The 57,671-nt window shown below is 35.3% G+C and carries 51 protein-coding genes, 1 other RNA gene and 1 pseudogene (2 of these 53 cut by a window edge); 24 read left to right on the top strand and 29 right to left on the bottom strand.

Annotated elements, in window-relative coordinates; all coding sequences use genetic code 11:
* Positions 1 to 226 carry the 5' portion of a hypothetical protein gene (locus tag QWY91_RS06680; RefSeq protein WP_290232883.1) on the bottom strand. It extends 185 nt beyond the left edge of the window, so only the first 226 of its 411 coding nucleotides appear in the window; the start codon lies at positions 224 to 226; its stop codon lies beyond the left edge, outside the window.
* Positions 227 to 536: 310 nt separating this feature from the next.
* Between QWY91_RS06680 and pyrR the strand changes: the two genes are divergently transcribed.
* The 8 genes from pyrR (at position 537) to QWY91_RS06640 (ending at position 7,676) form a co-directional block, all read left to right on the top strand.
* Positions 537 to 1,076: a bifunctional pyr operon transcriptional regulator/uracil phosphoribosyltransferase PyrR gene (gene pyrR / locus QWY91_RS06675; protein WP_290232880.1), complete on the top strand. Its 540-nt coding sequence runs from the start codon at positions 537 to 539 to the stop codon at positions 1,074 to 1,076.
* Between the two features lie 8 nt (positions 1,077 to 1,084).
* Entirely contained in the window at positions 1,085 to 2,014 is a 930-nt protein-coding gene (locus tag QWY91_RS06670; protein ID WP_290232879.1) for an aspartate carbamoyltransferase catalytic subunit, read from the top strand.
* Between the two features lie 44 nt (positions 2,015 to 2,058).
* Positions 2,059 to 2,391, top strand: coding sequence for a ribonuclease Z (locus QWY91_RS06665; protein ID WP_290232877.1), 333 nt, complete (start codon positions 2,059 to 2,061; stop codon positions 2,389 to 2,391).
* A 32-nt stretch (positions 2,392 to 2,423) separates the two neighbouring features.
* Positions 2,424 to 3,329 carry a ribonuclease Z gene (locus tag QWY91_RS06660; protein WP_290232873.1) on the top strand — a complete coding sequence of 302 codons (906 nt, stop codon included), beginning with the start codon at positions 2,424 to 2,426 and terminating at the stop codon, positions 3,327 to 3,329.
* Positions 3,330 to 3,536: 207 nt separating this feature from the next.
* Positions 3,537 to 4,181: a pyridoxamine 5'-phosphate oxidase gene (gene pdxH / locus QWY91_RS06655; RefSeq protein WP_290232871.1), complete on the top strand. Its 645-nt coding sequence runs from the start codon at positions 3,537 to 3,539 to the stop codon at positions 4,179 to 4,181.
* A 2-nt stretch (positions 4,182 to 4,183) separates the two neighbouring features.
* Positions 4,184 to 4,684 carry a SixA phosphatase family protein gene (locus tag QWY91_RS06650; protein WP_290232868.1) on the top strand — a complete coding sequence of 167 codons (501 nt, stop codon included), beginning with the start codon at positions 4,184 to 4,186 and terminating at the stop codon, positions 4,682 to 4,684.
* Between the two features lie 2 nt (positions 4,685 to 4,686).
* Complete coding sequence (ppk1, locus tag QWY91_RS06645) at positions 4,687 to 6,792, top strand: polyphosphate kinase 1 (protein WP_290232866.1); 2,106 nt, start codon at positions 4,687 to 4,689, stop codon at positions 6,790 to 6,792.
* The gene (locus tag QWY91_RS06640; RefSeq protein ID WP_290232863.1) at positions 6,789 to 7,676 is read left to right on the top strand and encodes a Ppx/GppA phosphatase family protein; all 888 of its coding nucleotides are present in this window, start codon (positions 6,789 to 6,791) and stop codon (positions 7,674 to 7,676) included. The genes ppk1 and QWY91_RS06640 overlap by 4 nt, the downstream gene beginning before the upstream one ends.
* A gap of 71 nt (positions 7,677 to 7,747) precedes the next feature.
* Here the strand turns inward: QWY91_RS06640 and QWY91_RS06635 are convergent, their stop codons facing one another.
* Positions 7,748 to 8,329 (bottom strand): MiaE family protein, encoded by a 582-nt coding sequence (locus QWY91_RS06635; protein ID WP_290232860.1) that lies wholly within the window; start codon positions 8,327 to 8,329, stop codon positions 7,748 to 7,750.
* Positions 8,330 to 8,331: 2 nt separating this feature from the next.
* Positions 8,332 to 10,185 (bottom strand): DNA polymerase III subunit gamma/tau, encoded by a 1,854-nt coding sequence (locus tag QWY91_RS06630; RefSeq protein WP_290232858.1) that lies wholly within the window; start codon positions 10,183 to 10,185, stop codon positions 8,332 to 8,334.
* A 546-nt stretch (positions 10,186 to 10,731) separates the two neighbouring features.
* Between QWY91_RS06630 and rnpB the strand changes: the two genes are divergently transcribed.
* Positions 10,732 to 11,053: RNase P RNA component class A (gene rnpB, locus QWY91_RS06625), an RNA gene on the top strand.
* Between the two features lie 59 nt (positions 11,054 to 11,112).
* Here the strand turns inward: rnpB and QWY91_RS06620 are convergent.
* The 4 genes and pseudogenes from QWY91_RS06620 to QWY91_RS06605 form a co-directional block, all read right to left on the bottom strand.
* A pseudogene (locus QWY91_RS06620) lies at positions 11,113 to 11,817 on the bottom strand (glycoside hydrolase family 16 protein); the annotation flags it as partial.
* Between the two features lie 49 nt (positions 11,818 to 11,866).
* Positions 11,867 to 12,424 (bottom strand): RsmD family RNA methyltransferase, encoded by a 558-nt coding sequence (locus tag QWY91_RS06615; RefSeq protein WP_290232855.1) that lies wholly within the window; start codon positions 12,422 to 12,424, stop codon positions 11,867 to 11,869.
* Positions 12,425 to 13,237, bottom strand: a complete 813-nt coding sequence (locus QWY91_RS06610; protein WP_290232853.1) for a DUF3822 family protein — start codon at positions 13,235 to 13,237, stop codon at positions 12,425 to 12,427. It abuts the gene before it with no gap.
* Positions 13,224 to 13,874, bottom strand: a complete 651-nt coding sequence (locus QWY91_RS06605) for a hypothetical protein (protein ID WP_290232850.1) — start codon at positions 13,872 to 13,874, stop codon at positions 13,224 to 13,226. Before QWY91_RS06605 ends, QWY91_RS06610 begins: the two co-directional genes overlap by 14 nt.
* Positions 13,875 to 13,994: 120 nt before the next feature.
* Here QWY91_RS06605 and QWY91_RS06600 point away from each other — a divergent pair, with 120 nt between their 5' ends.
* Together QWY91_RS06600 and kdsB are read left to right on the top strand one after the other, a co-directional pair.
* Positions 13,995 to 15,434 (top strand): ATP-dependent DNA helicase, encoded by a 1,440-nt coding sequence (locus QWY91_RS06600; protein ID WP_290232847.1) that lies wholly within the window; start codon positions 13,995 to 13,997, stop codon positions 15,432 to 15,434.
* 64 nt (positions 15,435 to 15,498) lie between these two features.
* On the top strand, positions 15,499 to 16,251 hold the full coding sequence (gene kdsB / locus QWY91_RS06595; RefSeq protein WP_290232845.1) for a 3-deoxy-manno-octulosonate cytidylyltransferase: 753 nt from the start codon (positions 15,499 to 15,501) through the stop codon (positions 16,249 to 16,251).
* 121 nt (positions 16,252 to 16,372) lie between these two features.
* Here kdsB and QWY91_RS06590 read toward each other — a convergent pair whose 3' ends face one another.
* From QWY91_RS06590 to QWY91_RS06580, 3 genes are read right to left on the bottom strand one after another with little or no spacing between them, the layout of a single operon-like run.
* Positions 16,373 to 17,686 carry a cryptochrome/photolyase family protein gene (locus QWY91_RS06590; RefSeq protein ID WP_290232843.1) on the bottom strand — a complete coding sequence of 438 codons (1,314 nt, stop codon included), beginning with the start codon at positions 17,684 to 17,686 and terminating at the stop codon, positions 16,373 to 16,375.
* Entirely contained in the window at positions 17,686 to 18,384 is a 699-nt protein-coding gene (locus tag QWY91_RS06585) for an SDR family NAD(P)-dependent oxidoreductase (RefSeq protein WP_290232841.1), read from the bottom strand. The genes QWY91_RS06590 and QWY91_RS06585 overlap by 1 nt, the downstream gene beginning before the upstream one ends.
* A gap of 2 nt (positions 18,385 to 18,386) precedes the next feature.
* Entirely contained in the window at positions 18,387 to 18,893 is a 507-nt protein-coding gene (locus tag QWY91_RS06580; protein WP_290232839.1) for an SRPBCC family protein, read from the bottom strand.
* A 167-nt stretch (positions 18,894 to 19,060) separates the two neighbouring features.
* On the opposite strand from QWY91_RS06580, the gene QWY91_RS06575 reads away from it, so the two are divergent.
* On the top strand, positions 19,061 to 19,900 hold the full coding sequence (locus tag QWY91_RS06575; protein ID WP_290232836.1) for a DUF2911 domain-containing protein: 840 nt from the start codon (positions 19,061 to 19,063) through the stop codon (positions 19,898 to 19,900).
* A 72-nt stretch (positions 19,901 to 19,972) separates the two neighbouring features.
* Here QWY91_RS06575 and QWY91_RS06570 read toward each other — a convergent pair whose 3' ends face one another.
* The 9 genes from QWY91_RS06570 to QWY91_RS06530 all read right to left on the bottom strand — a co-directional run bounded on the left by QWY91_RS06570 (position 19,973) and on the right by QWY91_RS06530 (position 29,596).
* Complete coding sequence (locus tag QWY91_RS06570; RefSeq protein WP_290232833.1) at positions 19,973 to 20,944, bottom strand: Gfo/Idh/MocA family protein; 972 nt, start codon at positions 20,942 to 20,944, stop codon at positions 19,973 to 19,975.
* A 2-nt stretch (positions 20,945 to 20,946) separates the two neighbouring features.
* Entirely contained in the window at positions 20,947 to 22,641 is a 1,695-nt protein-coding gene (locus QWY91_RS06565; protein WP_290232831.1) for a sodium:solute symporter family protein, read from the bottom strand.
* 111 nt (positions 22,642 to 22,752) lie between these two features.
* Complete coding sequence (locus QWY91_RS06560; RefSeq protein ID WP_290232829.1) at positions 22,753 to 25,245, bottom strand: PIG-L family deacetylase; 2,493 nt, start codon at positions 25,243 to 25,245, stop codon at positions 22,753 to 22,755.
* Positions 25,246 to 25,345: 100 nt separating this feature from the next.
* Positions 25,346 to 25,885 carry a mechanosensitive ion channel domain-containing protein gene (locus QWY91_RS06555; RefSeq protein ID WP_290232826.1) on the bottom strand — a complete coding sequence of 180 codons (540 nt, stop codon included), beginning with the start codon at positions 25,883 to 25,885 and terminating at the stop codon, positions 25,346 to 25,348.
* A gap of 1 nt (position 25,886) precedes the next feature.
* Positions 25,887 to 26,786, bottom strand: coding sequence for a septum formation inhibitor Maf (locus QWY91_RS06550; protein ID WP_290232824.1), 900 nt, complete (start codon positions 26,784 to 26,786; stop codon positions 25,887 to 25,889).
* A gap of 26 nt (positions 26,787 to 26,812) precedes the next feature.
* A complete protein-coding gene (locus tag QWY91_RS06545; RefSeq protein WP_290232823.1) occupies positions 26,813 to 27,400 on the bottom strand; it encodes a Maf-like protein in 588 nt (195 codons plus the stop codon).
* Positions 27,401 to 27,404: 4 nt separating this feature from the next.
* On the bottom strand, positions 27,405 to 28,316 hold the full coding sequence (locus tag QWY91_RS06540) for a geranylgeranylglycerol-phosphate geranylgeranyltransferase (protein WP_290232821.1): 912 nt from the start codon (positions 28,314 to 28,316) through the stop codon (positions 27,405 to 27,407).
* 22 nt (positions 28,317 to 28,338) lie between these two features.
* Positions 28,339 to 28,851 (bottom strand): KdsC family phosphatase, encoded by a 513-nt coding sequence (locus QWY91_RS06535; protein ID WP_290232818.1) that lies wholly within the window; start codon positions 28,849 to 28,851, stop codon positions 28,339 to 28,341.
* On the bottom strand, positions 28,835 to 29,596 hold the full coding sequence (locus QWY91_RS06530; protein WP_290232816.1) for a Rossmann-like and DUF2520 domain-containing protein: 762 nt from the start codon (positions 29,594 to 29,596) through the stop codon (positions 28,835 to 28,837). Before QWY91_RS06530 ends, QWY91_RS06535 begins: the two co-directional genes overlap by 17 nt.
* Positions 29,597 to 29,723: 127 nt before the next feature.
* Between QWY91_RS06530 and QWY91_RS06525 the strand changes: the two genes are divergently transcribed.
* Positions 29,724 to 32,918 (top strand): cytochrome c biogenesis protein, encoded by a 3,195-nt coding sequence (locus QWY91_RS06525; RefSeq protein WP_290232813.1) that lies wholly within the window; start codon positions 29,724 to 29,726, stop codon positions 32,916 to 32,918.
* Positions 32,919 to 33,070: 152 nt separating this feature from the next.
* Here the strand turns inward: QWY91_RS06525 and fumC are convergent, their stop codons facing one another.
* Positions 33,071 to 34,468 carry a class II fumarate hydratase gene (fumC, locus tag QWY91_RS06520; protein ID WP_290232811.1) on the bottom strand — a complete coding sequence of 466 codons (1,398 nt, stop codon included), beginning with the start codon at positions 34,466 to 34,468 and terminating at the stop codon, positions 33,071 to 33,073.
* Positions 34,469 to 34,655: 187 nt separating this feature from the next.
* Here fumC and QWY91_RS06515 point away from each other — a divergent pair, with 187 nt between their 5' ends.
* Entirely contained in the window at positions 34,656 to 34,835 is a 180-nt protein-coding gene (locus QWY91_RS06515; RefSeq protein ID WP_290237066.1) for a hypothetical protein, read from the top strand.
* A 61-nt stretch (positions 34,836 to 34,896) separates the two neighbouring features.
* Here the strand turns inward: QWY91_RS06515 and QWY91_RS06510 are convergent, their stop codons facing one another.
* The 7 genes from QWY91_RS06510 to QWY91_RS06480 all read right to left on the bottom strand — a co-directional run bounded on the left by QWY91_RS06510 (position 34,897) and on the right by QWY91_RS06480 (position 42,850).
* Positions 34,897 to 37,422, bottom strand: coding sequence for a TonB-dependent receptor (locus tag QWY91_RS06510; protein ID WP_290232809.1), 2,526 nt, complete (start codon positions 37,420 to 37,422; stop codon positions 34,897 to 34,899).
* Between the two features lie 121 nt (positions 37,423 to 37,543).
* Positions 37,544 to 37,918, bottom strand: coding sequence for a hypothetical protein (locus QWY91_RS06505; protein WP_290232807.1), 375 nt, complete (start codon positions 37,916 to 37,918; stop codon positions 37,544 to 37,546).
* A gap of 23 nt (positions 37,919 to 37,941) precedes the next feature.
* Positions 37,942 to 38,283 carry an arsenate reductase (glutaredoxin) gene (arsC, locus tag QWY91_RS06500; protein ID WP_290232806.1) on the bottom strand — a complete coding sequence of 114 codons (342 nt, stop codon included), beginning with the start codon at positions 38,281 to 38,283 and terminating at the stop codon, positions 37,942 to 37,944.
* A 76-nt stretch (positions 38,284 to 38,359) separates the two neighbouring features.
* Positions 38,360 to 39,457, bottom strand: a complete 1,098-nt coding sequence (prfB, locus tag QWY91_RS06495; protein ID WP_290232804.1) for a peptide chain release factor 2 — start codon at positions 39,455 to 39,457, stop codon at positions 38,360 to 38,362.
* Positions 39,458 to 39,520: 63 nt separating this feature from the next.
* On the bottom strand, positions 39,521 to 40,384 hold the full coding sequence (locus tag QWY91_RS06490) for a transglutaminase-like domain-containing protein (RefSeq protein ID WP_290232803.1): 864 nt from the start codon (positions 40,382 to 40,384) through the stop codon (positions 39,521 to 39,523).
* 44 nt (positions 40,385 to 40,428) lie between these two features.
* Complete coding sequence (locus QWY91_RS06485; protein WP_290232801.1) at positions 40,429 to 41,373, bottom strand: alpha-E domain-containing protein; 945 nt, start codon at positions 41,371 to 41,373, stop codon at positions 40,429 to 40,431.
* 10 nt (positions 41,374 to 41,383) lie between these two features.
* A complete protein-coding gene (locus QWY91_RS06480) occupies positions 41,384 to 42,850 on the bottom strand; it encodes a circularly permuted type 2 ATP-grasp protein (RefSeq protein WP_290232799.1) in 1,467 nt (488 codons plus the stop codon).
* Between the two features lie 198 nt (positions 42,851 to 43,048).
* On the opposite strand from QWY91_RS06480, the gene QWY91_RS06475 reads away from it, so the two are divergent.
* The 3 genes from QWY91_RS06475 to QWY91_RS06465 all read left to right on the top strand — a co-directional run bounded on the left by QWY91_RS06475 (position 43,049) and on the right by QWY91_RS06465 (position 47,104).
* Positions 43,049 to 45,448: a zinc-dependent metalloprotease gene (locus tag QWY91_RS06475; RefSeq protein ID WP_290232798.1), complete on the top strand. Its 2,400-nt coding sequence runs from the start codon at positions 43,049 to 43,051 to the stop codon at positions 45,446 to 45,448.
* An 18-nt stretch (positions 45,449 to 45,466) separates the two neighbouring features.
* Entirely contained in the window at positions 45,467 to 46,495 is a 1,029-nt protein-coding gene (locus QWY91_RS06470; RefSeq protein ID WP_290232795.1) for a threonine aldolase family protein, read from the top strand.
* Positions 46,496 to 46,588: 93 nt separating this feature from the next.
* A complete protein-coding gene (locus QWY91_RS06465; RefSeq protein WP_290232794.1) occupies positions 46,589 to 47,104 on the top strand; it encodes a redoxin domain-containing protein in 516 nt (171 codons plus the stop codon).
* A 121-nt stretch (positions 47,105 to 47,225) separates the two neighbouring features.
* Here the strand turns inward: QWY91_RS06465 and QWY91_RS06460 are convergent, their stop codons facing one another.
* Positions 47,226 to 47,552, bottom strand: a complete 327-nt coding sequence (locus tag QWY91_RS06460; RefSeq protein WP_290232792.1) for a YbaB/EbfC family nucleoid-associated protein — start codon at positions 47,550 to 47,552, stop codon at positions 47,226 to 47,228.
* 133 nt (positions 47,553 to 47,685) lie between these two features.
* Between QWY91_RS06460 and QWY91_RS06455 the strand changes: the two genes are divergently transcribed.
* The 3 genes from QWY91_RS06455 to capB all read left to right on the top strand — a co-directional run bounded on the left by QWY91_RS06455 (position 47,686) and on the right by capB (position 52,283).
* Positions 47,686 to 49,746, top strand: coding sequence for a S9 family peptidase (locus QWY91_RS06455; protein ID WP_290232789.1), 2,061 nt, complete (start codon positions 47,686 to 47,688; stop codon positions 49,744 to 49,746).
* 89 nt (positions 49,747 to 49,835) lie between these two features.
* Entirely contained in the window at positions 49,836 to 50,876 is a 1,041-nt protein-coding gene (gene capA / locus QWY91_RS06450; protein ID WP_290232787.1) for a cysteate synthase, read from the top strand.
* Positions 50,877 to 51,017: 141 nt separating this feature from the next.
* Complete coding sequence (gene capB / locus QWY91_RS06445) at positions 51,018 to 52,283, top strand: cysteate-C-fatty acyltransferase (protein WP_290232783.1); 1,266 nt, start codon at positions 51,018 to 51,020, stop codon at positions 52,281 to 52,283.
* Positions 52,284 to 52,361: 78 nt separating this feature from the next.
* On the opposite strand, the gene QWY91_RS06440 is transcribed toward capB, so the two are convergent.
* Positions 52,362 to 53,282: a transporter gene (locus QWY91_RS06440; RefSeq protein ID WP_290232782.1), complete on the bottom strand. Its 921-nt coding sequence runs from the start codon at positions 53,280 to 53,282 to the stop codon at positions 52,362 to 52,364.
* Between the two features lie 108 nt (positions 53,283 to 53,390).
* Between QWY91_RS06440 and QWY91_RS06435 the strand changes: the two genes are divergently transcribed.
* The 4 genes in view from QWY91_RS06435 to QWY91_RS06420 are tightly spaced (at most 58 nt apart) and all read left to right on the top strand, a layout consistent with a single transcriptional unit that may run on beyond the window.
* A complete protein-coding gene (locus QWY91_RS06435) occupies positions 53,391 to 53,687 on the top strand; it encodes a DUF4834 family protein (RefSeq protein ID WP_290232779.1) in 297 nt (98 codons plus the stop codon).
* A gap of 58 nt (positions 53,688 to 53,745) precedes the next feature.
* Positions 53,746 to 56,160 carry a YfhO family protein gene (locus QWY91_RS06430; protein WP_290232777.1) on the top strand — a complete coding sequence of 805 codons (2,415 nt, stop codon included), beginning with the start codon at positions 53,746 to 53,748 and terminating at the stop codon, positions 56,158 to 56,160.
* Between the two features lie 3 nt (positions 56,161 to 56,163).
* The gene (locus tag QWY91_RS06425; protein WP_290232774.1) at positions 56,164 to 57,444 is read left to right on the top strand and encodes a glycosyltransferase family 4 protein; all 1,281 of its coding nucleotides are present in this window, start codon (positions 56,164 to 56,166) and stop codon (positions 57,442 to 57,444) included.
* Between the two features lie 3 nt (positions 57,445 to 57,447).
* A protein-coding gene (locus QWY91_RS06420) for a lipopolysaccharide biosynthesis protein (RefSeq protein WP_290232771.1) crosses the window boundary here: on the top strand, positions 57,448 to 57,671 show its 5' portion. It continues 1,237 nt past the right edge of the window; 224 of the gene's 1,461 nt are visible here — the first part of the coding sequence; its start codon is at positions 57,448 to 57,450; its stop codon lies off the right edge, out of view.

Below are 57,671 nucleotides of genomic sequence, written 5' to 3'. Positions count from 1 at the left end.
TAATTTTTAGATATGTCCTCCCAATGGGATTCCAAAAACCTTTAATTGCTACTTTCTCATCTAAAGATTTAAGCTCCATCAAAAAGCTTAAACACCTTTCTTCATCATAATTCTCTCGAAGGTATTTTTCTATTTCTAAAAAATAAAAGCTACTTAATAATATTTCATTGGCACGATTAACAACTCTGGAAAGCTTTCTATTTCCACCATTGTAAATTAATTTCATTTCGGTTTTTTGTTAGAGTTATGGTCTTATTATTTTTTAATAGTTTAAAATGAAAAAAAATCGTTCAATTATTTATTTAATTTGTTTTTACAAATCTCCTTAAAGTTAATGTTTATTGAATTGAAAATCAATAAAATGAAGTTGTTTGGTGATATTTATATTTTTAGCAGAATTTTAAAAAGAAATACTAATTAAAATATGAAATAGGCACTTAAAAATGCAATCTTTTAAAAAATGTGGTATTCTATTTTATAATAGAAATGAAAAATAACTTATTTTTGTTTTCCGAACCTTCATTTCAACCCAGTATATGAGTCAAAAAGTGCTACTTACCGCTAAAGAAGTACAAATCATTTTGCAACGACTGGCTTGCCAGCTTGTAGAAAATCATTCTGACTTTTCTAATACTGTTCTTATTGGAATTCAGCCACGTGGTATTTTCTTACTGAAAAGACTTGAGGAAATACTCGAGAGCGAATATGATATCAAAAGTCTGAAAACCGGCCAGCTGGATATCACCTTTTATCGCGACGATTTTAGAAGAAGCGACAAACCTTTAGAGGCTAATAAGACCAAAATTGATTTCGTGGTAGAAGATAAGCGAGTTGTTTTTATTGATGATGTTCTGTATACCGGTAGAAGTATACGTGCAGCATTAACAGCAATTCAGTCTTTTGGAAGACCTAAGGAAATTGAATTATTAAGCTTTATCGATCGTCGTTTTAGCAGGCATTTGCCTATTCAGCCAGATTATAATGGGAGACAGGTAGATGCTATCAACGAAGAGAAAGTGATAGTAAACTGGAAAGAAAATGAAGGTGAAGATATTGTTTACCTTATTTCAAAATAAAAATCGTAATGAGCGAACTAAGTGTTAACCACTTACTGGGTATTAAGTACTTGCAAAAATCGGATATTGATTTAATTTTTAAAACTGCCGATCATTTTAAAGAAATTATAAACCGACCAATTAAAAAAGTTCCTTCATTACGTGATATTACCATAGCTAACTTATTTTTTGAAAATAGTACAAGAACACGACTTTCTTTTGAGCTTGCCGAGAAACGATTAAGTGCAGACACGATAAACTTTTCAGCTGCATCTTCTTCTGTAAAGAAAGGAGAAACGCTTATCGACACCGTAAACAACATTCTGTCGATGAAGGTGGATATGGTTGTTATGCGACATCCTAATCCTGGAGCGGGAATTTTTCTCTCTAAACATGTTAAGGCAAGTATTGTTAATGCTGGGGATGGAGCGCACGAGCATCCTACACAAGCACTTTTAGATTCTTATTCTATACGAGAACGTTTAGGTGATGTTGAAGGTAAAAATGTAGTAATTGTAGGTGATATTCTTCACAGCAGGGTAGCGCTTTCTAATATTTTTGCGCTAAAACTTCAGGGTGCAAATGTCAAAGTTTGTGGTCCTAAAACTTTAATTCCTAAGTATATTGATTCTTTAGGAGTAGAAGTAGAAACTAACCTGATCAAGGCACTAGAGTGGTGCGATGTTGCTAACATGTTGCGAGTGCAAAATGAGCGAATGGATATTAGCTATTTTCCTTCAACAAGAGAATATACGCAACAATTCGGTTTGAATAAGAAAATCCTCGACAGCTTAAATAAAGAAATTGTAGTTATGCATCCCGGGCCAATTAATCGCGGAGTAGAGATTACGAGTGATGTGGCTGATAGTGATCAGGCAATTATTTTAGATCAGGTTCAAAACGGGGTTGCAGTGAGAATGGCAGTTATTTATTTATTGGCTTCAAAGATCAAACAATAGATTATATTTTTTTAAATTAGTAGATCTTACTTAAAAAGAAGCTGATGAAAATTGAAAAGAAATCAAACTATCTATTAATTACCGATGCACAAGATTCAATAACAGATTTTGCATCGCGTTTAACCGCAAATCATCATGAATTTGAGGGGGAAAACGTCATAATAGATATTTTAAATCATAAGCAGTTAGAATTAGAACAATTACTTGGATTCTTAGAACTTTCAACTGTACATCGCGCCAACAAAAAATCCTTCGTGATTGCTAATAATTCTGTTGATATTGATAAAATTCCAGAAGAATTATTTGTGGCACCAACCTTAAAAGAAGCAGAAGATATTATCCAAATGGAAGAGCTTGAACGAGAGCTGGGATTTTAAATTAATCTTATTTCCGTTTAAACTTACTCTTCATGAAGATCGATATTCTGGGCTGTTATGCAGCCACCCCACGTTCGCTTACCAATCCCACATCGCAGGTCTTAACGATGCAAAATCAATTATTCTTGATTGATTGCGGAGAAGGAACTCAGGTTCAGCTTCGTAAAAATAAGATCAAATTTGGCAAAATAGAGCATATTTTTATTTCTCATCTCCATGGTGATCATTTTTATGGTTTAATAGGCCTTATCTCTACATTTATGCTGCTGAATAGAGAAAAGGAGTTGCATATTTATGGTCCTAAAGGAATTAAAGAAGTGATTCTACTTCAATTGAAGCTATCGAAAGCCTGGACGCCTTATCCACTTTATTTTCACGAATTATCTTCAACAAAGTCAGAGAAAATTTACGAAAATGAAAAACTTTCCGTAGAAACTATTCCGCTAGTGCATAGAGTATATACCAATGGATTTCTGTTTAAAGAAAAAGAGGGAGATCGTAAACTTTTAATTGATGAGGCGCGAAAGTATAAGATCGATGTAACGCTTTTTAAAAGTTTGAAAAAAGGTAAAGATGTAATTTCTGAAGATGGTACACTTATCAAAAATGAGCTGGTAACCGAAGCTGGAGACGCTCCTAAAAGTTATGCGTTTTGTAGTGACACGGCTTTTTCTGAAGAAATTATTCCGCAGATATCGAATATCGATGTGTTGTATCACGAATCTACCTTTTTGCAGGAGCAACTAAAATACGCAGATCCTACTAAGCATAGTACAGCAATGCAGGCGGCTACGATAGCGAAGCGTGCAAACGTGAAAAAGCTTATTTTGGGTCATTATTCTACTCGTTATTCTAATATTGAGCTTTTTAAATCTGAAGCTGAGCAAGTTTTTTCTGATGTTTTATTAGCAGAGGATGGCAAGAGTTTTGAGTTCTAATTCGGAATAAAATAAGCTTCTTTAAATTTTTTGTAAAATATTGATAAAGCTCGACTAAATTTTTCTCGCTTATTTCTAAAACTTGTAAATTGCATTATGCATCGCAGGCGCTATGTCTGCATGTTTTTTAAATCATTAAATAATTTTTAGTTTCAGGTTTTTCCTGTAGCAGCAAAATTTTAAATCGAGTAAAGCTGAAAATAAGCGATGAGTAGAAATCTTCAGGATTATAGACAATCTTACGAGAAAAGTGAATTATTAGAGAGCAGTATTTCAAATAATCCTTTTATATTATTTGAGCAATGGTTTAATGAAACCGAAGTCGAAGGCGGTTCAGGAGAAGTTAATGCAATGACGATTTCTACAATTGGTTTGGATGGTTTTCCAAAAGCTCGGGTAGTACTTCTAAAATCATACAGCAAAGATGGTTTTGTTTTCTACACTAATTTTAATTCTGAAAAAGGAAAATCTATAGCTAATAATCCACATGTTTGTTTATCGTTTTTTTGGCCATCGACAGAGCGGCAGGTAATTGTAAAAGGTTTAGTGGAAAAAGTGGATGAAGAAACTGCCACTAAATATTACCATTCTCGTCCCAGAGGAAGTCAATTAGGCGCCTGGGCTTCCCCGCAAAGTTCAGAAATTGCCTCTAGAGAGGTTTTAGAAGAAAATCTGGCTGAGGTTGAAAATAAATATGAAGGAAAAGAAATTCCAAAACCGGAGCATTGGGGCGGATATATTGTAAAACCTCTAAGTATTGAATTTTGGCAGGGTAGACAAAACAGGTTACATGATCGTATTACTTTTAATTTAGAGGATGCTGAATGGAATTCTAAACGTTTAGCTCCGTAATTATGAAACGTCTAGTTATAATAAGGCACGGTAAATCTTCCTGGAAGCATGATGTTGAAGATGACGAGCGACCTCTTAAAAAAAGGGCTTATAAAGATGCTGAAGTTGTGTTGAACGTCTTTAAAGCATTTTATGATCAAAATATAAATAAAGATAAAGCTGCTTTTTGGAGTAGCCACGCTGTAAGAGCTCACGAGACTGCTAAAATTTTTAAAGATAAACTGGTTATAGATGAAAGCGATTTTGAAGTAAAAGAAAGCTTATATACTTTTAATCATACCAGATTAAAAAAAGTGATTCAAACTGCTTCAGATTCTATAGAAACACTAGTTATTTTTTCTCATAACCCGGCAATCACCAACTTTGTTAATCATGCAGGGCATCGAACCTACGACAATATACCTACCACTGGTCTGTGTGTTATAGAGTTTGATGTTGATAGTTGGCAATCCATTTCATCAGGCAAAACATTATTAACTTTATTTCCAAAGAATTTACGCTAAGTATGCAGGAAAATAAATACATCAATCGCGAATTAAGTTGGCTTCAATTTAATAATAGAGTTTTACAGGAAGCAGAAGACGAATCTGTACCATTAATAGAACGTTTACGATTTTTAGGGATTTTCAGTAATAATTTGGATGAATTTTTTAAAGTCCGTTATGCTACTGTAAAGCGTATTGATCTTGCAGGTAAGACTGGGAAAAGTGCTTTGGGCGGAATAAAAGCAAGCAAATTACTTGAGGATATTACCAAGGAAGTAATCAAACAGCAATCTGAAAGTTTAAAAATATTAGATAAGATTCAGCATCGACTTCGTGATGAACATGGCATTTGTGTGATAAATGAGAAAGAGGTATCTGAATCACAACAAAAATTTGTAAAAGATTATTTTCTATCTCAAGTAAGTCCGGCCCTTGTAACGATCGTTTTAAATGATCTAGAAGAATTGCCCAGCTTAAAGGATAGTGCCGCTTATCTCGCGGTTACTATGGAAATGAAAGCTCCAAAAGCTTCTCGAAAAATAACCAATATCGTTAGCTCTAAAAAGGAGCGCAAGTATGTACTTATAGAAATACCGAGAAGCATCGAGCGTTTCGTGATGTTACCTTCAGACGATGATAAGCGCTATATTATCATCTTGGATGATTTGATTCGGTATAATCTAAATAGTATTTTCAATATTTTCGAATATGAAAATATCTCTGCGCATATGATCAAAATTACTAGGGATGCTGAATTAGATATAGATAGCGACTTGAGTAAAAGTTTTATTGAAAAGATATCAGAAAGTGTAAAAGATCGAATTAAAGGAGATCCCGTTCGTTTTGTTTACGATAAAAATATCGATAAGGATACCTTAAAGTATTTAATGAACAAAATGGGAATTGATCATGCAGATAGTATCATTCCCGGTGGTAGATATCACAATAGGCGTGATTATATGGGATTCCCAAGATTGGGCAGTAAAGAGCTACTTTACGATACTAAAGAAGCGATGCCAATCCCAGGATTAGCATTACAAACCAGCTTGATTAATGGCGTGGGGAAGAAGGATTATCTGCTGTATGCGCCTTACCAGAGTTTCTCATATGTCGTTAAATTTTTACGTGAAGCTGCGCTAGATCCAAGGGTGAAAACAATAAAAATTACCATATACCGACTTGCCAAAATTTCCCACATCGCCAGTTCTTTAATCAATGCGGTAAAAAACGGTAAAAAGGTTTTGGTGCAAATAGAACTAAGAGCGCGTTTTGATGAAGCTGCCAATATCAAATATGCCGAGCAGATGCAGCGAGAAGGCGTGAAGCTTATATTCGGTGTCCCAGGATTAAAAGTTCATTGCAAAACTTGTGTGATAGAGCGTGAAGAAAGCAACGGAAAATTAAAGAAATATGGTTTTATAAGTACTGGAAACTTTAACGAGTCAACTTCTAAATTATATACTGATTATACGCTTTTCACAGCAAATCAGGAGATTTTGAAGGAAGTAAATAAGGTTTTCGACTTTTTTGAAACTAATTATAAAGTAAGTAAATATCGCCATCTAATTGTTTCTCCGCATTATACAAGAGCAACGCTATATAAGCTTATTCAAACTGAAATAGATAATCAATTACAAGGAAAACCAGCCGGAATTAAATTAAAGCTGAACAGCCTTTCAGATTATCCAATGATCGATAAGTTGTATCAGGCAAGTAGAGCGGGAGTAAAGGTGAAATTAATAGTTAGAGGAATTAATTGCTTAATCCCTGGAGTTCCGGGTATGAGTGAGAATATTGAATCTATAAGTATAATCGATAAATATCTGGAACATCCCCGAATTTATATTTTTGAGAATGCAGGGAATGCTAAAGTTTTTATTTCTTCCGCAGATTTAATGAATAGAAATCTAGATAATCGAGTAGAGATTGCTTGTCCTATCTACGATCACGATATCAAGCAGGAAATTATCGATGGTTTCGAAATCAGTTGGAGTGATAACGTGAAAGCACGTGTTTTTTCAGAAAAACAAAATAATGCTTACCGCAAGAAAACAAAACCCAGAATTCGATCCCAGGAAGCCTTATACGATTATTACGTAAATAAGAACGAAAATTTTAAGCAGTGATAGTACAAAAGAATTATGCCGCTATAGATATTGGATCTAACGCTATTAGATTGTTAGTATCCACCATTACTGAAAAAGAAGGAATAGAACCTAACTTTAGAAAAACCTCTTTGGTACGTGTGCCCATTAGATTGGGAGCAGATGTTTTTCTTAAACAAAATATATCTGAAAATAATCAAAATCGGATGTTGGACGCCATGCACGCTTTTAGCTTATTGATGAAAGCTCACGGAGTTGAAAAATACAAAGCCTGTGCAACATCGGCAATGCGAGAAGCAAAAAATGGTGATGAGGTTACGGCTATGCTCAAAGAAAAGACAGGCGTTGAGATTGAAATTATAGACGGTTCTCACGAAGCTGCTATTATTGCTGCTACAGATTTACATGCTTTAATTCAGGATGATCATAATTATCTCTACGTGGATGTTGGTGGTGGGAGCACCGAGTATACTTTTTACAGTAATGGTAAAAGCATCGCATCTCGTTCTTTTAAAGTTGGTACTGTTCGATTATTAAATGATCTTGTAGAGAATAAAACCTGGAGAGAAATGGAATCCTGGGTTAAGGAGCATTCAAAAGGATTAGAAGATATTAGCTTAATCGGTTCTGGGGGGAATATCAATAATATTTTCAAAAATAGTGGTAAAAAGGACGGCAAGCCATTAAGTCTGGCCTATCTTAAAAAGTATGATGAATTACTGAATAGTTATACCTACGAAGAACGAATAACTGAATTAGATTTAAAAAATGACCGTGCAGATGTTATAATTCCTGCTTCTAGGATCTATTTGAATTCTATGAAGTGGGCAAAAGCAGCACAAATTTTTGTTCCTAAAATTGGTTTAGCAGATGGGATTATTAAATCCCTTTACCATTCTAGTTAATTATAATGAATACTACGGAAATAAAAAATGGCGGCAATGATTTACCGCCATTTTAATGTCGTAGAATGAGATTAACCGTGAATAGTTTCCTTGCTTCCTAAACCCTGAATCATTTTTCCTTCAAAGTCTAGAAGGTCGTTCCATTTTTTATCGACGATTTCTCGATCCCCGTATTTTCTGGCGAATTTTAAAAACATCGTATAGTGGTTTGCTTCACTAATCATTAAGTTTTTATAAAATTCGGCTAATTCTTTATCTTCAAGTTTTTCGCTAAGTAATCTAAAGCGTTCACAACTTCGAGCTTCAATAAGTCCCGCAATTAATAATCGATGGATAAGCTGAGTTTCACGGCTTCCACCTTTTGGAAAGAATTTTAAAAGCTGAACTACATATTCGTCTTTACGATCCCAACCCATTTCAATATTACGCTCTAAAATTTTATCATGAACCATTTTAAAATGGCCCATTTCTTCTCGAGATAAAGCTACCATTGCAGTGACCAGTTCTGGATATTCAGGATAGGTTACGATAAGTGAGATCGCTGTTGAAGCCGCTTTTTGCTCACACCAGGCGTGATCTATTAGAATTTCTTCAATATTTTTATTAGCGATATCTGCCCATCTGGGATCTGTAGGAAGTTTTAAACCAAGCATAATTATACGTCTAGATCAAAAGTTGTTCGTAATTTATCCAAAAGCGGATTTTTCTCTTTTAGCTTATTGTATTTTTCTATTGGTGTAAATACAAATTTTTTCGCAGTGGCTTCGTTAACATCGATAACCAAAGAAATTGTAGTGTTTTTTAATCTTCCTTTTAAAAAGCTCATCAATTTATGCTGACCTCTTTCTAAATCAATTTTCATTGATTCTGCCGGCAATTCTAAATGAATTTCATTATTTCCCTTTAATGTAGGAAGGTCAGTTTCTAAGATTGATGCTAAGATTTTCTCCCCGTGTTTTTTTAATCGGTGTACGTAATCATCCCAGGCTGCCTGTACTTGTGTTTCCGAGAACTCCTCAGTCATCACTGCTTCACGTTCTGGAGCTTGATCTCTTACCTGAGCTGCAAGCTCTTTTTTCTTACGAATACTGGCAAGAGAAAGACCAGAAACTCGTTCCTTTTTTATCTCAGGATCGGTTACAGGAGCTGTTTTTGGAGCTTCGTTCTGTTCAGGCTTAATCTTAGTGCTTTCTGTTTCCTTCGGTTCCTCCTCAGAAATTTTTGGTACTTCTTCGCTAAAATATTCCTTATTTTCAGGTTTAGTTTCGGGTAAACAGCTGTCGTTCTCCGTACGATTTTCTACTGAAGGTTGTTGTGATTTTTCAGGAGCCGTGTGATCCTGCCCATATTCGTTATTCCTAATAATCGATTTTTCTTCTTTTGAGATCGATTTTGCAGGTTGTTCGAAATGAGCAGCGGGAACTATTTTAGGACTGCTGTTTTTTTTTTCTCCGTCGAAAGTGACAGAGGCAATTTGCATAAGTGATAACTCGACCAGGAGTCGTTGATTTCTGCTGCTTTTATATTTTAGATCACATTCGTTGGCCAGATTGATAGCCTCTAGCAAAAATTGCTGTGAAGTCTTTTGCGACTGCTCAAAATATTTAGCTTTTGTTTGTTCCCCAACTTCTAAAAGCTGAATAGTTCTTTGGTCTTTACATACCAATAGATCTCTAAAATGAGATGCTAGACCAGCAATAAAATGATGACCATCAAATCCATTGGATAAGATGTCATTAAACAATATCAACAATTGCGGAATATTATTTTCCAGTAACAAGTCGGTAACCTGCATATACGTATCATAATCTAATACGTTCAGGTTTTCAGTTACCGCCTGGCGGGTTAAGTTATTTCCGCTAAAGCTAACTACACGGTCATAAATGGAAAGTGCATCACGCATAGCTCCATCTGCCTTTTGTGCTATAATTTGCAAAGCATCTTCATCTGCAGTTACGCCTTCTTGTTCCGCAATATATTTTAAATATTCTTTAGCATCGGTTACCGTAATTCTTTTGAAATCAAATATTTGGCAACGAGAAAGAATCGTCGGAATAATCTTGTGCTTCTCGGTTGTTGCAAGTATAAAAATCGCGTGTTGTGGCGGTTCTTCAAGGGTTTTAAGAAATGCATTAAAAGCCGAAGTCGATAACATATGAACCTCGTCAATAATATACACTTTATATTTTCCTACTTGCGGCGGAATTCTGACCTGATCGATTAGATTTCGAATATCATCAACCGAGTTGTTAGAGGCGGCATCGAGCTCGAAAATATTAAAAGCAAAATCTTCATCAGGACTTTGGGTACCATCCTGATTAATCATTTTTGCCAAAATACGAGCACAAGTTGTTTTTCCCACACCACGCGGGCCGGTGAACAATAAGGCCTGTGCAAGGTGATTGTGAGCAATAGCATTATCCAGTGTATTGGTAATTGCTTGCTGCCCAACAACATCCTTAAATGTCTGTGGCCTGTATTTACGTGCCGAAACTACAAAATGTTCCATCTAACAAGTTTGAAAGGCAAATATAAAAATCACCTGCTTAACTTCTAAAATCTGAAGTAGTATTTATAAACAAATCATCAATTTTATGAAGATCGAATGAAAGTGAATGTGCTTTATGCTGAGTTATAAATATCAAAAATGTGCTAATTTGAAAATATATTAATTTGTTGATACCTTGATTTGAAGATTATCTTCTAAACTAAAGGCTAAGATTATTGATTTTTGGACTGTTTTTTTAAGCTGACTGCTGATAGATAAAAGATTAAATCTTTTATCTAAACCGTAAACTGAAAGTTTTGCTGACTGCTGAATTATAATATGAAAATGTATCAATTTGTTTATTTGAAAATAGATAATGCGTAAAGTGGTAATTTTAAGACGATTTTCTAGACTTTCGACTAAGATTATTGATTTTTTGAATACATTTTTTAAAGCTGCAAAGCTGACTGCTGATAGCTAAAAGCTTAAAATCTTTTCTGTAAATCGTCTATCGTAAACTGTAAACTTTTCTCTAAACTTTCAACTTAATTTGAATACATTTGCAGCCAAGCAGGTCGGCCCTATCGCTAAGCTCATATTTGCGGCTTAGAGGAAAGTCCGGACACCATAGAGCAGCATAGTGGGTAACGCCCACCGGTCGTGAGGCCAGGACAAGTGCAGCAGAAAGAATGTACAGGTAATGCTGTAGTGAAACCAGGTAAACTCTATGCGGTGCAATGCCATGTAAACCAACATTATCAAATTGCTCGTTTGTCGTTGGAGGGTAGGCAGCTAAAGGTCTTTGGTAACAAAGTTCGTAGATAAATGACAAGGGCATCCTGATGTACTTCAGGGTGAACAGAATCCGGCTTACAGACCTGCTTTTTTATATACCTTCACATAATCTATAAGATATTCCTGAGGGAAAATTTCATCGTCAATCTCTCCTGCCCAGTTTCCGCCAAGTGCCAGATTTATAATCAAGAAAAATGGCTTTCTAAATGGGTTGTTTTCAGTATTCGCTTCATCAATATTAAAAGTATAATAGATATGATCATCAAAAGAAAATTCTATTTTTTCTGAATCCCAATTCATTCCGTAGAGATGAAATTCTTCCGAAGGCGATGTCTTAAGCTTTAATTCACTTCCTTCGCTTTTAATTTCGGCACTTTCTCCTTTAGGATAATGTACTGTAGCATGAATCGTATTTGGATCTTTGCCGACAAATTCTAGAATATCAATTTCGCCACTATAAGGCCATTCGACATCGTAAAAGTTCGATCCGAGCATCCAAATTGCCGGCCAAACACCTTTTCCCTGCGGAAGTTTAGCACGAACTTCAATTTTACCGAAGTTTAGCTCAAATTTTTGGTGCGTATGTAAACTAGCTGAAGTGTAATTCGCTTTTGGAGTGTTGTAACGATAATTCTGAATATCTGGATCGTAATTACGATTTCGATGTTCTTCTTTTCTGGCAATTATTTTTAAAACATCATTCTTAACAACAGCGTTCTTTTTTCTTTTGGTATAGTATTGCTCCTCAAGATTACGAATAAACCCAATTTCATGTGACCATTTATTCTTATCGGGTTTTCCGCGATAATTAAATTCGTCACTCCAAATCAATTCGTATTCCTGAGCGTTTATACTCATAGACAAGAAAGCTAAGATTATAAATAAATAGTGTGAAATATAGGATATCTTACTTCGATTCCTCTTCACCAGATAGTTGAAAAAATGAAAATACAGAGCCACCATATCCTCTTTTCTCTACAAAATTTGGGCCAGTTGATAAATCGGTATGTTTACTCGATTCAATGATTAGCATTCCGCCTTCGGTAAGTAGTTCTTTTTCAAAAACTAGTTCGGCAATTTTTAAAAAATCTTCCGTAGTAAAATTATAAGGAGGATCGGCAAATATTACATCGGCGGTCACAGGAACTCTTTCTAAATACTTAAAAGCATCACTTTTAATAGCAGTGATTGGATAATTTAATTCGGTAGCTGTTTTCTTTATGAATTTAACACATTCAAAATTACCATCTATAGCCGTAATTTGTTCGGCACCTCTTGAAGCAAATTCGTAAGATATGTTACCAGTCCCAGAAAATAGATCCAGCACGCGCAAAGCACTAAAGTGATAATGATTGTTCAGGATATTAAATAATCCCTCTTTTGCCATATCTGTTGTGGGACGTACCGGCAATTTCTTTGGCGCTATAATTCTTCTTCCTTTAGTACTTCCTGAAATGATGCGCATTTAAAGTGTATTTAAAAGTATGTATTCTTCAGATTTGTTGATATTCCAGCCTTCTTCTATTTCGTATGTTATTTCTGAAGATAAAAATTGTATATGCTGAATGTAATCCTGAAGTAATTTGTAAATTTCGTCCTCTTTGTGGATTTCTCCACTCAAATTCAAACTGAATTTTTTAGGGTCTAAGTTTAGTTGCTCTGCTACAAAAAGAAGATAATACAAATAATCTTCTTTGCTCGTATAATTGAAACTATTGCATAATAATAAAACCCCATCTTCAACTGCAAATAAATCAAGCTGTTTATTGCGATTATGAGCGTAAACTTTTATGCCTTTATGATCTTCGAAAGAAAGGAATTTATCGAGTAGGATAGAGAGGTGGTGTGAATATTCAAACTCCCCGTACTTTTCGAAAAAGTAGTTTAGAATATTGGTATAAGGGATATAGATATTTACAATCTGCTTGCTCTCAATTTCGTCTACTGCTACAAAATCGGTTTTAAGAATTTTGGTGTTGAATTTTAGGTATGAAGCAGCTGCATTTTCCTGAAACCATTTTTTAGGCACCAAAGTAAATAAGGTGTTGCAAAAGCATAATTTCACCTCGGAAACAGGAGTTTTAAGCTGTGGCTGTGTATTGTATTCTTCTTCTATTTTCTGAAGAAGATTTACAGGATCCACTTCCTTATCGAAGATTCGTTTGTGATAATAAACAATGGTATTCGTATTTGTATTTAGGATACAAAAAGAAAGTCCATTCAGGCTAACCTGAATGGACAGTTTTAATAAAGTATTTTGTTGATTATTGGTCACCATATGTTTGTGGCCAGTTTCCGGTAGTACTAACTTCTTCCATAGAACCTACCTTGATATAACGGCCATTTACTTCTTCTACAGATTGTGCTTCATTTTCCTGAAGGATTAATTGCTTATCCTGATCGAAAAGAATAACACTTTTAGCAACTCTCGCTTCAAAAACAGGTATTTTGTTACCCCCTTTTGTAATCGATCCTGCCTCTAATTCAATTTTACCATCAGCACCTTCAATTGGAATATTGATCATTTTAGTGTAACGATCACGACTTCCTTTATATAAAGAGTCTTTTACAGGTACGAAACCTAAAGTATCAATAAGTACTTTCTCGATATATTCATCTACACCATAAGCAGCTTTATATTCTTCATCTAAAACTGTAGTATCTCTACGTTGAGTAATAGCAAATTCAGCAGTATCAATAAACTGAACTAAATTGTTGAAATCATCTTCGAAACCACCAACGATTTCTTTATGAGCAAGCTCAGCAGATCTTATGTCTTTAAGGTGTTCAATTACTTTAGGGTAACGTTGTTCTTTAACCTTGTTGAATTGAATTGGTCGGTACACAGCATCGAAAGTTAACCATGCCAGAAAAGCTATAACCGCCCATAATAGTAATTGAATTACAAGTCTCATGCTTTTAAGAAATTTGTTTAAGTTATTAGAGTTATACGACAAATCTACAATTTTTTTTTATTCGTAAAAGTTTCTTGCCTAAAAATCCATGATTATCTTTGGTTTTTTGAAGATTCAGCTATGGAAAAACCGAATGTTTCAGCATTCTACAAAATTTTAATTAATGATTTAGGATTTCAACCGCGTGCAAAACAGGATATTGCGTTACAGCAACTTTCTAAATTTGCTGTAGATGGAACTAATGAAGATCTTTTTTTATTAAAAGGATTTGCAGGAACTGGAAAGACCACGATTATTAGTTCTTTTGTTAAAAATCTGTGGAAAATAAAGAAATCAGGTGTCTTGATGGCACCAACAGGACGCGCAGCGAAGGTAATAGCCAATTATTCGAAACGAGAAGCTTTTACTATTCACAAGAAGATTTATTTTCCTAAGAAAACGGGTGGAAGTGGAGTTCAGTTTGTTTTGCAACCTAACAAGCATAAAAATACGATTTTCATTGTAGATGAAGCTTCCATGATTGCAGACCAGCCGGGAGATTCTAAAAATTTTGATAATGGTTCTTTGCTAGACGACCTTATGGAATATGTTTATAGTGGTCAAAATTGTCAGATTGTTTTTATTGGAGATACCGCGCAGTTACCGCCAGTAAAGATGGAAATGAGTCCGGCTTTAGATCAGGATCAGCTGCGCACCGGATTTTTTAAAGATGTAGGACATATCGAGTTGGATGAGGTCGTACGCCAAAGCGAAGAAAGCGATATTCTCCATAATGCAACACTCATTAGAGAAGCGATACGGGAAGAATTTTACGAAAGTTTCAAATTTGAATTAGGTCCTAAGGCAGATGTAATACGCCTGGTAGATGGTTACGAAATTATGGAAGCCATTCAGGATGCTTATCATACTTTAGGTAATGAGGAATGTAGCATCATTGTTCGATCTAATAAACGAGCGAATCTATATAATCAGCAAATTAGATCCCGAATTATGTTTCAGGAAGAGGAAATTTCAGCGGGTGATTATTTGATGGTTGTTAAGAATAATTACTTCTGGGTAAAACCAACTTCAGAAGCAGGATTTATCGCTAATGGTGATATTGTAAAAGTTTTAGAGATTTTTGCAATCAAAGAGCTTTATGGATTTCGTTTTGCTGAAGTATCCGTGCAAATGGTTGATTATCCTAAAATGAGACCTTTTGAAACCGTTGTAATGTTAGATACATTAACCAGTAATACACCTTCACTTACTTACGAAGAATCGAATCAACTTTACCAAGAGGTGATGAAGGATTATGAAGATGAAACCTCTAAATATAAGAAGTTTCTGAAGGTAAAAAACAATAAATATTTCAATGCGCTGCAGATCAAATTTTCTTACGCTATTACCTGTCACAAAAGTCAGGGTGGGCAATGGAATACCGTTTTTATAGAACAGCCTTATCTACCAAATGGAGTAGGGAAAGAGTATTTGCGATGGTTGTACACTGCAGTAACGCGTGCAACAGATAAACTATATTTAATAGGTTTTAAAGATGATTTTTTTGTAGAGCAGGATTAACGAAATTTAAACAGCTGCAGCTCAATTAAAACCTTAATTTTATAAAAAATAATCAAAATTTTTGATGAAAGAAAGACTTAAGATAATCGCCATGATTCCGGCACGTTATGATGCTTCAAGATTTCCGGGGAAATTAATGGAAGATCTAAACGGAAAGCCGGTGATCCAAAGAACATACGAAGCTGCTAAGAAAACAGGGCTTTTTGACGATGTTTATATTGTTACCGATAGTGATAAGATTTTCGAAACAGCGACAGCTTTTGGTGGGAAAGTAATTAAAAGCAAAGAAGAGCATGATTGTGGTAGTGATCGTTTAGCCGAAGCTGTTCATGATATAGACGTGGACATTGTTGTAAATGTACAGGGAGATGAACCTTTTATAGATAAAGATAGTTTAATACGCCTTCTGAATGTTTTTGCTGATGATGATGCGGCAAGTATAGATCTGGCATCTCTAAAGGTTGGATTAGAAAATAGCGATGATATTACGAATCCTAACAATGTGAAAGTTATTACCGATCATAACGGATATGCATTGTATTTTTCAAGATTTCCAATTCCTTATCCTAGAAATACGGAAGCAAAAGTAATGTACTTTAAGCATATCGGTATTTATGCTTTTCGAAAACAGGCTTTATTAGATTTCTATAATTTACCGATGTTACAGTTAGAAAATGCTGAAAAAATAGAGTGTATTCGCTACTTAGAGTACGGTAAGAATATAAAAATGGTGGAAACCGAAATGCAGACAATAGGTATAGATACTCCTGAAGATTTAGACCGAGCCAGAGATTATTTAAAGAATGAAAATCTCTAGTAAAAAAGATGTTTCTTTCATAGAAAATTATTTAGTTGAAGGAATCAATAAAAAAGGGCAACTTTTATAAAAGTTGCCCTTTTAATTTAGCAATTATTGAATTCTAACTAACAACTAACAACTAACTATTACTAACTGCTTCTTTATAAGTTGAAAGCGCACGCTCTCTAGCTTCTTTATGATCAACCATTTTTTCGGGATAATCATCGGTTCCAAATTCTTCCACCCATTCTTTAATATATTTTTTGTCTTTATCAAATTTTTCAATTTGCGTAGTAGGATTAAATATTCTGAAATAAGGAACGGCATCTACACCACTTCCTGCAACCCATTGCCAGTTTCCTACATTAGACGACATCTCGTAATCCAATAACTTTTCAGCAAAATAGGCTTCACCCCAGCGCCAATCAATAAGAAGGTGTTTACAAAGAAAACTACCCACTAGCATTCTAACACGATTATGCATAAACCCCGATTTGTTTAGTTGTCGCATGCCTGCATCAACTAAAGGATATCCCGTTTTACCGGCTTTCCATTTTTCAAATTCATCTTCGTTATTTCTCCAGTTAATTTTATCGTACTTCTTTTTAAAAGCATCGGTAACTGTCGATGGATTGTGATATAACACCTGCATAAAAAATTCTCGCCAAACTAATTCCTGTAAAAAGGTTTTGTTTTTTTCATTATTCGCAGTTTTTACCATTTTTCTTACGCTTACAGTTCCAAATCGAAGATGAGCGCCTAAGCGACTGGTTCCTTCTTTAGAAGGGATGTTTCGGGTGTCCTCGTATTTTTGAATTTGCGTTGGTGTAGTGTCGTAATCTGGTACTTTTAGGGAAGATTTTTTGAATCCGATATCACTCAGACTTAAATTTGGTAATCTTGAATTCTGAATCAAATTGTCCAGATATTGACTAGTGTAATGAATTTTAAGATCCATCTCTTTAAAATGCTGCATCCAGGTTCTCATATAGGGCGTGTAGACTACATATGGATCGCCATCGCCTTTTACCACCTCACTCTTTTCAAAAATTACCTGATCTTTGAAAGTTTCAAAATCTACTTCATTTTCCTCTAATAATTGCTGAATTTCTTCATCTCGATCTTTTGCGTAGGGCTCGTAATCGCGATTCGTAAAGACTTTTTCAATTTCATAATCCTTCAGAAGTTGATTAAATATTTCTGAAGGTTTTCCATGAAGCATGGCTATAGAAGAATTGTAATTATCCTGAAGTTCACTTCGCATTTTCTGAAGCGTTTCAAAAATAAAAGTAACTCGGGCGTCATCTTCTGGTAAGCTATCTAAAATTTCAGAATCAAATATAAAAATAGGTAAGACGGGATTTTCGCTTTTTAAAGCTTCTAAAAATCCTACATTATCATCCAATCGTAAATCTCTTCTAAACCAAAATATATTTACTCTTTCTTTACCCATTATGAAATGTTTAGCGTTGAAAGTCCGCCGTCAACTCCAATTATCTGTCCAGTCATCCAGCTACTGTCATCGCTTAATAAAAATGCAGCTATGCTCGCGATATCGTTCGTAGTTCCAACTCTTTTAAGCGGGTGTCTTTCGCTCATCTTTTCTTTTTTCTTATCGTTATTTAATAGTTTTTGGGCTAGAGGGGTGTCGGTTAAAGAAGGCGCAATTACGTTCACTCTTAGGTTAGGTGCATATTCTGCCGCTAGAGATTTTGCAAATCCCTCGATAGCTCCTTTCGCCGCAGCCACACTAGTATGAAATGGCATGCCTACTTTTACCGCAACCTTGCTAAAGAAAACAAGACTCGCTTTATCTGCTTCTTTCAATTTGGGGATCAATGCATTTACAACTTTGATTAATCCGAAGAAATTTAATTGCATTTCTTCCTCAAAATCTTTTGGTTTGAGCATTTTGAAAGGTTTCAAATTTATGCTTCCGGGGCAATAAACCAAACCGTCAATTTGATCTGGTAAATCGAGTGTAGAAATATCATCTTCTAAAACATCGAATTTTAAATGTGTAATGTCCAGATCTTCTAAATCTCCCTTATTTCTGGAAGCAACATATACATTGTTACTTTCATGTAGCTTTTTTGCAATTTCGTATCCAATTCCTGTTGAACCTCCAACTAATAGTATATTTTTTTTCATGCTTAATCTAATATATCTTGTTTCAAAGTAGCCTCTTTACCTGAGGTAGGTTCTTTGTATTCTCCAAAGAGTTCATTCAGTCTTTTTTTACGATACTCGAATATTTCGTTGAGCTTGGGTTTAACCATAAAAGGATGCGCTAAATTGCCCAATTTGCCCATTGGTAGTTTATAATCCACAATGTCTTCCATTTCTACACCACCTTCTATTTCTTTAATAAAGTGCTTATGATGCCATAGTGCGTAAGGTCCAAAACGTTGTTCATCAACAAAATACTCTCCCTCTTTAACATGAGTAATTTCTGTAACCCATTTTGTTTTTATACCCGCAATTGGAGTGACAATGTATTGAATAATCTGACCTTCGAACATAGGACGATCTCCACCAGAAGTAATATCAAAGCCCATATAATCTGGCGTAATTACTTTTAGATTTTTAGGATCAGATAAAAATTCCCAGGCTTTTTGTTTAGAAATAGGTAATTTTTGAAAGGTGTGAATCTGGTACATTTCTTAGCAGTTTTTTCGTTGGAATAAAACTACAATTAGAAATGTTTAATTGAAAATGATTAAAGTTAAACAAATTGTAAATGATTTCATTTTGTTCTTGAAACTGAGATTCTGAATTCGTAAAATTGAAATTGTAAGTATCTTTAAACAAATTAAATTACGCGATAATGAAAAAATTACTACAATTATTTATTCTTTGTTTGGGTATTACGGTATCTGCACAAATAAAAGCACCACAGCCAAGTCCTTCGGCTAAAGTGGAGCAGATGGTAGGTTTAAGTACTGTAACTTTAGATTATTCTCGTCCTGCGATGCGCGGAAGAACAATTTTCGGAGATCTTGTGCCTTTTGGAGAAATCTGGAGAACAGGAGCAAATGAAAATACGGTAATCAGTTTTTCTGACGATGCAAAGATTGATGGAAAAATGCTGAAAGCCGGGAAATACGCTATTTACACGATCCCAAATAAAGATAGCTGGGACGTGATGTTTTACAAATCGACCAATAATTGGGGAAATCCTCAAAATTGGGACGATAATATGGTGGCGTTAAAAGTTAAAGCTGAGGTTGTTAAAATTCCAATGGAAATGCAAAGCTTTACCATTTTAATCGATGAGATTACTACCGACGGTGCTAATCTAAATTTCTTATGGGAAAATACAGTAGCTTATATAAAGTTCACAGTTCCTACTGATGAAAAAACGATGGCTAGTATCGATAAAGTGATGAACGGCCCAGGCGCAGCAGATTACTATGCAGCGGCCGCATATTATCATGATGCTGGTAAAGATTTGAACAAAGCTTGGGATTGGATTACCAAAGCTACTGAGGCTAATCCGGATGCATATTGGATGCAGAGAAAAAAATCTCTAATCGCTGCTGATATGGGCAAAAAGGATAAAGCAATAGAAGCAGCTAAAAAATCTTTAGCAGCTGCAGAAAAGACTGGAAATAAAGATTACGTAAAAATGAATAAAGATTCTCTAAAAGAGTGGGGCGCAAAATAGTTCCATTAAAATATCTTAAAATAAAAAAAGCTGTTCTCCCGAACAGCTTTTTTATTTTGCTTACTGATTTTATCAATATTCTAAACCAATTTTCTCTCTAACTTGGTCTAAAGTTTCGATAAGCTCTAAACTTTTAGCGAAAGTCATATCGGTGCTTTCTTTTCGGTTTTCTCGAAGCATTTCTCCCACGTGTTCAGCTTCAAAGTTGTATCCGTTAGCAGTTACCCCAAACTCTTTGGTAAAGCTATCGGTAGGTGTTGTAATTACTACCGAACTTGGATTGTGAAACCTGGGTGTTATATAAATTTCAGCTTTTTCCAGCTTTATGGTTGCGGCAACATCGGTTTCTTTATCAACAAAGCTATAAAGTTCAGCTTTTACGTTTTCAGGATAAGTGAAAGTAGCATGGCATCTGGCATCTACTTCAGTTTTAGTCATTTCAGCAGTAGCTTCAATCTTTTTAGGTTTTCCTAAAAAGCTCAGCGCAGCAAATATTGGATAAATCCCGATGTCTAATAAACTGCCACCACCCAAAGATTTGTTATAAATTCTGCTTTCAGGATCAAATGGAGCATTAAACCCGAAGTCGGCTTCCATAGAAAGCACTTTTCCGTATTTACCAGATTTAATGATTTCCGAAGTATATTTAAAATGAGGCAAAAAGTTGGTCCACATAGCTTCCATCAAAAACGTGTCCTGTTTTTGTGCAAAATTGATCATCTCTTTTACCTGCTCTTTATTCATGGCAAAAGGTTTTTCGCATAAGACCGCTTTTTTATGTTTCAGGCAAAGCAACGTGTGTTCGTGATGAAAAACATGCGGAGTTGCGACATATACCGCATCTACTTCAGGATCATTTAGCATTTCAGTATAACTTCCGTAGGCATTATCTGCACCCATTTCTTCAGCAAAATCTTTCGCTTTGTCTAGAGATCTGCTGGCTGCAGCATACAAATTTGCGTTAGGAACATGTTCTAATCCCAAAGCAAACTTTTTAGCGATTTTTCCAGGGCCTAAAATAGCCCAGTTGATTATTTTAGTCATCGTTATGCGGTTTTAGTATTTGTAGTTGTGGTTTGAATGATTAAGGCGATTGACATCACCAAAAAGCATCCAAGAACATTCAGCCATAAATAGGGTAGAACATCTAAAAAAAACACAGCTATTACAATTAATTGTGTAATTATTGCTGAAATAAAAACGGAATTACTTTTTACAAATTTTATAAAAAATGCCAAAAGGAATATTCCCAGAACATTGCCGTAAAATATAGATCCGATAATATTTACAAGCTGAATTAAATTATCAAAAAGATTGGCAAAACTGGCAAATAAAATGGCTAAAGCTCCCCACAATAAGGTGAACCATTTTGATGCTTTTAGATAATGATTTTCATCCTTTTCGCTCTTTATATTTCTGCGATAAAGATCCATTGTTGTCGTCGAAGCTAACGCATTAAGCTCTGATGCCGTAGAAGACATAGCAGCACATAAAATTACCGCAAGCAAAAGCCCAATAGCGCCACGTGGTAAATTATTTAAGATGAAATGAATAAATACGTAATCTTTATCATTACTCTCTGCATTGCTTTTTGCAGCATCGATAAACGTTTTGGCCTTTTCGCGGTTATCAAATTCCTTGGTATTTAATGCTGAAAGTTGATCTTTAAATTGCTGATTCTCGCTTTCAGAAAGCTGGTCGAGTTGTTCAGCATAACTTAGTGTGAGTTCTTTTTTCTCCTGCAAAAGTTCCCGGTGGTTGACCATCAGATCTTCATACTGTTCTGCATAATCTGAATCCAAAACTGCTTCGGTTGCTGCTGGATTAAAGTTAAGTGGTGTATCATTAAATTGATAGAAAACAAAAACCATCACACCAACTAACAAAATGAAAAATTGTAATGGCACTTTTAGCATTCCGTTAAAAACCATTCCTAACTGACTTTCTCTTACACTTCTTCCTGAAAGATAGCGTTGCACCTGACTTTGATCGGTACCAAAATAAGAAAGAGAAAGAAATGTACCACCTATAATTCCGCTCCAAAAGGTGTAGCGGTTATTAAAATCGAAAGAAAAATCTAGAACATTCATTTTACCTTCACTACCGGCAATTTCTAATGCTTTTGTAAAAGTGACATTCTCTGGCAGGTAATGAAGAATGATAAAAAATGTAGCAATCATCCCCGTCAAAATAACTGCCATTTGTTGTTTATGGGTAACACTTACTGCTTTGGTGCCTCCAGAAACAGTATAAATAATTACTAATATTCCTATTAATAAATTAAGCGTGGTAAGATCCCAACCTAAAACAGCAGAAAGAATTATGGCCGGAGCAAAAATGGTTAACCCCGCTGCTAATCCTCGCTGAATCAAAAATAGTAGAGCAGTTAAAACTCTGGTCTTTTGATCGAATCTGGTTTCTAAATATTCATAAGCGGTATAAACCTTTAGGCGGTGATAAATAGGAATAAAAACAATACAAATAATGACGATCGCTATAGGTACACCAAAATAAAATTGAACAAAGCCCATCCCATCGTTAAAGGCTTGGCCTGGTGTAGATAAAAAGGTAATCGCACTCGCTTGGGTTGCCATCACAGAAAGACCAATGGTCCACCATTGAGCATCGTTACCACCTTTAATATAATCCTGAACGTTTTTGCTACCGCGAGATTTATAAACTCCATACCATACAATCGAACTAATGGTAACTATTAAAATTATCCAGTCAATTAATTGCATGTTAAGCGAAAGATTTCATTATAAAATAAAACGCAATAATATAAATTGCGTTCGCGATAAGGACAGCGGTATATCGCATTTTCCATTCGTATTTATCTGGCTTTTCTTCCATTATTTTCCTAAAGAAAGCAAGTTAGCAAAAAGGCGGTACGATCCTGCAACTCCCGCAGGAAATTGTCTAAAGAAACTCAAGCCGGTATACACATAATGTCCTTCCCCATATTTGGCAATCAATAAACTTCCCTGAGTAGCTTCTTCGTTTTTATCGTGCATGGATAAGACTGTTTGGTAATTCTCATTCCAGGTATGTGGAAAATAGAGTCCGCGTTCTTGCACCCATCCTTCAAAATCGCTTTTAGTTATTTTGTTAGGTGAATTTAAAGCGGGGGAATCTGGATTTACAAAAGAAACTTCTGCATCTTCCTCAGTAACGCGATCGTAGGATAATTCGAATGGATATGGTCCAATTTGGTTTACAGTAACGCCGCGATCCTTGTTATATTGAGAAATTAATGTTCCGCCATTTTTTACATAATTCATTAATTCGGCGTTTTTATAGCGAAGTTCTTCTAAGATATTATACGCTCTTATTCCGGTAACTACGGCATCATATTTTGCAAGTGTTTTAGCATTTATAGCAGCAGGAGATAGTACACTTACATTATAACCAATTTGGCGTAAACTTTCTGGAACAACATCCCCAGCACCTGCGATATAAGCAATATTCTCTCCTTTTTTCTGAATATTTATTTTTGCTAATTTCAATTTTGCAGGAATCACTAATGTTTGAATCGGAATATGAGGATAATCTATAATGCTTACTTCATCTTTATATATTTTTCCTGAAATTTCAAATTGGGGATTAATCCAAATTTCACTTTGCTCTGAAGGTGGAGTGATTTTAAAAGAATAAGTTAAACTAATTCCTTTTTGTGGAAGATTAACCGTTTCAGATTTAGGTGATATTTGCCATTCTGAAGGTAAATTCAGTTTTAGTTTTCCCTGAATATTATCTTTTTCCGCAGTAACTTTTACCTTAATAGTTTTACTTTTCTCGTTAGGAAAAAGAATGACATCCTCTAAAAAACCAACCGAAACTGCCGGAATGATCTCAAAATTCTCATAATTTTCTCCGCTTACATTATCGTTGTACTTATAAACGATGTCTTTTTTAAAAGCAATATCAGTTCCATTGATTGCCATATTAAAAGTTACGCTAGTTTGATGCGGAGTTGCGGGATTGCCAATTAACTTTTGGTCATCAACGCGATACATTCCAACGCTACCTTCCTTGTTTAACCAATATGGCGAAGTATACTCAAGATCTTTATCAAGCTGATATTCGTAAGATTTTTGCCAATCTTCATTATTTTGAAGAGTAGTTCCGATTTCTACAATTTTATTTTGAGGATGTAGCGTGAGATTTTTCAACTTCACTTCGGTAGTACTTCTATTGATTGCTTCAATATTGATCTTTATTTGGTCGCCCGGAGAAGCAAATTCTGAAGCAGCTATCGCTTCAATATAAAGTCCGGCGCATGCCTCGATAATCTCTTTTATTTCTTCAGTTTTAATTTGCTTCCAGTGTTCATCTTTTAAATTCTGAATTAAGTCGTAAGCTTTTAAAAGCTCAGCTAAGCTTGCTGAAGGATCTGTAAAATCAAAGTTATCTTGAACATCGATTAAAATCTCTCCAATTTTAGCTCCACCTTCAAGGCGACTCCAGCTGGTATTTATTCCTGAAAAAATATCTTCTTTTGAAGCCGGTTGGGATCCTTTGATGAGTTCCAGATATTCCATCTGGCTCCCACGAGAACCGGTACTTCCAAAACCTTGAGATTGATGCTGACTACGACTTAACGAAGCAATTTCTGGATTAGACAATCCTCTTAGCGGAAAATAAACGCCGGTATCGAAAGTTAGATATTTCTCGTCTTTTGTAGCCTTTTGAAAAGCTTCCTGATTTTTAAAAAACCATGAAGAAGTATTGAAAAATAATCGTTCAGGTTGCCATGCATCGGTATATTCTAATTGCTCAGGATAAACAGATTTATCTTTAGTAATATCAAAAGCCTCTACACTTAAAATTGCAGAAGACGTATGATGACCGTGTGTGCTGCCTGGTGTGCGATGGTCAAAACGATTGATAATTACATCGGGTTTAAAATTTCTGATCACCCATACCACGTCACTTAAAACTTCCTCTTTATTCCAGGTTTTTAAAGTTTCCTCTGGATTTTTAGAATATCCAAAATCATTTGCGCGACTAAAGAATTGCTGACCGCCATCGATTCGGCGTGCGGCGAGTAACTCTTGCGTTCTTATTAAACCTAGTTTTTCTCTAATTTCAGAACCAATAAGATTTTGCCCGCCATCACCCCGCGTTAAAGAAAGATAAGCAGTTCTAGCATGTTTTTCGTTGGAGAAATAGGAGATGAGTCGGGTGTTTTCATCATCTGGATGAGCCGCTAAATATAAAACCGAACCAAGAAAATTCAGTTTTTCGATTTTCTCATAAATTTCTGAAGCACTGAGCTTTTTAGGAGCCTGAGCCGATGTTTTTAAACTTATAATTAAAATGAAAAAGAGTAGGAGTCTGCGCATGTTTATGCCTGGTTTTTAAACTAAACCAAATATAAAATTTTTACACGCTCCACGAGATGAAATTGGTGGTTTTTAATCGAAAATCTAATATTTTGGTGTCTTATAGCGCATTTTTACCTTCATCTAAAAACACATCTTTTTGAATAAGAGAGACCGCCTTTTGCAGAATTAGATTGTTAGGATAAGTAATTAATTCGCCATCGTCGGTGCGTAGATGAAGATGAAATGCTTTGATATCTTCGATTACCGCTTCTATTGGCATGTCTTTATCATGTATTTTAATTTTATCACCGATTTTATAAGGGAAGTTAAAAAACATGATGATTCCTGAAGTTATATTGCTCAAAATTGACCATATAGCGAATAGTGCTACACCTATTACCGCAAAAACTGAAGAGAATATTAAGGCCAGATCACGAAGATCCATTCCCCAAACTACAGCCATCAAAAAAACAGCGAGAATTACTATAAGAATGTTAATATACCGAAACATCAACCGAATTCTTGTAATATGAATTTCTCCTTTATTCCCGATGCGCTGTGCGGTTTTTTTTAAAACAATATTTATAACCAGCAACAGCACAAGCATCAAACCTGTGTATATGAGTTGGGAGGAATAAGGCATTTCAAGAATCTTCATTTTACAGTCCTAATTTTTCGCGCAAAGATACATCATTCTGGCTGTTCTTATTCCAATAGTCAATTTTTAGGCGTTTATTTTTTAGGGCTTTAGTTGTTAACATTTTGGCGTCTTCACCGTTGCCCGAAGGCTTAATTTCTTCCCATTTTTCGATCTCGTGTGGAAATTCAGTTTTAAAGAAAATTTTAAGCGTACGATTGAGCTTGGGATATTGAAGTGTATAAACTTCCAACGAATCATCTTTCGATCTTTTCGCAGTGACTTTATAGGCTTTAGCTTCTCTATGATCCAACTGCAAAAACTCAAAAGATGGAATCATTTCTAAGTCTCCAACGGGTAATTCTTTTGGATGAACACGGATAAGATTCCAGATTTCGTTTTCTAAAAATGTCTTCGGAATATTAAAATGTTTATCGGCCGGGTTCTCGAAATAGGAGTTTAATTGAATTTCAAAATTGGTGCGATTATTTAGCTGAATAAATTGCTGCCCGCACCACTCCTGAATCGAAGCAGAAATTTTGGTCGCATGGCCTTCTTTCTGCAAAGGATAAAAACTACTTTCCATTATCGAATATGGATAGATTCCTGTGGTAAATTTCTTAGTGCTATTTAACTTTAGAATTGGGAATGTTCTTTCTGAAGCTTCGTCGGCTTTTACGTGTTCTTCCGGTAGAAAATCTTCTTTTACAAAAATTTTCATTGCAGATCCTTCTCGTATTTCACCGTATCTGGCTTGCTTTAGGTGATACGAAGTAACTTCAGCAGTACCATCAAACCAATATTCTTTAAATTCCGAAGATAATTTGCGCTCTTGTGGTGGTTCAGGGATTTTATTACAACCTAGCAACAGAAGACACAGAAAGGCAAAAGCTGGATAATTGATTTTGGGGATTTTAAGCATGCATTTTCTTTTAAAAATAAAGAAAATTATGCAGATGCCAAATCGGTTAGAATATCATAGACTAAATGCGTAGGTAAGCCCACCACATTAAAATAGCTTCCTTCGATATGTGTGATCCCTATAAATCCAATCCATTCCTGAATTGCGTAACCGCCGGCTTTATCGAAAGGTTTGTAATTTGTTACATAAAAATCTATTTCTTCTGCGGAAAGCTCTTTAAAAGTCACTTTTGTTGAAGAATGCACAATCTTCTGACTTTTAATCGTTGTAAAACAAACAGAAGTTTCCACACTATGCGTTTTTCCTGAAAGTGATGCGATCATTTGCCTAGCTTCTGAAGCATCTTTAGGTTTTCCCATGGCGATTCCTTCGTTGCTTACAATAGTGTCGCTAGTGATTAAGATTTGATTTTCAGTAAGATCGCTAAAAGCTTCCGCTTTAAGTTTTGCCAGATAATCGGTGATTTCAGTGCCCTTTAAATTTTCAGGATAAACTTCATTTACCGGCCGAACATCGGCTTTAAAAGGAATATGTAAATCTTTAAAAAATTGTTTCCTGCGAGGCGAACCTGAGGCTAAAATAACTTCTTTATTTTTTAAAATTTCATTCAGCATAAAATCAAGAAATTAGGTATTCTTGAAAGCCTAAAGACAACAATCCAAAGAATAGCATGCATTTTAAAATGAGGCTAAATTTCGCATAATCTTTCTTTGTTTTAGCCTTTAAAATTCCGGCTAGCATTGCCAGAATAGGAGCTATGATAAATACTAAAGCATAAACTACTGCTTTAGTATAATTATATAAATCTTCGCTTAAAAATATAATACTTGAAGCAATAAGTACGAAACAAAAGATAAATACGGCTGCATTGGTTCTCTTTTGACCAATAAGTAAGGGCAGCGTATTACTTTGTACTTTATAATCCCCATCGATATCCTGCTGATCTTTAACAATTTCTCGCACAAAATTGATTAGCATGGCATACAAAGCATAGTAGATCAAAATATTGAAAATGAAACGTTGATTTTCGATATTTTCAGCATTAATTTTAGGATAAAGATCAAAAACAACCGGTAATAAAACGACAAGGCCTACCAGCAGACTTACCACTAGATTTCCTGCAATAGCGATGTGTTTTAAGTAGGTCGCGTAAAAATAAAGTAGGGCAGAAGTAAATATGAAAATAGCCGAAAAAGAAGGTTTTTCGATCACATTTGCGATGTAAAAACCTAAGCCAACTCCGATGATATTCAAAGCGAAAAATAAATTATACGCCGTTTTTTCGCTTATTTTCTCGTGTATTACAAGTCGTTTTGGAGCGTTTATGCGATCGGCTTCGTAATCCAAAATATTATTGATCACATATCCAGAAGCTGCAATGCTTACCACGGCAATAGTGAGTAATATAAACTCCAAATTGCTAAGCGCTGTGCTGGCATCAAATTGCTGAAAAAAGCCGAAACGTATCAATAGCAAGCACAGGGCTATAAAGAGCAAATTACCACATCTAATCAATTTTAAATATGGCATCAAGGTATACATTTTTGCAAAATCATGCTTTTTCTATCCATTTTCCCTGCACTTTCATTACCTGTTCAATCACATCGCGAACACATCCTTTTCCACCTTTTTTATGAGAGATATATTTAGAAACTTCTTTAACTTCTGGCACAGCATCCTGGGGACAAGTAGGTAAACCAATCAACTTCATGGGATACATATCTGGAATATCATCACCCATGTACAATACATTTTCAGGTTTAATATCATAGATATCAAAGAACTCATCAAGCTGCTCCACTTTATCGGTAATTCCTAGGTAGATATCAGTAATTCCTAAATCTCGAAGCCGTATACGAACACCTTCATTTTTTCCGCCAGAAATTATACAAACGGTATAGCCAGATTTAATGGCTTGCTTTAAAGCATAACCATCTTTAATATTCATACTTCTAAGCAACTGCCCATCTGTAGTTACATGTACTGAAGCATCGGTAAGCACTCCGTCAACATCAAATACAAAAGTGTTTATTTGATTTAAATATTCTTTATAATTCTTTTCCATAAGTTTTTGTTATCGCTTCAGATATGGTTTTGTATAATTTTTTTTGATCTTCATTTAAATGATGCAAATGTGCCTGCATGGTCTGTTTATCATTTCGAATGGCTGGCCCAGTCTGTGCATCTTTTGGTGAAACTTCTCTTATTTTAAGAAATGTTTCCTGAATTAGCGGCTGTAGAATTTCAAAAGGAACTTCATGTTTTTCGCAAATTTCGGCTGCCGTTGTAAACATAAAATTACTGAAGTTATTCGCAAAAACTGCAGCTACATGCAAAATCCTGCGTTGTTCTGACGAAATATCGTAAACTGAATCTGAAATCGTCGCAGCAAACGTCTTTAATTTTTTAAGATTTTCCGCAGTATTAGCTTCAATTCCAATAGGAATTTCAGTAAAATTGACTTCTTTTTCTTTTGAAAAGCTTTGCAGTGGATAAAAGACTCCGTAATTGCTAAGATTTGCTAAGGCGCTCATATTTATCGCACCAGAAGTATGTAAAACAATTCCTTCTTTTTCTCGTAATTGCGAAGCAACTTCAGCAATAGCATCATCTTTAACTGAAATTATATAAAAATCGGCTTCTTTTATTTCAGAAAATGCTGTAGTAGTGTCAACCAAAGCGCTAAAGGTTTTTAATTTTTCTTCACGATGATTAAAAACCTGGATAATTTCAACGAATTTATTCGCTTCAAAAGCCTTAAATAGGTGACTTGCAAGATTTCCCGCTCCAAGAAGTACTACTTTCGTCATTCTGCTAAATTATTAAAAAAATAACGCTAACAAAATTAACATTTGTATCCTGAGATTGGTTGAATTTAAGACTTATTAACTAATACAAAATCCTTAAATTTGCAGCCATTTCAAAGACTATATTTTCATGCAGAAAAAAATTGTGTCTGTCATATTTTCCACACGTATCATGGCAGTATTGTTCATTGTTTTTGCTATCGCAATGGCAATGGGAACGTTTATCGAAAATTGGTATAGTATAGAGACTGCGCGTTTAATGATCTACAATAGATGGTGGTTTGAAGGTATAATGCTTTTCTTTCTTATCAACTTCTTAGGTAATATAAAGCGCTTTAATCTTCATAAACGCGAAAAATGGTCCTCGCTTTTACTTCACCTTTCTTTCATACTTATTTTAATTGGTGCTTTTGTAACACGATATATTAGTTACGAGGGAATGATGCCAATCAAAGAAGGGGAGACCACGAATAAATTTCTTTCAGAAAAGACATTTTTTACCTTTTTCCTGGACGGAGAGATTGATGGAGAACCACGTCGAAGAGTTTTAGAAGAGCCGGTTCTTTTTGCTCCCGCATATGATAATGAATATGAGCTGAATACCGATTACAATGGGCAACCGGTAAAATTTGAGCTTACCAATTTTATATATGGCGCAGAGGAAAAACTAATTGAAAATCCTAATGGTGACAATTACCTGAAGATTGTAGAAGCGGGTGGTGGCTCAAGACACGATCATTACTTAAAAGATGGTGAAGTAAGTAGCATCCATAATGTTTTATTTTCACTTAATGAGCCTACGGAAGGAGCTATTAATATTAGCTTAACTGAAGATGGTGAATATATGATCAATTCCCCTTTTGAAGCAGATTATATGCGAATGGCCGATCAAAAAAAGGGAAGTCTAGTTGCCGATTCTACGCAAACCCTGATGCTTAGATCGCTTTACAGTATGGGAAATATGCAATTTGTAATTCCAGATCCTGTTGTTAAAGGTAGTTATGATGTTGTTTCTACTCCAGAAAAACAAAAGGAGCAACCAGATGCGGTAAACTTGAAAGTAACTTCTAACGGAGAAACAGAAAGTATCCTTTTAATGGGAGGACAAGGAATCGCCAGTGAGCCAGAAAAAATTTCGCTAGCTGGTCTTGATATTTACCTTAAATATGGATCTAAAGAAATGGAACTTCCTTTTTCGTTGAAATTGGACGATTTTATTGCAGATAAATATCCGGGTACAAAGAATAGTTACTCCTCTTTTAAAAGTGAGATCGAAATTATCGAAGAAAATAAGGAACCGAGACCTTACGAGATTTATATGAATCATGTTTTGGACCTACAAGGCTATAGATTTTTTCAGTCTAGTTTTATGCCAGATGAAAGCGGAACTGTGCTTTCTGTGAATTATGATTTCTGGGGAACCTGGATCACTTACATAGGCTATTTTCTACTGTATCTTGGTTTGATGTTGATTTTGTTTGATAAAGGTTCACGCTTCGGAAAGCTAAAAGTAATGCTAGATAAGGTAAAATTGAAGCAGAAAAGTTTTCTAACCATTTTGGCCATTTTGGGAACTACTTTTGGAAGTTTTGCTCAAGAAATGGATGATCATTTGCATGTAGAAACTACCGCTCAGCAGTTGGATTCAGTTATCATGGCAAATGCGGTGAAAAAAGAGCATGCCGCAAAATTTGGTCAACTTATTATTCAAGATGCAGGTGGCCGAATGAAACCGGCGAACACTTTTTCTTCAGAATTATTAAGAAAATTAAGTAAGAAGGATGATTATAAAGGTCTAAATTCAGATCAGGTTTTTCTTTCTATGAGTGAAAGTCCTTTTCTGTGGTACGACATTCCTTTAATATATGTAAAAAAACACAACGATAGTATTCGTCATATCGCCGGAGTACCGGAAGATAAAAAGTATTTGAGTCTGCTTGATTTTATGGACGAGGATGGGAATTATAAGTTATCCGACTATTTAGGAGAGGCCTATCGTGCTCCCGTTCCCAACCAATTTCAGAAAGATTTTATTGAGGCAGATAAGCGCGTTAATTTACTTTGGCAAACGCTAGACGGAAATATTTTAAGGTTATTTCCGATTCCTAACGATGCAAATAATAAGTGGGTATCGCATAAAGAAGCTCAGGATGCAGATTTAAAAGGAATGGATTCGGTTTATACCCAACAAATCATTCCTTTATATATCAATGCCTTAAAGATGTCCAGAAAAACTGGAGATTATAGCGAGGCTGAAAAGTATTTAGAAAGTATAAAAAATTATCAGCGGAAATTTGGGGAGGAAGTAATGCCTTCACAAAAGAAAGTCGAAGCTGAAATTCTATATAATAAATACGATATTTTTAGAAATCTGTTTTGGATGTATATGCTGGCAGGTTCTATAATGTTAATTGTAGCAATTGCTCAAATTCTTAAAGAGCGTAAGGCCTTAAGAATAGTCATTAATGTTTGTATCACTGCCATTATCATTTTATTCGTACTGCATACCGCCGGTTTAGGTTTTAGATGGTATATTTCTGGTCACGCTCCTTGGAGTAATGCCTATGAGTCGATGATTTATGTAGGATGGGCGACCATGTTTTTTGGATTGGCTTTCGGTAGAAAGAGTGATCTAACTATAGCTTCAACAGCATTTGTGGCGTCAATGATTCTAATGATCGCACACTGGAACTGGATGGATCCGGCGATTGCCAATCTTGTTCCTGTTTTAGATTCTTACTGGTTAATGATCCACGTGTCAGTAATCGTTGGTAGTTATGGTCCATTTACCTTGGGAATGATTTTAGGTGTGGTGTCCTTACTTTTAATGATTATGACTACGGAAGAAAATAAAAAGCGAATGGAGTTGAGTATTCGTGAAATTACCATAATTAACGAAATGGCGCTTACTGTAGGTTTAGTAATGTTAACTATTGGAAACTTTTTAGGAGGACAATGGGCTAACGAAAGTTGGGGACGCTACTGGGGCTGGGATCCCAAAGAAACCTGGGCTTTAATTAGTATTATGATCTATGCATTTGTTATTCACATGCGATTAGTACCAGGCCTACGAGGAAGATGGACTTTTAATTTTATGGCTATAGTGGGTTATGCTTCAATCATGATGACGTATTTTGGAGTGAATTTTTACTTAACCGGTTTGCATTCTTATGCCAGCGGAGATAAAATAATAACGCCTACTTTCGTGTATTACACTCTAGTAGTTGTGGCCATATTAGGAGCAATTTCTTATTGGAGATATTCCATCTATTATAAGAAAAAGGCAAAGAAGGAAATTAAAGCGAAGAAAGAAGATAGAATCTAATATCTTGAAATTGAAGTGAGTTATTTCAGATTTGATTTTGAGCTCGTTTCTTGATATTGAATTCTGAATTAACTTTTTCAATATATAGAATTAAAAAAGGCTGTCTCAATTAAAGACAGCCTTTTTAATTATTAGATGTTTAGTTTAAATTTTTATTTCAAACTTCCCACCATATCTTTAGGATTTACCCATTCATCGAATTCTTCTTCAGTAAGGTAACCTAGATTTACAGCTTCTTCTTTAAGAGTCGTCCCATTTTCGTGAGCCGTACCTGCGATCTCAGCAGCTTTATAATATCCAATCTTAGTATTTAAAGCAGTTACTAACATTAAAGAATTATTCAAATGCTCTTGAATTCTGGCATGGTTTGGCTCAATTCCCTGTGCACAGTTTACATCAAAAGAAACACAAGAGTCACCAATTAGTTCGGCACTTTGCAACAAGTTTGCTGCCATAACCGGTTTAAAAACATTTAATTCAAATTGTCCCTGCATGCCACCAGCGCTAATCGCAACGTCGTTTCCAATCACCTGAGCGCAAACCATAGTTAACGCTTCACATTGCGTTGGATTAACTTTACCGGGCATAATAGAAGATCCTGGCTCGTTAGCAGGAATATTGATTTCTCCAATTCCGCAACGTGGTCCACTGGCGATCATTCTAATATCATTTCCTATCTTATTCAGGGAAACGGCTAGTTGTTTTAAAGCAGAATGTGTTTCTACTAAAGCATCGTGAGCCGCAAGCGCTTCAAATTTGTTGCTGGCAGTTTTAAAAGGTAAACCTGTAAATTCAGCAATTTGATCGGCTACTTTTTCAGCATATCCTTCAGGCGTGTTTAATCCTGTTCCAACTGCGGTTCCTCCTAAAGCTAATTCAGCAAGATGAGGAAGTGTATTTTCCAAAGCTTTAATTCCGTAGTCTAATTGCGCAGCATAACCACTAAATTCCTGTCCTAAGGTTAGGGGAGTGGCATCCATAAAATGTGTACGCCCAATTTTTACAACTTCTCTAAATTCTTCAGATTTTTTCTTTAATGTATCTCTTAGTTGCTTTACACCAGGAAGTGTTACTTCGGTTACCTTTTTATAGGCAGCAATATGCATTCCGGTAGGAAAAGTATCGTTAGAAGACTGTGATTTGTTTACATCGTCATTTGGTTGAAGTGTTTTATCACCTTCGCCAATAGTTTTTCCAGCAATTTGATGTGCGCGGTTTGCAATAACTTCATTTACATTCATATTTGATTGCGTACCACTACCAGTTTGCCAAATCACTAAAGGAAATTGATCGTCGTGCTTTCCTTCTAAAATTTCATCACAAACCTTCCCAATAAGATCTCTTTTTTCTTCGGCAAGAACGCCTAGTTCACAATTGGTATAAGCTGCAGCTTTTTTTAAGTAAGCAAAACCGTAAACGATTTCTAAAGGCATACTTGATGCAGGTCCTATTTTAAAATTATTACGAGAACGCTCGGTTTGCGCGCCCCAAAGTTTGTCTGAAGGAACCTGAACTTCCCCCATTGTATCTTTTTCTATTCTATAGTCCATAAATTGAAATATTGATTGTTACACAAATTTAAGGTTTAAAGCACTTTTTAGATATAAAAAAGCTTTAAAATTGGTCGAAAATCGCTGATATTCTGAATTGTTGATAGTATTGTTGAAAAACTCGAAATTAAATTGTGATAAACTTTTTAATGTTTTTATCTTTGTTACCCAAATACTATTAATTATGATGTTCGAATTCGATCAATTTCTAGGGTTTTTGGCGTTTCTAGGTATCCTTACAATGGGATTTTGGCTTATGATCTTCCTTACTGCGGTGATCGTTCCTTATTGGATAGGAGGTTCTATAATGGATCTTTTAAAAGAAAAGAAAGCTAAAAGAAAAGCTGCCAAAGAACAAAAAGTATAAAAAAAGGGACTTTATAAAGTCCCTTTTTTTATAACCTCTTTTTAAGAAAAGAAGGAGTGTATTAAAACTCCCCTTCCATATCCTCTTCGTTGGCATCTTGTCTTCTTTGTTGATTCTTTTGTTGATTGAATCTATAAATCAAAGAAACATTAATTTGTCTTTGTCTCCACTGAAATTCGCTATACTGAGAAAAACTATTGGTAACTGTTGTTCCCTGTCTTTTTCTTGAGTTCAGTAAATCCCTTGCATTAACTGATATTGTGGCATTTTCATTCAATATTTCTTTACTAAGTGCAACATCTATAGAAAGCATACCATCTCTACGACCCTGAATTTCGTCTGTTGGTCCCATATAGAATGCATTTGTCTGCCAATCGATAGATAAGGGTAGGTTAACTTTAGAGCTGAATCTCGCAAAATAGCTTGTCCCATCTCTACCGTAATCTTGACCTTCGTAAACAGCATCAGTTATATCGAATTTAAAGAAGTTGAAACTTCCATTTAATCTTAACCAATCTGCAGGATTGTAAAGCAATCCAAGTTCAGCACCTATTCTATCATTAATACCTAAGTTAATAGGTAAACTTCTAATAACTTCAACTTCGGTATTATTAGGTCCAGATATCGTAATTTGATCCTGAACTCTTTGAAAAGATTCAGTTTCTCTTTGGAAGTATACTGAAGAAGTAAGGGTTAATTTCTCCCATCTTTTTAAATATCCTAAGTCGAATGCATTAGAGTATGCTGGTTGTAAATTAGGATTCCCCTGAAAGATATTTGTTCTACTATCTCTAGATGGGAATGGGTTAATAAACCATCCACGTGGGCGGTTAATCCTTCTATTATATCCTAAAGTAACATTTTCTTCTTCCCCAAGTTCGTAGATAAAGTTTACCGTTGGGAAAAGTCCTAAATAGGTATTATCGAAATCGGTATTGATTTGGAATCCAAATTCCTGTCTCAATTCGTCTTCAGTTAATTCTGAATCGATTCTTCCTTTCAGATTTGTATTTTCTAGTCGAAGTCCCAAAAGAAAGCTGAAGTCACCAAACTTTGACCCATACTGCGAGTAAAGTGCTTGTACATTTTCAGTATAATCAAAAATGTTGGTCTGGTTTTCGTTTATTGCAAGAACACCATTTTCGTTTTCCTGGCGAAGTTCGTAATCGGTAACTGTATTTTCAAAGTTACCACGATATCCTGCTTCAAATTGAGAACCTTCACCAATTGGTAATACGTAATCTGCCTGAATAAGATATTCCTTTTGATCTTCGTAAGTATTGGTTTCTTCTCTAGGAACGTTTACCTCGTCTAACTCGGTATTATTATAATTTACATCTTCGGAAATAAAAGCAGATTGTTCTTCTTTATCGGTTTCAAACTGAAAATCGGCGGTTAATTGATGTCCTTCATCATTAAACTTATTGATGTAGTTTACCGCAAACTGGTAGCTTTCATCTTCTTCAGTTTCAAGTTCAGATCTAGTAGTTCCTAATCGCTCAGAACCATTTAAAAAATAATCGTTGATGTTTGTTGTAAGATCTTCGTCATCGCCATTTCTATAAAAAATGGAACCAGTAATTGATGATTGATCGTTTATATAGTATTCTAAACCAATGTTAGTATTAAAACCTTTATTTTCACGATCCATGTCGCGATCTTCAACGTTACGGTCGTATTTAATATCTTCTAAAAGAGGAATATCTCTTTCCTCGAAATATTCTGTATCAAAAAATCCATTTCCTGGGCTTTCTCTATAACGATAACCAGTGGTGTTGAATAAGTTGAATTTATCAGTACGGTAATTAATATTTGCAGAGGCTCCAGCATTTGCAGGATCTCCACCAGTTAGCGTAAGCGAACCATTAAAACCTAAGGTTTCTTCTTTTCTAAGAATAATGTTTAAAATACCGGCGGTACCTTCAGCATCATATCTCGCAGAAGGCGAAGTAATCACTTCTACACGCTCGATAGCATCTGCAGGTAATTGGCTAAGTACATCTGTAGATCCAAAGCCAGCCATTGCAGACGGCTTACCGTTAATTAAAATCTTCACATTTTCATTTCCTCTTAAGCTAATACCACCTTCAATATCTACAGAAACCGATGGTACGTTATTTAAAGCGTCGCTAACAGTACCTCCTGCGGTAGTTAAATCTTTACCGATATTGTAGATTTTCTTGTCTAAACGAACATCAACCTGAGTGGTTTCAGCTCTTACAACAACTTCATCTAAATTCGCGGAACTCACACCGAGTGAAATAGTCCCAAGATTTAAATCTGCATTAACTGTTCTGTTATTGAATTTTTTGCTTTCGTAGGAGATAAACTCGACTAAAATATTATAAGTACCTTTAGCTACATCTATACTAAAATTACCATCTACATCGGTAACTCCTCCTGTAACTTTACTAGGGTCACTTGCATTTATAACACTTACGGTAGCATATTCTAAGGGAACTTGTAATTGATCGTCGATAACCTTACCGGTTACCTCGTAATCTTTATCCTGCGCAAAGAGGGCAAGGTTTAAGCTAAGAAAGAATAAAAGCGCTAGGCTTTGTCTAAAATAAAATTTGGCGGTCATTAAAACTTTTTCTTTTAAGACCGCCAATTAACGAAAAGGTTTAATCGGGTTTGGTTAAAATTGAGTTAACACAAACCGTGCTGTTTGTTAAATGCAATATTTAAATATTGATTTTCAACAATTAAACTTTTTTCTGAATAGTTTTATTTATGTTAATATAATTTTCGAATTGTTCATTAGAAAGCATTTTAGCTAAATTACGATGTTCTACTTTTTGTATCGCCTTTAGTTTTCTTACCTGTGCAATAGGATTCATGCTACTATTAATGATTTCATTCTTCTTTAAAGTATATTCTATAATAAGATCTTCCATTTTAAGTGTTTGTTCCTCGTTAAGGAATAATCTATCTTTCCAAAGTAGAGAAAGCTCTTCAGCAATTTCTTTAATTTCTTCTCTACTTTTTTTGTTCATGTAAATTTGTGAGGCCACAAATCCTGCAACCACTACTGTTGCAAGACTTATTAATGATATTCGTTGGTTTGGTGTAAGTTTCATTTTTTTGTTTTTTGAGGAATAGGTTATAAGACTTTTTTTATGTCCTCTGGTGGTCTTCCCACTACAGCTTCGATCTCATTTTCTACGATTGGTCGCTCTATAAGCTTTGGGTTTTCTGTCATTATTCGTACCAATTCATTTTCGCTAAGATCTTTATTCTTATAATTTTCTTTCCAGATTTTCTCATTGGTTCTTACTAATTGCAATGGCGCAATATTTAGTTTTACAAGCAAATCTTTTAGCTCATCTTCAGATAATGGATCTTTTAAATATTCTCTTATTTTAAAATCTTTTCCTGAATTTTCTACAATTTCTAAGCCTTCTCTAGATTTCTTGCATCGAGCATTGTGATAAATCGTGATCATTTTCAATAATTCTTTTTGTATAAAATAAGCAATTTTTATGTTTTTCTAAAATAGTTCGTATTTTCTTTTATGCTTATCAATCATCATTCCTTTGTCCCATCATCATTAAATAAGCTTTAAGAAACTGGTCTAAATCACCATCCATAACGCTATCAACGTTTCCGGTTTCTTCAGCAGTACGAACATCTTTAACCAGTTTGTAAGGATGCATTACATAATTTCTAATTTGGGATCCCCATTCTATTTTTTTCTTGCTGGCTTCGATATCTTCGCGCTGCTCACGTTGCTTCTCTAATTCTATCTCGTAAAGCTGAGATTTAAGCATTTGCATTGCTCTTTGACGATTCTCATGTTGAGATCTTGTTTCTGAACATGAAATCTGAATTCCCGTTGGATGATGCACCAATTGCACTTTTGTCTCTACTTTATTTACATTTTGTCCCCCTGCACCGCTCGATCTTGCAGTAGTAATTTCGATATCTGCCGGATTAATTTCGATCTCGATAGTGTCATCCACCAAAGGATAAACATAAACCGAAGCGAACGAAGTGTGACGTTTGGCATTACTATCAAATGGGGAAATTCTAACCAATCGATGTACGCCATTCTCACCTTTTAACCATCCAAATGCAAATTCTCCTTCGATCTCTATGGTTACTGTTTTTATACCTGCAACATCACCTGCCTGATAGTTTAATTCTTTAATTTTAAATCCTTTTTTCTCAGCCCACATTAAATACATACGCATCAACATCTCTGCCCAATCGCAACTCTCAGTTCCTCCGGCTCCGGCTGTAACCTGTAGCACTGCACTTAAATCGTCACCTTCGTCAGAAAGCATATTTTTAAATTCAAGCTCTTCTACAGTTTTTAAAATTTTATCATACTGCTTCTTAACATCACTTTCTTCAGCTTCTCCTTCATTATAAAATTCAAGTAAAACCTGCAATTCTTCTAAACCACTTTTTGCTGAATTATAATCACCAACCCACTTTTTTTTAGCTTTTAGGGTTTTCATGAAAACCTCAGCTTCAGAAGGATTGTCCCAAAAACTTGGATCAAAGGTTTTTTCTTCCTCATTCTGAATTTCAATTAATTTCTGATCTATATTTAAATGAACTTTTAAGTTATCTATTCTATTAGCTATATCTTTTACCTGATCGGTAGTTATCATATATCGTAATTTATTGCAGTATAATTCTTTTTGGGTGATCTAAATTTGAAGAATTTGTTAATTCTACTGTTGCGAATTTTGCTGTGCATGAACTTCCACTGAATACTCTGTGCGATTAGCGCCTCCAGTATAAATAATACCTTTTATAGGCGGGCAATCTGAGTAATCTTTGCCATGAGCTACTTTAATGTGATTTTCTGAAGCAATAAGATTATTCGTAGGATCAAAACCTATCCAGCCTGTACCGGGAATAAAGGCTTCTGTCCAGGCATGCATTTGTGAGTCTCCAAAAAATCCATTTCCCTGATGCAAATATCCTGAAACGTATCGTGTAGGGATTTTATAGGATCTAGCGACTGCACAAAAAAGATGTGTAAAATCCTGACAAACACCCTGTTTTTCTTCTAATATAACATCTAGATCGGTATCTACATCGGTCACGTTTACCTTAAAACTAAACGTATCGAAAATCCATTTATTTAAATTATTTAGATTTTCGAAAACAGAATCGTTTTCAGAAAAATTGAAATCGATCGTATGTGCTTTTGGTAATTTTGTAAGTGAGGTCGATTTTAAAAATAGAGAATGATTCACTTTAAACTCTAAGGAATCTAAAATTTCATTTTCCTGATCGATACTTAGTTCATTCGTATTATCGAAAGGATTATTTTTTTCTTTTATTACATGAAATTCCGCTTCAAATTCTATTTTGTTGAATTTTGTTTTTGGATGAATTCTATAGGTCGTGAAACCGTATCCATTAACTGAAGTTTCTATAGGGATGTGTAAAGAATTTTTAAATTCTGAAAAAACCAGTTGCTGAGTTCCCAAATCTAGCGGAGCAATTAAAAATTGCCACAAAGCTTCCTGTACGAAGCTATCGTAGAAATTTGTTGCTGTATACTTTATAACGTAGTTAAGAGCCATTTTTTAAAATAAATGCGAATTTAAAAATAATGAGGTTTACTTATTCATAAAAAATACTCAATTTCTATCTTTTTAGCGATATCGTTTAATTGCTTTAAAATTCTCTCGATAAAGCTTTGTAGATCTTCCTCTATTTCTTCGATAAGTTTAAATTGGTATTCAGATTTTACTTTTCCTACTAAAAATTCTGCTGAATTTTTTGAAGGAGTTTTCTCTTGCGAGAGGTCGCTTATATGCTTACTTACTTCATTTAAACAAGTCATAACCGATCTTGGGCAAATTGGGTTCAAAATCAAAAACTCTAAAGTGGTAAGGCTACGCGGCGGTTTCTTATAAAATCGTCGCATCATATCATAGGATTCTGCACATTTTAGTAATGTAGTCCACTCGTAGCTGTTCTGTAAATGGTCTCCGTAGCTACCACCAGCTAAACTTGCATCATTGTACTTAGCATTGATAATTCTAACAATTTGAGTCGCTCTTTCGATATGAACTCCCAACATCATAATACTGTAAACATCGTCGTGTAATAGAGTTCCTCTAATTTTTGCTTTTAAAATAGAAGTAGATTCGGCTACATTAACGGTGAAATCATATAGCCCGTTTTTCACAAATTTATCAATCGGATAATTTAGAGTGTAATGATAAAATTTATTTAAAGCTTCGTATAATTCAGTTGAAATTAAATCCCTCGCACTGTTTGCATTCTCTCTTGCATGCTGAAGATAACTTATAATAGATACTGGATTGTCTTTATTAAGAGCAATATCGAATAATACTTTTTCTTCATCTAACTTAATGTTTGGATCTTTCACAGGATCGCTAGCCATAAAGAGCATCGATCTAAGTACAAATTGTCTTGATTGTGAAAGCTCATTTGGTGCATCCAAAGAGGAAAAATAATTGACATTTAAATATCTCGCAATGTGTTCAGACCTTTCTATATAGCGACCCATCCAGAAAAGGTTATTGGCAACTCTTGATAACATATATCTTGTTTTATTTTTTTAATACCCAGGTGTCTTTAGATCCACCACCTTGTGAGCTATTTACGATTAAATTTCCTTTTTGAAGTGCTACTCTTGTTAATCCTCCTTTTAAAACAAAGCTGGTGTCTTTTCCTAATAAACAAAATGTTCTAAGATCCACGTGTCTAGGTTCAAAACTTTGATTATCCTCTATGTATGTAGCATGAACAGAAAGAGACATAATTGGTTGTGCAATATACTTTCTAGGATTTTCTTTAATGACCGTTTTTACACGTTCTATTTCTTCTTTGGTAAGTTTGTTCCCAATCGAAATTCCATATCCTCCTGCTTCATCTACAGGTTTTACAACCAGTTTATCTATGTTTTCCAAAACATATTTTAGTTCGTCTGGTCTGCTACAATGATAGGTATGTACGTTGTTGAGAATAGGTTCTTCGTTTAAATAATACCTAATAATTTCTGGCATATAAGTATATACCGCTTTGTCGTCTGCTACGCCAGTTCCTGGAGCATTCACTAAACAAACATTTCCTAATTTGTAGGCAGATAATAAACCGGGAACTCCTAAAGTAGAGTCAGGTCTAAATTCAAGAGGATCCATATAAATATCATCGATTCTTCGATAAATCACATCTACTTTTTTAGGACCGTTGATAGTGCGCATATACACAAAATCATTTTCTACAAAAAGATCTCTACCTTCAACAAGTTCTACACCCATTGCTTTCGCTAGGTAAGAATGCTCATAATAAGCAGAATTATAAATACCCGGAGTAATGACTACACAGGTTGGTGTATCCACACCTTTTGGTTTAACCGATTCCATGATCTCTAAAAGATTTTCAGCATAATCGGTAACCGTATGCGTTTGGTAGTGATTAAAAACTCCAAATAGAGCTCTTTTAAGTGCCGTTCTATTACAAATAACATAGCTTACACCGGAAGGACATCTAATGTTATCTTCTAATACATAATATTTTCCATCAGAATGTTTTATAAGATCGGTACCACTTATATGGTTGTAAATTCCGCCCGGTGGATCAATTCCCTGCATCTGATCCAGATAATTAGCAGAAGAGTTGATAAGATCTAACGGAACAATTCCCTGCTTAAGGATTTTTTTATCGTGATAGATATCCCATAAGAAATGATTAAGTGCTTTACTTCGTTGTAAAACGCCTTTTTCTATAATTTCCCATTCTTTATGATCAATTATTCTTGGGAATAAATCAAACGGGAAGACTTTTTCCTTGGTTTCATGCTCGCCATAGACCTGAAAAGTAATTCCCTGATTAAAAAAAGAAGCCTTGGCCTTTTCATTTAATTTAGCAAAGTCCTGAACAGAATGACCACTATAAAGGTCTAAAAGTGTCTTGTAAACTTCTTTAACTTTATTATCGTCGGTGAAAATTTCATCAAAAAAATTATTGTCTTTTTGGTAAGAAGAAAAACTTGGTTGGTTGGTGTTTAGACTCATAAAAAGTATTTTGACATAAAATACTCATTTTTTCACTTGAAAGCGTTAGTTATTTAGTATTAATTAACTTTTAAATTAAAATATATTCAAAAAATTAGTGTCTTTAGTTGCATGATATTAGATATAGATATTAATGCGGAATTTGATCTTTGTAAACAATTTTAAAAATTAAATTTGGGTGACTTAAAACCAGCTTTCATGAAAAAAATAGTACTACTCGTTTTACTCTTTGCACAAACGCTTTCTAGTCAATTTCTGGAAAAAAAAGAAGATCTTAAAAAGTACGAAGGATACTTTAATTTTTATTACAATCAAAAAACCGACGAAATTTATCTTGAAGTAGACAAATTAGACAGTCTCTTTTTGTACAATCATGCTTTAAGAAGTGGAGTAGGTAGTAATGATATAGGGTTAGATCGTGGTCAATTAGGAGGCGCTGCGGTAGTAAAATTTCAGCGAGCCGGTGATAAACTGCTATTAGTAGAACCCAATCAACGGTATCGGGCGATAACCGACAATCAATTAGAAAAGCAAAGTATAGAGGAAGCTTTTGCAAAATCGGTTTTATATGGTTTCGAAATCGAAGAGGAGAAAGATGGAAAGTTTATTATCGATCTTACGCCTTTTATTATGGAAGATGCTCACGGAATTGCCAGTCGTCTAAAACGTGGCAAAAACGGAAGTTATAGTATTAGTAAAAGCAAAAGTGCATTGCAGTTGGATAGGACTAAAGCTTTTCCTAAAAATGTTGAATTTGAAAGTCTATTAACTTTTTCAGGATCTCCGCAAGGTAGAACGGTCAGAAGCGTGGTGCCAGATGCAAGTAATATTAGTGTAATTCAGCATTATTCTTTTATAGAATTACCAGATGATAATTACGAAAAAAGAATTTTTGATCCCAGAAGCGGAGCGAATTCTATTTCTTATTACGATTATGCAACACCGGTTTACGAACCGATTTTAAAACGTTTTGCAATACGCCATAGATTAGAAAAGAAAAATCCCGAAGCTGAAATTAGCGAAGCTGTAGAGCCAATTATTTATTATTTAGATCCCGGTACACCCGAGCCTGTACGTTCTGCCTTATTGGAAGGTGGCAGCTGGTGGAATCAGGCTTACGAAGCTATAGGCTATAAAGATGCTTTTCAGGTAAAAATGTTGCCAGCCGATGCCGATCCTTTAGATGTTCGATACAATGTAATCCAATGGGTACATCGCTCGACTAGAGGTTGGAGTTACGGCGCGAGCGTTGTCGATCCAAGAACGGGAGAAATTATTAAAGGTCACGTAAGCTTAGGAAGTCTTCGAATTCGACAGGATTTTATGATTGCTCAGGCTTTGCTGAATAAACCGTTTGCTGAAAGTGACGAAAATCATGAGAAAATGATGGAAATGGCAATCGCCAGAATCCGACAATTAGCAGCGCATGAAGTAGGACATACCTTAGGTTTTGCTCACAACTTTGCGGCGAGCGTTAGCGATAGAGCTTCGGTGATGGATTATCCCCATCCGCAATTTAGTATAGAAAACGGCGAAGTGAGCACAACAAACGCTTATGATACCAATATTGGAACATGGGATAAGATTACGGTAAAATATAGCTATTCTGATATTCCAGAAAATACTTCAGAAAGAGCATATTTAAATTCGGTTATTCAGGAAGCTTATGATCAGGGAATTCAGTTTATAAGCGATAGTGATGCCAGAGCACAAAGTGGAGCGCACGTAAATGCCCACCTTTGGGATAATGGAAAAAATGTTACCGCGGAATTAAAAAACGTACTCGAAATTCGTCAAAAAGCGATTACTAATTTTTCTGAAGATAATTTTAGAACAAACGAACCATATTCGGTTTTAGAAGATGTTTTTGTTCCCTTATATTTTTTCCATAGATATCAAACGGAAGCGGTAAGCAAGTTAATTGGTGGTTTGGATTATAATTACGCAGTAAAAGGCGGCGCTGAAAAAGTTGTTGAAATTTTACCAGCTAAACGTCAAAAATCGGCTTTAGATCAGCTTCTTCAGACCTTGAAGGCAGAAACTATTGCAATTCCGCAGGAAAAATTATCGCTTTTCCCGCCAAGAGCTTTTGGTTATAGCAGATCACGAGAATCTTTTAAAAGTAATACTGGTGTAGCTTTTGATGCTTTAGGAGCACCAGCAACTGCTAGCGATATGACACTGACTTTAATGCTGAATCCAGAGCGTATGGCAAGATTGGTTCAGCAAAAATCTATAGATAAAAAGCAATTGGGATTAGAAGACTTATTGCAGAAATTAATAGCTGAAACTATCAAATATCAACCTAAGGATTCTTATTTACGTGCAGCACAGGAAACTATAAATTATAATGTGCTGCAGCATTTATTTAACTTAGCAGTAAGTAAAAGTACAACTCCGTTAGTGAAAGCTGAGGTGAATTATCAGTTAGCCGAATTAGAAGATTGGTTAGACGATGAAGATGGTGCTATATACGAGCAAATGCTTGAAGAAATAGAACTGTTTATGGATAAACCGGGAGAGTTCGAATCGATGCCAGATGCACCTAAAATTCCTGACGGATCACCAATAGGAAGTTTTATGTGTACAAGATTATAGAAAAAGAGAAAAGATTTTATGAGCGAAATAGATTTAAGAAGTGATACGGTAACCAGACCAACCAAAGGAATGTTAAAGGCAATGATGAATGCTGAGGTTGGCGACGATGTTTATAAAGAAGACCCTTCAGTAAATGCTTTAGAAGAAAAATTAGCCAAGCATTTCGGGAAAGATGATGCTTTGTTTTTTCCTACCGGGAGTATGGCGAATCAAGCAGCGATAAAATTACATACGCAGCCTGCCGATCAACTAATATGTGATAAATGGGCGCATGTTTATAATTATGAAGGTGGCGGGGCTAGTTTTAATAGTGGCGTAAGTTGTAAATTGGTAGATGGGCATCGCGGAATGATCACGGCAGCACAGGTAGAGGAGAACATAAACCCGCCAGATTTTTATCATAGTCCGCTTACCACTTTGGTGTGTCTTGAAAATACTACAAACAAAGGCGGCGGCGCTTGTTACGCTATTGAAGAAATAAAAAAGATTAGAAAAGTTTGTAATACGCACCAATTAGGTTTGCATTTAGATGGCGCCAGGTTGTTTAATGCATTGGTGGCAAAAGGAGAATCTCCTAAAGAATATGGAAAGCTTTTCGATACCATATCAGTATGTCTTTCTAAAGGATTGGGAATTCCTATGGGGTCTGTTTTACTTGGTAATAAAGAGCTTATGAAAGGAGCCATGCGCGTACGTAAAGTTTTAGGTGGTGGTATGCGTCAGGTTGGTTTTATGGCTGCAGCAGGAATTTATGCTTTAGATAATCACGTAGATCGCTTAGCTGAAGATCATAAAAGAGCTAGTGAAATTGCTGAAATATTAAGAGCGCAATCCTACGTTGGTGAAGTAGAGCCTGTAGAAACGAATATTATTATTTTTAATTTGAAAGATGCTTCCGCTGAGGATCAATTCAATAAAATTCTTCAGAAAAATAATATTAGGATTAGTGCTTTGGGAAAAGGAAAACTGAGAATAGTGACGCATTTAGATTATACGGAAGCGATGCATCAAAAATTCATTTCAGTATTAAAGAATATCAGCTTATAAGTTTGTTTAGTAAATCTTAACGCAAGCTTACAAGCTTTTTAATATAGTTTTGATTTGGTAATTTTTAGATTTCAGCATTAAAAGCTATTTGAAATGAAAAATATATTGCCAAGAAAAGAAGCACCGCAACTAAGAGTACAAACTGCTAAGGGAGTAGAGTGGAATCTTAAAGATGAGAATCCGGAAAACTTTACGATGATTGTTTTTTATCGTGGAATTCACTGCCCGGTTTGTAAGAAATATTTAACCGAATTGAATTCTAAGATTTCTGAATTTCAGGAGCGAGGAGTCAATGTGATTTGTATAAGCGCAAATAACGAAGAGCTTGCAAACAAAACAGTGGAATCCTGGGATGTGGATCAACTTAATATAGGATACGGTTTATTAACTGAAGATGCTAGAAAATGGGATCTTTATATTTCTGAAGGTTTAAATGATAAAGAACCTGAAGCATTTTTTGAGCCAGGATTATTTTTGATAAAACCAGACAAAACGGTTTATGCAGCGAGCATTCAGTCTATGCCTTTTGCAAGACCCGATTTTGGGGATATTTTAAAAGCAATTGATTTTGTTTTAGATAAAAACTATCCGGCGCGTGGCGAAGCTTAATATCAAAAAAAGAATAAAAAAACCTGCAATATCGATATTGCAGGTTTTTTTATATCATTATTCTTAAAGATCTAAAATCTAATGTCTCACAACTAGTTTCTAAGATCTAATTTCTAAAGTTTTATTTAAACATATTATCTAAACCGGGAATATCTGGCATTCCATCTTTAGCCGCCGCTCCAAGCTCTTTTTCGTTAATATCTGAAGCTTTTTCTATCGCTTTATTCAATGTAAGCACTAAATAATCTTCTAATTGCTCTTTATCTTCCAAAAGTTCATCTGCGATATCAATACTTTTAACTTCTCTTGCAGCGCTAACGGTCACTTTTAATAGTCCGTCGCTAGATTGTTCATCGATTAATACCGTTTTTAATCTCGCTTTCGTCTTTTCAACATTTTCTTGGGCTTCTTTGATTTTATTCATCATACCCATCATATCTCCGAACATAATTATTTCAATTTTAGTTAGACACACAAAACTAATAAATTATAGTATCAACTTCATTACAGAATTTATGAATCTGTAATTATAAAATTTGATGGGAAGCCTTACCTTTACATTCCTTTAAAAATTGATTATTTTGAATAAAGCAGTGCAGCCACCAAAGGCTAGAAAGATACCGGCAGAATTAGAAATTCACGGCGATATAAGAGTTGATAATTATTACTGGATGAATGATCGTGAAGATCCTGAAGTAATTGCTTATTTAAATGCCGAGAATGATTATTGCGATAAACAAACAGAACATACCAAAGATTTTCAGAAGGATTTATTTGATGAGATGAAAGGGCGTATTAAAGAAGATGACCAATCTGTGCCTTACCGTCTTAACCATTATTGGTATATCACACGTTTTGAAAAAGGTGGAGATTACCCAATTTTTTCAAGAAAAAAAGAAACGCTTCAGGCGCCCGAAGAGGTGATGTTCGATGTTAATCTTATGGCTGAAGGTTACGATTATTATCGTTTGGGTGGTTTAAATGTAAGCCCCGATAATAAAATGGTAGCATTTGGAACTGATACTGTTAGCCGAAGAAAATATACCATCAGAATCAAGAATCTGGAAACAGGAGAATTATATCCTGAAAATATAGAAAATACCACCGGAGGATCTACCTGGGCAAATGATAATAAAACGCTGTATTATACTAAGAAGGACGACCAGACCTTGCGAAGCTTTCAGATCTACAAGCACATTTTAGGAACTAATCCTGTTGAAGATGAATTGGTTTTTCAGGAAGATGACGAAACTTTTAATACCTACGTTTACAAATCGAAATCCAAAAAATATATTGTAATTGGGTCGCATAGTACCTTAACTACAGAATATCGAGTATTAGAAGCAGATAATCCAGAAGGGAATTTTCATGTAATTCAACCTAGAATTAGAGGCCTAGAATACAGTATTTCGCATTTTGAGGATGATTTTTATATTCTAACCAATAGGGACGGAGCTTATAATTTTAAGCTCATGAAGACTCCTGTAACAAAAACAGGAAAGGAAAACTGGATCGATGTGATCGTTCACCGCCCAGATGTTCTTTTGGAAGACATAGATATTTTTAAAGATTATTTAGTTGTTGGGGAACGCAAAAACGGACTTAATGAAATACGAATTATCCGCTGGGATAAAAGCGATGATTATTTTATTCCGTTTGATAACGAAACCTATACGGCTTATACCTCTATAAACCCAGATTTCGATACCGATGTCTTGCGTTATACCTATAACTCAATGACTACGCCTACATCGGTAGTGGATTTCAATATGGTCACAAAGCAAAAAACAGTATTGAAAGAACAAGAAGTATTGGGTGGTCACTTTGATAAAAATAATTATACTTCAGAGAGAATTTGGGCAACAGCCAATGATGGTACGCAAGTTCCAATTTCTTTAGTTTACAAAAAAGGAATTAAAAAAGATGGCACTAATCCATTGTTGCAATATGCCTACGGTTCTTATGGTTCTACAATTGATCCATATTTTTCAACAGTAAGATTAAGCTTATTAGACCGCGGATTTATTTATGCCATAGCGCATATTCGAGGAGGTGAATATCTTGGTAGAAACTGGTACGAAGACGGTAAATTATTCACTAAGTTAAATACATTCACCGATTTTATTGATGTTTCTAAACATCTGATTGCTAAAAATTATACTTCGGAAGAAAATTTATTCGGTATGGGAGGATCTGCAGGTGGATTATTGATGGGAGCTGTTGTGAATATGGCTCCGCATTTATACAAAGGTGTGATTGCCGCTGTACCTTTTGTAGATGTGGTAACGACAATGTTAGATGATAGTATTCCGTTAACAACAGGAGAATATGACGAGTGGGGTAATCCAAACGACAAAGATTATTACGAGTATATGTTACAATATTCTCCATACGATAATGTAATAGCTCAAGATTATCCTAATATGTTGGTGACTACAGGTTTACATGATTCGCAAGTACAATATTGGGAACCAGCAAAGTGGGTTGCTAAATTAAGAGAATTGAAAACAAACGATAACTTACTTTTGTTACGAACTAATATGGATACCGGTCACGGTGGTGCTTCTGGTAGGTTTGAAGCGCTAAAGGAAGTTGCCGAAGAATATGCTTTTTTATTCGATTTAGCCGGAATTAAGGAATAATTAAAAAATTTGCCTTAACTTTGAACGGTTTTGAAACATTATTTCCTGGCTTCAGGTAAGCCAAGCTTAAAACGTAAAGAACTTCATTTATGAAAGAAGATTTGCAGGTGTACGACAATGTTCTACAACTTATAGGAAAAACACCGCTAGTACAACTTAATAAGATCACTGAAGGTTTCAAAGGAGATTTCTATGCTAAAGTAGAATCATTTAATCCTGGACATTCTTCTAAAGATCGAATTGCTTTATATATTATTGAGGAAGCTGAAAGAAAAGGAATATTAAAGCCTGGTGACACGATTATCGAGACGACTTCTGGTAACACAGGATTCAGTATCGCAATGGTTAGTCAGGTAAAAGGATATGATTGCATTCTGGCAGTAAGCTCTAAAGCGTCGAAAGATAAAATCGAAATGCTTAGGACTATGGGAGCTAAGGTGTATGTCTGTCCTGCGCATGTTGCGGCAGACGATCCTCGTTCTTATTATGAAGTAGCCAAAAGACTTCATAATGAAATTAAAGGTTCTGTATATATCAATCAGTACTTTAATGATTTAAATACTGAAGCACATTATAAATCTACAGGTCCTGAAATTTGGAAGCAAACTGAAGGTAAGATCACTCATTTAATTGCATGTAGTGGTACCGGAGGGACAATTTCTGGAACTGCGAGATATTTAAAAGAGCAAAATCCAGAGGTAAATATAATCGGGATTGATGCTTATGGTTCAGTATTAAAAAAATACCATGAAACTAGAGAATTCGATGCTGAAGAAATTTATCCATACCGAATCGAAGGTTTAGGTAAAAACTTAATTCCAACAGCTACAGATTTTGATGCTATCGATCGTTTTGTGAAGGTTACAGACGAAGAAAGTGCGCATACCGCTAGAGAGCTTGCAAAAGTAGAAGGAATGCTTGTTGGTTACACTAGTGGTGCAGCTATGCAAGGAATCAAACAATTGCAAGAGGCTGGTGAATTTGACGAAAATAGTAAAGTAGTTATAATATTTCCAGATCACGGTAGTCGCTATATGAGTAAAATATACAGCGATAAGTGGATGGAAGATCAAGGTTTCTTTGATACAAAAAATGAAGCTGAGGTTAAAGCAATAGAAATTATCAAGTAATCGATTTTGCTAAATACCAAAAACATATAAAAACAAAGCATCCTCTTATAAAGGATGCTTTGTTTTTTTAAAACCTATACAAATACTTTGTAGAATTGAACCGAATTTCAGTATTTTTGCGGTTCGCATAAAAAAATTTCAATGAGAGATCTGTTTGATAAAATATACAAGGACAAAGGGCCTTTAGGAAAATGGGCAGAGCAGGCAGAAGGATACTTCGTATTCCCAAAGCTGGAAGGGCCAATTTCTAACAGAATGAAGTTTAGAGGAAGAGACGTTATCACGTGGAGTGTTAACGATTATCTAGGTTTGGCAAATCACCCTGAGGTAAGAAAGGTAGATGCTGAGGCAGCAGCTGAATGGGGCTCTGCGTATCCTATGGGAGCTAGAATGATGAGTGGGCACACCAGTCTTCACGAAAAACTTCAGGACGAACTGGCTTCTTTTGTACACAAACAGTCGGCTTATTTACTCAATTTTGGGTATCAGGGAATGGTTTCTACAATCGATGCATTAGTATCTAAGAAAGATGTTATTGTATACGATGTAGATGCGCATGCTTGTATTATAGATGGTGTTCGTCTTCATTTAGGGCAACGCTTTACTTACAAGCATAACGATATGGAAAGTATCGAAAAAAACCTGCAAAGAGCAACTAAAATCGCTGAACAAACCGGAGGCGGAATTCTTCTTATTTCTGAAGGTGTTTTTGGAATGAGAGGCGAGCAAGGAAAACTTAAAGAAATTGTAGAGCTTAAAAAGAAATATAATTTCCGTCTTTTTGTAGATGATGCCCATGGTTTCGGAACTTTAGGGAAAACAGGAGCAGGAGCAGGAGAAGAGCAAGGCGTGCAAGATGATATTGATGTATATTTTGCAACTTTTGCGAAATCTATGGCAAGTACAGGTGCATTTATAGCAGGTGATAAAGAAATTATAGATTACCTAAAGTATAACTTAAGATCGCAGATGTTTGCAAAGTCTTTGCAAATGCAACTTGTGGTTGGAGCGTTAAAGAGACTGGAAATGCTTAGAACAATACCAGATCTCAAAAATAAGCTTTGGGAGAATGTAAATGCGCTTCAAAACGGATTAAAAGATAAAGGATTTGATATTGGAACTACGCAGAGTTGTGTAACGCCAGTATATTTAAAAGGTAGTATTCCAGAAGCAATGGCATTGGTGAAAGATCTTCGTGAGAATCACGGTGTGTTTTGCTCGATCGTAGTTTATCCAGTAATTCCAAAAGGATTGATCTTACTTAGAATGATTCCAACAGCTTCTCATACGTTACAAGATGTTGAAGAAACTTTAGTTGCTTTTTCAGCTATTAGAGAACGTTTGGAGAACGGAACTTACAAAAGATTATCAGCTTCAGTTGAAGCAGCAATGGCGAACAAGTCATAATTCAATAAGAATTATTTCGAATAACAAAAAAGCCGCTGAATTTTTTCAGCGGCTTTTTCTATGTATTTAAGAATTTAATTAGAAGTCAAATTCACTGCGATTGTCTCGAGAAAGATCATTTGGCGATTTGTCTTTATGAAAGTTTAGTCTAACCGATATTCCCGCCTGCACTTGCCATCTAGACGGTGTGTCTTTTACATTTGCCAAACCTGCAATATCAAATTGTAAATAATCAGTAACTAAATAAGCCGCTCCTGCGCGAAAAAGATCGTCGGCATATAAATCACCAAAAATGGCTTGATATTCGCCGAAAATGGCAAATTCAGGATTAAAAGCGTGAGTTAGGGTTCCTATAAATTGGTAGCTCGGATAAGTTTCAGTAAACTTTTCAGCAGTAAGGTTCATTACCCAAACCCATCTACCCCAATTGTGCTGAGTAATTAAGGTTACTTGTGGAGTATATTTATTTTCACCTTCAAAACGGTAAGGATTATCATCTTGTATCGTAACATTAGCACCACCGTAAAGGGAAACAGCTGGGATTAGTCTTCTCCAGTCAAATTTCTGATTGGCCTTCCAGCTTTTTAGATTTACTTCGCGACGATTATCTCCGTTTTTATAAGGATCGTAAAGTAATACCTTAGCTCCGATGGTGTTAAATGGAAAATTGCTTCTCTCGTAAATTCGATCTTGGCCTCCCTGCAGTATGCTTGTTTCTTCGTATTGATATCTTCCTTTAATGCTTAGTTCTAGGATATCGGTAAGAAAACCAGCTCTTAGCATATAATTTGCTCCATATAAATCGGTATCTGTCCCAAGAAGATCATGATTATTATTACCAAAGAAACCACCAGCTTCCAACTGATAGACTCCGGTTCCTACGGCAAATGCGCCCTGAGATTGTCCTGGTCGGTTAGAGTTAATAGTTTCAGTGAACTGTGCGTTGCATATGATTGAGTTTGCTAAAAAGGCGAATACAATTGCGGTTAGTTTTTGCATGTAGTAAAGGTTTTTCATTTCAAAGATAAATGAATTTATTTTTTATTTAAGATTGTAGGCTTTCCATTTCTAAGCCTTAATTTTTATTTTTGCTGAAATTAAAATTATATGTTTCAGGCAGATTTTTCCGGAGTGATAAAAACGATACTAATAATTATGTTAGTATACTTCGGGTTTAAAATATTACTGAAGTACTTTGGCCCATTGTTGCTGAAGTATGCAATGCGGAAAATGGGGAGAAAGTTCGAACAGCAATTTAGCCAGCAGTTTGGCGGTGGGCAGCAAAGAACTCAGCAAAATAAAACCGATAAGGAAGGTAAGGTTAGCATTAATAAGAAACCGGGAAATCATCGAAAATCCAACAAAGAAGTAGGGGAGTATATCGATTACGAAGAAATTGATTAATTTCGGGATTCTTAAATAAGACAGTCTCCGCGTTCTGGAGATTAAAAATAATCTTTAAATGGCCAAATTAAAACAGTTTCTTCCGCATATTCTGGTTTTACTGGGATTTGTAATTATTGCGCTTTTTTATTTTAATCCGGTATTAAAAGGGAAGGAAATCTTCCAAAGTGATATTGTTCAGTATATTGGAATGGCCAAAGAACAATCTGACTTTAGAGAGAATACAGGCGAAGAACCGTATTGGACAGATGCTGCTTTCGGAGGCATGCCTACTTATCAACTTGGTGCTTATTATCCACATAATTACGTAAAGAAATTAGATTCTGTACTGCGATTTCTGCCTCGACCTGCAGATTATTTATTTCTGTACTTTATAGGTTTTTATATCTTATTGTTATGTTTAAAAATCGATTATAAACTTGCTTTTTTAGGAGCTATAGCTTTCGGTTTTTCCACTTATTTTATCATAATTTTAGGTGTGGGTCATAATGCTAAGGCGCATGCAATCGCATATATGCCAATGGTCTTGGGCGGAATTATTCTCACTTTCCGACAAAAACTTATTGGAGGCTTTAGTTTGCTGGCGGTGGCTATGGCACTAGAAATTCAGGCGAATCACTTTCAGATGACCTATTATTTATTGCTTTTAGTGATCGTACTCGGGATTGTTTATTTAATCGATGCCTTTAAGAAACAAAAACTTCCGCAGTATTTTAAAGCAATAGGTGTGATGATTGTTGCCGTAGTTTTAGCTATTGGTACGAATGCAACTAATCTAATTGCAACACAAGAATATACCTCACACAGTACGCGAGGTGATACCGGATTGTCTATAACTCCAGACGGAAATGAGAAACCGGAAGCTGGTTTAACTTATGACTATATTACTGAATATAGCTACGGAATTGCAGAAACGTTAGATCTTTTTGTCCCTGGTTTTATGGGAGGTAGCAGTGCCGAAGATGTTGGTGAAGATTCTGAATTATATTCAGAATTAATGAAAATGGGTGCTTCACCTATTCAAGCTAAACAATTTACCGAAAATGCACCAACTTATTGGGGACAGCAACCAATTGTTGCAGGACCTGCCTATATTGGTGCTACCATTTTATTTTTATTCGTCTTCGCATTATTTCTAATTAAAGGGCGATTAAAATGGTGGGTAGCCAGTGGTGCCTTATTGACTTTGATACTTTCCTGGGGTAAAAACTTCGGTTTTTTTACAGAATTTTTTATTGATTATATACCGCTTTATAATAAGTTTAGAGCAGTTTCTTCGATACAGGTGATTGTAGAACTTTGCGTTCCGTTACTGGCAATTGTAGGATTATCGTGCTTATTTGCTAATAAACATACTAAGGAGGAAAAAATTGAAGCTTTAAAATGGAGTACAATAATTACTGCGGGATTAGCATTAATCTTAGTGTTGTTCAATTCAATTCTATTTGATTTTAGTGGCGCACGTGATGGGCAAATTCGTCAGCAATTAGGGATGGATCTAATGAATGCTCTTAAAGAAGATCGCCAATCGATGTTAGTTAGTGATGCTATTCGTAGTTTCATCTTCGTAGCGTTATGCGTATTTTTAATTTGGTTCTATCTTCGGGAAAAAATATCTAAAAAGCTTATCCTTGGTGGTTTTGCCATCTTATTTTTGGCAGATTTAGTGCCTGTAGCGCGTCGTTATGTAAATAATGATGACTTTGTTAATGCTCGCAAAATGGAGCAACCATATCAACCAAATGCGGCAGATCAACAAATTATGCAAGATCAATCAAGATATCGCGTATTTGATCTTAGCGGCGATCCATTAACCAGCTCTAGAGCATCTTACTTTCACAATAGTATCGGTGGATATCACGGTGCGAAACCAGGAAGATTGCAGGATTTATACGATTTTTATATTTCGCAGAATAACATGAAAATATTGAACATGCTAAATGTGAAATATTTCATTATACCTACGGAAGAAGGGGTGCAGGCGCAGCAAAATCAAGGTGTTTATGGGAATGCCTGGTTTGTAAGAGATGTAGAATGGGTTGATGATGCAAATGCTGAAATAGCAGCTTTAAAAGAAACCGATCCGCAAGATGTAGCGGTTATCGATAAGCGATTTAAGAATGACATTAAAATGGATTTTGTTTACGATGAAGTTGGATCTATCGAACTGCAAAGTGAACAACCCAATGAATTAGTGTATAAAACCAATACTTCAATTCGGCAATTAGCTGTCTTTTCTGAAATGTACTACCAACCAGGTTGGCAAGCTTACATAGACGGGAAGAAAGTGGATCATGTTCGTGCAGATTACGTGCTTAGAGCAATGAACATTCCGCAAGGTGAGCATACCGTAACTTTTAAATTCGAGCCACAAGTAATTAAGACGGGCGGAAGCATTGCTTTAGCCAGTACGCTTATTTTAGTAGTGCTGATCGTAGGGGGATTTGTGTTTGCGTATCGCAAAAAAGCTTAGGTTATGAAAAAAGTGCTGATCATTACCTATTACTGGCCTCCAGCTGGTGGTCCTGGCGTTCAGCGATGGTTGAAATTCGTAAAATATCTCCGTGATTTTGGGGTGGAGCCTATAGTTTTTGTTCCAGAAAATCCAAATTATCCGCTTATTGATGAGTCTTTTGAAAAGGAAGTTCCAGAAGATTTAGAAATTATACGTCAGCCGATTTTTGAACCATATAAATTTGCTTCGTTTTTATCGAAGAAGGATACAAAAACGATAAGTTCAGGGATTATTAAAAAGAAAGAAAAGCAAAGCACGGTTCAAAAACTGATGCTTTACATTCGCGGTAATTTTTTTATTCCCGATGCAAGAAGGTTTTGGATAAAACCTTCGGTGAAATTCTTAAAATCTTACCTAGAAAAGTCCAATATTGATACGGTAATCACCACAGGTCCTCCACATAGTTTGCACCTTATAGCTTTGGGTTTAAAAAAGCAATTAAACCTAAATTGGATTGCCGATTTTCGCGATCCGTGGACGCAAATTGGTTATCAAAAAGAATTAAAACTAACCACATCATCTGCAGCAAAACATCAGAAATTAGAAAGGGAAGTTTTAAAAACGGCCGACCAGATTATTACGACGAGTTTTACGACCAAAAAAGAATTTGCTTCAAAAACTATGAAACCCATTACAGTAATCACCAATGGTTTTGATACTGAATTGCAAACCGAATCGAAATTAGATAAATCTTTCAGTATTTCTCATATTGGTTCTTTGTTATCGGGAAGAAACCCTAAGAAACTTTGGGAAGTTTTAGCTGAAATTTCCGAAGAAAATAAAAATTTCCGTAGCGATTTTAAATTGAAACTATATGGCGCGGTAAGTGACGATGTGCTACAAAGTATAAATGAAGTTGGTCTCTCTGATAATTTAGAGCTTGGCGGTTATATAAGTCATCAGCAAGCTTTAGAAGTTCAGAAAACAAGTCAGCTTTTATTGCTCATCGAAATTAATTCCGAAGAAACTAAAGGAATTATCGCCGGGAAATTATTCGAATATTTAGCTGCAAAACGTCCAATATTGGCAATTGGGCCGCCGCACTGGGATGTTGCCCAAATTATTAAAGAAACGACTTCAGGCGAAAGTTTCGAATATCATCAAGATTCGGCCTTAAAAGATTTTATTTTAAGTTCTTATCAAAAATATCGCGAAAACCAACTAATTTCGAATAGCAAATATATTGAGGACTATCAGCGTAAAAGCCTCACTAAAACATTAGCTGAATTGATCAAAAACTAAAGTATGGGCGTAATTATTAACCAGTCGGTCAAAAACATGATGACCACTTATGTGGGGTTTGGGCTTGGCGCGTTAAACACGCTTTTTTTATATACTTATTTTCTCGATCAGCAATATTACGGGCTGGTTAGTTTTCTACTTTCTGCAGCAAATTTAATGTGGCCTTTTATGGCCTTTGGAGTGCATAGTACGATCGTGAAATTCTTCACTAGCTATAAAACCAGAGA

This window comes from Zunongwangia endophytica (assembly GCF_030409505.1).
Classification (GTDB): Bacteria; Bacteroidota; Bacteroidia; order Flavobacteriales; family Flavobacteriaceae; genus Zunongwangia; species Zunongwangia endophytica.
This window is presented reverse-complemented; position numbering and strand designations above follow the sequence as displayed.

What these genes read in the sequence shown, in the direction of transcription:
- pyrR (WP_290232880.1), top strand. Translation starts at nt 537, where the DNA reads ATGAGTCAAAAAGTGCTACTTACCGCTAAAGAAGTACAAATCATTTTG.
- QWY91_RS06670 (WP_290232879.1), top strand. Translation starts at nt 1,085, where the DNA reads ATGAGCGAACTAAGTGTTAACCACTTACTGGGTATTAAGTACTTGCAA.
- QWY91_RS06665 (WP_290232877.1), top strand. Translation starts at nt 2,059, where the DNA reads ATGAAAATTGAAAAGAAATCAAACTATCTATTAATTACCGATGCACAA.
- QWY91_RS06660 (WP_290232873.1), top strand. Translation starts at nt 2,424, where the DNA reads ATGAAGATCGATATTCTGGGCTGTTATGCAGCCACCCCACGTTCGCTT.
- pdxH (WP_290232871.1), top strand. Translation starts at nt 3,537, where the DNA reads ATGAGTAGAAATCTTCAGGATTATAGACAATCTTACGAGAAAAGTGAA.
- QWY91_RS06650 (WP_290232868.1), top strand. Translation starts at nt 4,184, where the DNA reads ATGAAACGTCTAGTTATAATAAGGCACGGTAAATCTTCCTGGAAGCAT.
- ppk1 (WP_290232866.1), top strand. Translation starts at nt 4,687, where the DNA reads ATGCAGGAAAATAAATACATCAATCGCGAATTAAGTTGGCTTCAATTT.
- QWY91_RS06635 (WP_290232860.1), bottom strand. Translation starts at nt 8,329, where the DNA reads ATGCTTGGTTTAAAACTTCCTACAGATCCCAGATGGGCAGATATCGCT.
- QWY91_RS06630 (WP_290232858.1), bottom strand. Translation starts at nt 10,185, where the DNA reads ATGGAACATTTTGTAGTTTCGGCACGTAAATACAGGCCACAGACATTT.
- QWY91_RS06615 (WP_290232855.1), bottom strand. Translation starts at nt 12,424, where the DNA reads ATGCGCATCATTTCAGGAAGTACTAAAGGAAGAAGAATTATAGCGCCA.
- QWY91_RS06610 (WP_290232853.1), bottom strand. Translation starts at nt 13,237, where the DNA reads ATGGTGACCAATAATCAACAAAATACTTTATTAAAACTGTCCATTCAG.
- QWY91_RS06605 (WP_290232850.1), bottom strand. Translation starts at nt 13,874, where the DNA reads ATGAGACTTGTAATTCAATTACTATTATGGGCGGTTATAGCTTTTCTG.
- QWY91_RS06600 (WP_290232847.1), top strand. Translation starts at nt 13,995, where the DNA reads ATGGAAAAACCGAATGTTTCAGCATTCTACAAAATTTTAATTAATGAT.
- kdsB (WP_290232845.1), top strand. Translation starts at nt 15,499, where the DNA reads ATGAAAGAAAGACTTAAGATAATCGCCATGATTCCGGCACGTTATGAT.
- QWY91_RS06590 (WP_290232843.1), bottom strand. Translation starts at nt 17,686, where the DNA reads ATGGGTAAAGAAAGAGTAAATATATTTTGGTTTAGAAGAGATTTACGA.
- QWY91_RS06585 (WP_290232841.1), bottom strand. Translation starts at nt 18,384, where the DNA reads ATGAAAAAAAATATACTATTAGTTGGAGGTTCAACAGGAATTGGATAC.
- QWY91_RS06580 (WP_290232839.1), bottom strand. Translation starts at nt 18,893, where the DNA reads ATGTACCAGATTCACACCTTTCAAAAATTACCTATTTCTAAACAAAAA.
- QWY91_RS06575 (WP_290232836.1), top strand. Translation starts at nt 19,061, where the DNA reads ATGAAAAAATTACTACAATTATTTATTCTTTGTTTGGGTATTACGGTA.
- QWY91_RS06570 (WP_290232833.1), bottom strand. Translation starts at nt 20,944, where the DNA reads ATGACTAAAATAATCAACTGGGCTATTTTAGGCCCTGGAAAAATCGCT.
- QWY91_RS06565 (WP_290232831.1), bottom strand. Translation starts at nt 22,641, where the DNA reads ATGCAATTAATTGACTGGATAATTTTAATAGTTACCATTAGTTCGATT.
- QWY91_RS06560 (WP_290232829.1), bottom strand. Translation starts at nt 25,245, where the DNA reads ATGCGCAGACTCCTACTCTTTTTCATTTTAATTATAAGTTTAAAAACA.
- QWY91_RS06555 (WP_290232826.1), bottom strand. Translation starts at nt 25,885, where the DNA reads ATGAAGATTCTTGAAATGCCTTATTCCTCCCAACTCATATACACAGGT.
- QWY91_RS06550 (WP_290232824.1), bottom strand. Translation starts at nt 26,786, where the DNA reads ATGCTTAAAATCCCCAAAATCAATTATCCAGCTTTTGCCTTTCTGTGT.
- QWY91_RS06545 (WP_290232823.1), bottom strand. Translation starts at nt 27,400, where the DNA reads ATGCTGAATGAAATTTTAAAAAATAAAGAAGTTATTTTAGCCTCAGGT.
- QWY91_RS06540 (WP_290232821.1), bottom strand. Translation starts at nt 28,316, where the DNA reads ATGCCATATTTAAAATTGATTAGATGTGGTAATTTGCTCTTTATAGCC.
- QWY91_RS06535 (WP_290232818.1), bottom strand. Translation starts at nt 28,851, where the DNA reads ATGGAAAAGAATTATAAAGAATATTTAAATCAAATAAACACTTTTGTA.
- QWY91_RS06530 (WP_290232816.1), bottom strand. Translation starts at nt 29,596, where the DNA reads ATGACGAAAGTAGTACTTCTTGGAGCGGGAAATCTTGCAAGTCACCTA.
- QWY91_RS06525 (WP_290232813.1), top strand. Translation starts at nt 29,724, where the DNA reads ATGCAGAAAAAAATTGTGTCTGTCATATTTTCCACACGTATCATGGCA.
- fumC (WP_290232811.1), bottom strand. Translation starts at nt 34,468, where the DNA reads ATGGACTATAGAATAGAAAAAGATACAATGGGGGAAGTTCAGGTTCCT.
- QWY91_RS06515 (WP_290237066.1), top strand. Translation starts at nt 34,656, where the DNA reads ATGTTCGAATTCGATCAATTTCTAGGGTTTTTGGCGTTTCTAGGTATC.
- QWY91_RS06510 (WP_290232809.1), bottom strand. Translation starts at nt 37,422, where the DNA reads ATGACCGCCAAATTTTATTTTAGACAAAGCCTAGCGCTTTTATTCTTT.
- QWY91_RS06505 (WP_290232807.1), bottom strand. Translation starts at nt 37,918, where the DNA reads ATGAAACTTACACCAAACCAACGAATATCATTAATAAGTCTTGCAACA.
- arsC (WP_290232806.1), bottom strand. Translation starts at nt 38,283, where the DNA reads ATGATCACGATTTATCACAATGCTCGATGCAAGAAATCTAGAGAAGGC.
- prfB (WP_290232804.1), bottom strand. Translation starts at nt 39,457, where the DNA reads ATGATAACTACCGATCAGGTAAAAGATATAGCTAATAGAATAGATAAC.
- QWY91_RS06490 (WP_290232803.1), bottom strand. Translation starts at nt 40,384, where the DNA reads ATGGCTCTTAACTACGTTATAAAGTATACAGCAACAAATTTCTACGAT.
- QWY91_RS06485 (WP_290232801.1), bottom strand. Translation starts at nt 41,373, where the DNA reads ATGTTATCAAGAGTTGCCAATAACCTTTTCTGGATGGGTCGCTATATA.
- QWY91_RS06480 (WP_290232799.1), bottom strand. Translation starts at nt 42,850, where the DNA reads ATGAGTCTAAACACCAACCAACCAAGTTTTTCTTCTTACCAAAAAGAC.
- QWY91_RS06475 (WP_290232798.1), top strand. Translation starts at nt 43,049, where the DNA reads ATGAAAAAAATAGTACTACTCGTTTTACTCTTTGCACAAACGCTTTCT.
- QWY91_RS06470 (WP_290232795.1), top strand. Translation starts at nt 45,467, where the DNA reads ATGAGCGAAATAGATTTAAGAAGTGATACGGTAACCAGACCAACCAAA.
- QWY91_RS06465 (WP_290232794.1), top strand. Translation starts at nt 46,589, where the DNA reads ATGAAAAATATATTGCCAAGAAAAGAAGCACCGCAACTAAGAGTACAA.
- QWY91_RS06460 (WP_290232792.1), bottom strand. Translation starts at nt 47,552, where the DNA reads ATGTTCGGAGATATGATGGGTATGATGAATAAAATCAAAGAAGCCCAA.
- capA (WP_290232787.1), top strand. Translation starts at nt 49,836, where the DNA reads ATGAAAGAAGATTTGCAGGTGTACGACAATGTTCTACAACTTATAGGA.
- capB (WP_290232783.1), top strand. Translation starts at nt 51,018, where the DNA reads ATGAGAGATCTGTTTGATAAAATATACAAGGACAAAGGGCCTTTAGGA.
- QWY91_RS06440 (WP_290232782.1), bottom strand. Translation starts at nt 53,282, where the DNA reads ATGCAAAAACTAACCGCAATTGTATTCGCCTTTTTAGCAAACTCAATC.
- QWY91_RS06435 (WP_290232779.1), top strand. Translation starts at nt 53,391, where the DNA reads ATGTTTCAGGCAGATTTTTCCGGAGTGATAAAAACGATACTAATAATT.
- QWY91_RS06430 (WP_290232777.1), top strand. Translation starts at nt 53,746, where the DNA reads ATGGCCAAATTAAAACAGTTTCTTCCGCATATTCTGGTTTTACTGGGA.
- QWY91_RS06425 (WP_290232774.1), top strand. Translation starts at nt 56,164, where the DNA reads ATGAAAAAAGTGCTGATCATTACCTATTACTGGCCTCCAGCTGGTGGT.